The sequence below is a fragment of the Pseudoalteromonas sp. A22 genome, from assembly GCF_018141345.1.
Lineage (GTDB): Bacteria > Pseudomonadota > Gammaproteobacteria > Enterobacterales > Alteromonadaceae > Pseudoalteromonas > Pseudoalteromonas maricaloris.
The window spans coordinates 3,033,160-3,090,830 of sequence record NZ_CP047238.1; the positions used below are offsets into that span (position 1 = coordinate 3,033,160).

The 57,671-nt window shown below is 44.5% G+C and carries 53 protein-coding genes (2 of these 53 only partly in view); 23 read left to right on the top strand and 30 right to left on the bottom strand.

Annotated features, from left to right (window positions below; translation table 11 throughout):
- From mrdA to GSF04_RS18585, 9 genes are all read left to right on the top strand, one after another.
- Positions 1 to 1,843 carry the 3' portion of a penicillin-binding protein 2 gene (gene mrdA / locus GSF04_RS18545; RefSeq protein WP_039493678.1) on the top strand. 26 nt of this gene lie to the left of the window's left edge, so only the last 1,843 of its 1,869 coding nucleotides appear in the window; its start codon lies off the left edge, out of view; its stop codon occupies positions 1,841 to 1,843.
- Positions 1,840 to 2,946, top strand: a complete 1,107-nt coding sequence (gene rodA, locus GSF04_RS18550) for a rod shape-determining protein RodA (RefSeq protein ID WP_017216356.1) — start codon at positions 1,840 to 1,842, stop codon at positions 2,944 to 2,946. The genes mrdA and rodA overlap by 4 nt, the downstream gene beginning before the upstream one ends.
- Positions 2,946 to 3,719 (top strand): septal ring lytic transglycosylase RlpA family protein, encoded by a 774-nt coding sequence (locus GSF04_RS18555; RefSeq protein ID WP_211858320.1) that lies wholly within the window; start codon positions 2,946 to 2,948, stop codon positions 3,717 to 3,719. The genes rodA and GSF04_RS18555 overlap by 1 nt, the downstream gene beginning before the upstream one ends.
- Before the next feature lie 41 nt (positions 3,720 to 3,760).
- The gene (locus GSF04_RS18560; protein WP_102057334.1) at positions 3,761 to 4,924 is read left to right on the top strand and encodes a serine hydrolase; all 1,164 of its coding nucleotides are present in this window, start codon (positions 3,761 to 3,763) and stop codon (positions 4,922 to 4,924) included.
- A 165-nt stretch (positions 4,925 to 5,089) separates the two neighbouring features.
- Positions 5,090 to 5,368 carry a DUF493 family protein YbeD gene (ybeD, locus tag GSF04_RS18565; RefSeq protein ID WP_010606146.1) on the top strand — a complete coding sequence of 93 codons (279 nt, stop codon included), beginning with the start codon at positions 5,090 to 5,092 and terminating at the stop codon, positions 5,366 to 5,368.
- Between the two features lie 19 nt (positions 5,369 to 5,387).
- Positions 5,388 to 6,041 (top strand): lipoyl(octanoyl) transferase LipB, encoded by a 654-nt coding sequence (lipB, locus tag GSF04_RS18570; RefSeq protein ID WP_174169868.1) that lies wholly within the window; start codon positions 5,388 to 5,390, stop codon positions 6,039 to 6,041.
- On the top strand, positions 6,038 to 7,003 hold the full coding sequence (gene lipA, locus GSF04_RS18575) for a lipoyl synthase (protein WP_017216358.1): 966 nt from the start codon (positions 6,038 to 6,040) through the stop codon (positions 7,001 to 7,003). The genes lipB and lipA overlap by 4 nt, the downstream gene beginning before the upstream one ends.
- A gap of 205 nt (positions 7,004 to 7,208) precedes the next feature.
- Complete coding sequence (locus GSF04_RS18580) at positions 7,209 to 8,285, top strand: tetratricopeptide repeat protein (RefSeq protein ID WP_211858323.1); 1,077 nt, start codon at positions 7,209 to 7,211, stop codon at positions 8,283 to 8,285.
- A 253-nt stretch (positions 8,286 to 8,538) separates the two neighbouring features.
- A complete protein-coding gene (locus tag GSF04_RS18585; protein WP_211858325.1) occupies positions 8,539 to 9,741 on the top strand; it encodes an aromatic amino acid transport family protein in 1,203 nt (400 codons plus the stop codon).
- A 60-nt stretch (positions 9,742 to 9,801) separates the two neighbouring features.
- Here the strand turns inward: GSF04_RS18585 and GSF04_RS18590 are convergent, their stop codons facing one another.
- The 3 genes from GSF04_RS18590 to pomA form a co-directional block, all read right to left on the bottom strand.
- Complete coding sequence (locus GSF04_RS18590; RefSeq protein WP_130125885.1) at positions 9,802 to 10,323, bottom strand: hypothetical protein; 522 nt, start codon at positions 10,321 to 10,323, stop codon at positions 9,802 to 9,804.
- 169 nt (positions 10,324 to 10,492) lie between these two features.
- The gene (locus GSF04_RS18595; RefSeq protein WP_017216362.1) at positions 10,493 to 11,422 is read right to left on the bottom strand and encodes a flagellar motor protein MotB; all 930 of its coding nucleotides are present in this window, start codon (positions 11,420 to 11,422) and stop codon (positions 10,493 to 10,495) included.
- A gap of 2 nt (positions 11,423 to 11,424) precedes the next feature.
- The gene (gene pomA, locus GSF04_RS18600) at positions 11,425 to 12,192 is read right to left on the bottom strand and encodes a flagellar motor protein PomA (protein WP_017216363.1); all 768 of its coding nucleotides are present in this window, start codon (positions 12,190 to 12,192) and stop codon (positions 11,425 to 11,427) included.
- Positions 12,193 to 12,426: 234 nt separating this feature from the next.
- Here pomA and xseB point away from each other — a divergent pair, with 234 nt between their 5' ends.
- The 3 genes from xseB (at position 12,427) to dxs (ending at position 15,603) form a co-directional block, all read left to right on the top strand.
- The gene (gene xseB, locus GSF04_RS18605; RefSeq protein ID WP_045988936.1) at positions 12,427 to 12,666 is read left to right on the top strand and encodes an exodeoxyribonuclease VII small subunit; all 240 of its coding nucleotides are present in this window, start codon (positions 12,427 to 12,429) and stop codon (positions 12,664 to 12,666) included.
- Positions 12,666 to 13,565: a (2E,6E)-farnesyl diphosphate synthase gene (ispA, locus tag GSF04_RS18610; RefSeq protein ID WP_211858326.1), complete on the top strand. Its 900-nt coding sequence runs from the start codon at positions 12,666 to 12,668 to the stop codon at positions 13,563 to 13,565. The genes xseB and ispA overlap by 1 nt, the downstream gene beginning before the upstream one ends.
- Positions 13,566 to 13,731: 166 nt before the next feature.
- The gene (gene dxs / locus GSF04_RS18615; protein WP_069022942.1) at positions 13,732 to 15,603 is read left to right on the top strand and encodes a 1-deoxy-D-xylulose-5-phosphate synthase; all 1,872 of its coding nucleotides are present in this window, start codon (positions 13,732 to 13,734) and stop codon (positions 15,601 to 15,603) included.
- A 99-nt stretch (positions 15,604 to 15,702) separates the two neighbouring features.
- On the opposite strand, the gene GSF04_RS18620 is transcribed toward dxs, so the two are convergent.
- From GSF04_RS18620 to GSF04_RS18685, 14 genes are all read right to left on the bottom strand, one after another.
- Positions 15,703 to 18,783, bottom strand: coding sequence for a ligand-binding sensor domain-containing diguanylate cyclase (locus GSF04_RS18620; RefSeq protein ID WP_211858330.1), 3,081 nt, complete (start codon positions 18,781 to 18,783; stop codon positions 15,703 to 15,705).
- Positions 18,784 to 18,807: 24 nt separating this feature from the next.
- On the bottom strand, positions 18,808 to 19,290 hold the full coding sequence (locus GSF04_RS18625; protein ID WP_010606135.1) for a phosphatidylglycerophosphatase A: 483 nt from the start codon (positions 19,288 to 19,290) through the stop codon (positions 18,808 to 18,810).
- 8 nt (positions 19,291 to 19,298) lie between these two features.
- Positions 19,299 to 20,261 carry a thiamine-phosphate kinase gene (thiL, locus tag GSF04_RS18630; RefSeq protein ID WP_211858331.1) on the bottom strand — a complete coding sequence of 321 codons (963 nt, stop codon included), beginning with the start codon at positions 20,259 to 20,261 and terminating at the stop codon, positions 19,299 to 19,301.
- Positions 20,262 to 20,304: 43 nt separating this feature from the next.
- A complete protein-coding gene (nusB, locus tag GSF04_RS18635; RefSeq protein ID WP_010372094.1) occupies positions 20,305 to 20,715 on the bottom strand; it encodes a transcription antitermination factor NusB in 411 nt (136 codons plus the stop codon).
- A gap of 11 nt (positions 20,716 to 20,726) precedes the next feature.
- Positions 20,727 to 21,191, bottom strand: a complete 465-nt coding sequence (gene ribE, locus GSF04_RS18640; RefSeq protein WP_010372096.1) for a 6,7-dimethyl-8-ribityllumazine synthase — start codon at positions 21,189 to 21,191, stop codon at positions 20,727 to 20,729.
- A 116-nt stretch (positions 21,192 to 21,307) separates the two neighbouring features.
- A complete protein-coding gene (gene ribBA, locus GSF04_RS18645; protein ID WP_010372099.1) occupies positions 21,308 to 22,420 on the bottom strand; it encodes a bifunctional 3,4-dihydroxy-2-butanone-4-phosphate synthase/GTP cyclohydrolase II in 1,113 nt (370 codons plus the stop codon).
- A 28-nt stretch (positions 22,421 to 22,448) separates the two neighbouring features.
- Entirely contained in the window at positions 22,449 to 23,105 is a 657-nt protein-coding gene (locus GSF04_RS18650) for a riboflavin synthase (RefSeq protein ID WP_010372102.1), read from the bottom strand.
- Position 23,106: 1 nt separating this feature from the next.
- A complete protein-coding gene (gene ribD / locus GSF04_RS18655; RefSeq protein WP_211858333.1) occupies positions 23,107 to 24,219 on the bottom strand; it encodes a bifunctional diaminohydroxyphosphoribosylaminopyrimidine deaminase/5-amino-6-(5-phosphoribosylamino)uracil reductase RibD in 1,113 nt (370 codons plus the stop codon).
- Entirely contained in the window at positions 24,216 to 24,665 is a 450-nt protein-coding gene (gene nrdR / locus GSF04_RS18660) for a transcriptional regulator NrdR (RefSeq protein WP_010372109.1), read from the bottom strand. Before nrdR ends, ribD begins: the two co-directional genes overlap by 4 nt.
- An 85-nt stretch (positions 24,666 to 24,750) precedes the next feature.
- A complete protein-coding gene (glyA, locus tag GSF04_RS18665; protein WP_211858335.1) occupies positions 24,751 to 26,007 on the bottom strand; it encodes a serine hydroxymethyltransferase in 1,257 nt (418 codons plus the stop codon).
- Positions 26,008 to 26,264: 257 nt separating this feature from the next.
- Entirely contained in the window at positions 26,265 to 27,548 is a 1,284-nt protein-coding gene (thrC, locus tag GSF04_RS18670) for a threonine synthase (RefSeq protein WP_211858337.1), read from the bottom strand.
- Positions 27,548 to 28,486, bottom strand: a complete 939-nt coding sequence (thrB, locus tag GSF04_RS18675; RefSeq protein WP_211858339.1) for a homoserine kinase — start codon at positions 28,484 to 28,486, stop codon at positions 27,548 to 27,550. Before thrB ends, thrC begins: the two co-directional genes overlap by 1 nt.
- A 5-nt stretch (positions 28,487 to 28,491) precedes the next feature.
- Positions 28,492 to 30,906 (bottom strand): bifunctional aspartate kinase/homoserine dehydrogenase I, encoded by a 2,415-nt coding sequence (thrA, locus tag GSF04_RS18680; protein ID WP_211860071.1) that lies wholly within the window; start codon positions 30,904 to 30,906, stop codon positions 28,492 to 28,494.
- A gap of 240 nt (positions 30,907 to 31,146) precedes the next feature.
- A complete protein-coding gene (locus GSF04_RS18685) occupies positions 31,147 to 31,512 on the bottom strand; it encodes a response regulator (protein WP_010372125.1) in 366 nt (121 codons plus the stop codon).
- A 198-nt stretch (positions 31,513 to 31,710) separates the two neighbouring features.
- On the opposite strand from GSF04_RS18685, the gene GSF04_RS18690 reads away from it, so the two are divergent.
- From GSF04_RS18690 to GSF04_RS18700, 3 genes are all read left to right on the top strand, one after another.
- Complete coding sequence (locus GSF04_RS18690; protein ID WP_010606127.1) at positions 31,711 to 33,471, top strand: HAMP domain-containing sensor histidine kinase; 1,761 nt, start codon at positions 31,711 to 31,713, stop codon at positions 33,469 to 33,471.
- A 157-nt stretch (positions 33,472 to 33,628) separates the two neighbouring features.
- Entirely contained in the window at positions 33,629 to 34,543 is a 915-nt protein-coding gene (gene rdgC / locus GSF04_RS18695) for a recombination-associated protein RdgC (RefSeq protein WP_010606126.1), read from the top strand.
- Positions 34,544 to 34,897: 354 nt separating this feature from the next.
- Positions 34,898 to 35,791 (top strand): EamA family transporter, encoded by an 894-nt coding sequence (locus GSF04_RS18700; protein WP_211858342.1) that lies wholly within the window; start codon positions 34,898 to 34,900, stop codon positions 35,789 to 35,791.
- 75 nt (positions 35,792 to 35,866) lie between these two features.
- On the opposite strand, the gene GSF04_RS18705 is transcribed toward GSF04_RS18700, so the two are convergent.
- A complete protein-coding gene (locus GSF04_RS18705; protein WP_017216375.1) occupies positions 35,867 to 36,706 on the bottom strand; it encodes an HDOD domain-containing protein in 840 nt (279 codons plus the stop codon).
- A gap of 393 nt (positions 36,707 to 37,099) precedes the next feature.
- Here GSF04_RS18705 and GSF04_RS18710 point away from each other — a divergent pair, with 393 nt between their 5' ends.
- Complete coding sequence (locus tag GSF04_RS18710) at positions 37,100 to 38,800, top strand: Zn-dependent hydrolase (RefSeq protein ID WP_211858343.1); 1,701 nt, start codon at positions 37,100 to 37,102, stop codon at positions 38,798 to 38,800.
- 47 nt (positions 38,801 to 38,847) lie between these two features.
- On the opposite strand, the gene GSF04_RS18715 is transcribed toward GSF04_RS18710, so the two are convergent.
- On the bottom strand, positions 38,848 to 39,129 hold the full coding sequence (locus GSF04_RS18715; RefSeq protein ID WP_010606121.1) for a hypothetical protein: 282 nt from the start codon (positions 39,127 to 39,129) through the stop codon (positions 38,848 to 38,850).
- A gap of 136 nt (positions 39,130 to 39,265) precedes the next feature.
- Positions 39,266 to 39,658 carry an HIT domain-containing protein gene (locus GSF04_RS18720; protein ID WP_211858344.1) on the bottom strand — a complete coding sequence of 131 codons (393 nt, stop codon included), beginning with the start codon at positions 39,656 to 39,658 and terminating at the stop codon, positions 39,266 to 39,268.
- A gap of 112 nt (positions 39,659 to 39,770) precedes the next feature.
- Here GSF04_RS18720 and GSF04_RS18725 point away from each other — a divergent pair, with 112 nt between their 5' ends.
- The 5 genes from GSF04_RS18725 (at position 39,771) to GSF04_RS18745 (ending at position 47,860) form a co-directional block, all read left to right on the top strand.
- Positions 39,771 to 42,002, top strand: a complete 2,232-nt coding sequence (locus GSF04_RS18725; RefSeq protein WP_211858347.1) for a S9 family peptidase — start codon at positions 39,771 to 39,773, stop codon at positions 42,000 to 42,002.
- Positions 42,003 to 42,217: 215 nt separating this feature from the next.
- The gene (locus GSF04_RS18730) at positions 42,218 to 43,858 is read left to right on the top strand and encodes a methyl-accepting chemotaxis protein (protein WP_211858349.1); all 1,641 of its coding nucleotides are present in this window, start codon (positions 42,218 to 42,220) and stop codon (positions 43,856 to 43,858) included.
- Positions 43,859 to 44,023: 165 nt separating this feature from the next.
- Positions 44,024 to 45,052, top strand: a complete 1,029-nt coding sequence (gshB, locus tag GSF04_RS18735) for a glutathione synthase (RefSeq protein WP_017216381.1) — start codon at positions 44,024 to 44,026, stop codon at positions 45,050 to 45,052.
- Positions 45,036 to 47,015, top strand: coding sequence for a flavohemoglobin expression-modulating QEGLA motif protein (locus tag GSF04_RS18740; RefSeq protein WP_211858351.1), 1,980 nt, complete (start codon positions 45,036 to 45,038; stop codon positions 47,013 to 47,015). Before gshB ends, GSF04_RS18740 begins: the two co-directional genes overlap by 17 nt.
- Before the next feature lie 59 nt (positions 47,016 to 47,074).
- Positions 47,075 to 47,860 carry a hypothetical protein gene (locus tag GSF04_RS18745; RefSeq protein ID WP_211858353.1) on the top strand — a complete coding sequence of 262 codons (786 nt, stop codon included), beginning with the start codon at positions 47,075 to 47,077 and terminating at the stop codon, positions 47,858 to 47,860.
- A gap of 9 nt (positions 47,861 to 47,869) precedes the next feature.
- Here GSF04_RS18745 and GSF04_RS18750 read toward each other — a convergent pair whose 3' ends face one another.
- Together GSF04_RS18750 and yaaA are read right to left on the bottom strand one after the other, a co-directional pair.
- The gene (locus tag GSF04_RS18750; protein ID WP_130163554.1) at positions 47,870 to 48,148 is read right to left on the bottom strand and encodes a hypothetical protein; all 279 of its coding nucleotides are present in this window, start codon (positions 48,146 to 48,148) and stop codon (positions 47,870 to 47,872) included.
- Positions 48,145 to 48,921 (bottom strand): peroxide stress protein YaaA, encoded by a 777-nt coding sequence (gene yaaA, locus GSF04_RS18755; protein ID WP_211858355.1) that lies wholly within the window; start codon positions 48,919 to 48,921, stop codon positions 48,145 to 48,147. Before yaaA ends, GSF04_RS18750 begins: the two co-directional genes overlap by 4 nt.
- Before the next feature lie 272 nt (positions 48,922 to 49,193).
- On the opposite strand from yaaA, the gene tal reads away from it, so the two are divergent.
- Both tal and GSF04_RS18765 read left to right on the top strand, forming a co-directional pair.
- The gene (gene tal, locus GSF04_RS18760) at positions 49,194 to 50,144 is read left to right on the top strand and encodes a transaldolase (protein ID WP_174169852.1); all 951 of its coding nucleotides are present in this window, start codon (positions 49,194 to 49,196) and stop codon (positions 50,142 to 50,144) included.
- A 405-nt stretch (positions 50,145 to 50,549) separates the two neighbouring features.
- Positions 50,550 to 50,741 carry a DUF3545 family protein gene (locus GSF04_RS18765; protein WP_010606112.1) on the top strand — a complete coding sequence of 64 codons (192 nt, stop codon included), beginning with the start codon at positions 50,550 to 50,552 and terminating at the stop codon, positions 50,739 to 50,741.
- Positions 50,742 to 50,781: 40 nt separating this feature from the next.
- On the opposite strand, the gene ung is transcribed toward GSF04_RS18765, so the two are convergent.
- The 8 genes in view from ung to GSF04_RS18805 are tightly spaced (at most 1 nt apart) and all read right to left on the bottom strand, a layout consistent with a single transcriptional unit that may run on beyond the window.
- Positions 50,782 to 51,450 carry a uracil-DNA glycosylase gene (gene ung / locus GSF04_RS18770; RefSeq protein ID WP_211858356.1) on the bottom strand — a complete coding sequence of 223 codons (669 nt, stop codon included), beginning with the start codon at positions 51,448 to 51,450 and terminating at the stop codon, positions 50,782 to 50,784.
- Positions 51,447 to 52,298 carry a cobalamin-binding protein gene (locus GSF04_RS18775; RefSeq protein WP_211858357.1) on the bottom strand — a complete coding sequence of 284 codons (852 nt, stop codon included), beginning with the start codon at positions 52,296 to 52,298 and terminating at the stop codon, positions 51,447 to 51,449. The genes ung and GSF04_RS18775 overlap by 4 nt, the downstream gene beginning before the upstream one ends.
- Positions 52,298 to 52,894 (bottom strand): cob(I)yrinic acid a,c-diamide adenosyltransferase, encoded by a 597-nt coding sequence (cobO, locus tag GSF04_RS18780; protein ID WP_045987675.1) that lies wholly within the window; start codon positions 52,892 to 52,894, stop codon positions 52,298 to 52,300. Before cobO ends, GSF04_RS18775 begins: the two co-directional genes overlap by 1 nt.
- Position 52,895: 1 nt before the next feature.
- Positions 52,896 to 54,368: a cobyric acid synthase gene (locus GSF04_RS18785; RefSeq protein WP_211858358.1), complete on the bottom strand. Its 1,473-nt coding sequence runs from the start codon at positions 54,366 to 54,368 to the stop codon at positions 52,896 to 52,898.
- Entirely contained in the window at positions 54,365 to 54,904 is a 540-nt protein-coding gene (cobU, locus tag GSF04_RS18790) for a bifunctional adenosylcobinamide kinase/adenosylcobinamide-phosphate guanylyltransferase (protein ID WP_211858359.1), read from the bottom strand. Before cobU ends, GSF04_RS18785 begins: the two co-directional genes overlap by 4 nt.
- Positions 54,904 to 55,686, bottom strand: coding sequence for an adenosylcobinamide-GDP ribazoletransferase (locus tag GSF04_RS18795; protein ID WP_211858360.1), 783 nt, complete (start codon positions 55,684 to 55,686; stop codon positions 54,904 to 54,906). The genes cobU and GSF04_RS18795 overlap by 1 nt, the downstream gene beginning before the upstream one ends.
- Complete coding sequence (gene cobT / locus GSF04_RS18800; protein WP_211858362.1) at positions 55,686 to 56,741, bottom strand: nicotinate-nucleotide--dimethylbenzimidazole phosphoribosyltransferase; 1,056 nt, start codon at positions 56,739 to 56,741, stop codon at positions 55,686 to 55,688. The genes GSF04_RS18795 and cobT overlap by 1 nt, the downstream gene beginning before the upstream one ends.
- Positions 56,734 to 57,671 carry the 3' portion of an iron ABC transporter permease gene (locus tag GSF04_RS18805; protein ID WP_045987679.1) on the bottom strand. Its footprint extends 88 nt past the window's final position, so 938 of the gene's 1,026 nt are visible here — the last part of the coding sequence; its start codon lies off the right edge, out of view; its stop codon occupies positions 56,734 to 56,736. Before GSF04_RS18805 ends, cobT begins: the two co-directional genes overlap by 8 nt.

Here is a 57,671-nt window from a genome sequence, read left to right on the forward strand (position 1 = left end):
GGATCATTCTGCCGAGGCTAACCTCTTTGCGAGACGGGCCTTTGTCGGCTTTGTTTTTGTCGTTATTATTGTTGGGATCTTGTTTCACAATGTCTATAAGCTTCAGGTAACCGAGCACGAGACCTATCGCACCCGCTCCAACGATAACCGTATAAAAGTCATTCCGGTCGCCCCTAACCGTGGTCTGATTTACGACCGCAATGGTGTGTTGCTCGCCGAAAATCGCCCCGTTTACAACCTTGAAGTGATCCCTGAAGATGTCGAAGATCTCGAAGCATCATTAGCTTCTGTACGTCAACTCATCGAAATTTCTGAGCAAGAAGTAGAAGATTTCAAAAAGGAAATCAAGCATAACCGCCGCTTCAAAAGCCAAGTACTAAAGGGTCGTCTGAATGAAGAAGAAGTTGCGATCCTCTCGGTTAACCAACACCGCTTACCCGGCTTTAGCGTTGAAGCTCGATTGTCCCGTTATTATCCTTATGGCGATACCCTCACTCATGCCCTTGGCTATGTCGCAAAGCTCAATAAAGAGGAACTCTTTGACTTAGAACTAGCAGGCAAAGACACGAACTATCGTGCCACCCATGATATCGGTAAGCTCGGTGTCGAGAAGTTTTATGAAGAACAGCTACACGGTATTGTGGGCTCTCGCCGCGTCGAGGTGAATAATCGCGGCCGTATCATTCGCACATTAAGCATGGAAACGCCACAACCAGGTAAAGACTTGGTGCTAACGCTCGATATCGGCTTGCAACAAATCGTCCAACATGTGCTAAAAGACACCCGAGGCGCGATCATCGTTATGGATCCACGCGATGGTGGAATTTTAGCGCTCTATTCTAACCCAAGTTACGACCCGAATCTGTTCGTTCACGGGATCAGCGGCAAAGACTACCGAGCCTTGCTCAACCCAGACAGACCACTTATCAATCGTGCAACTCAAGGCCGTTATGCACCTGCTTCCACAGTGAAACCCCATCTCGCGGTGCTTGCGCTGGAAGAAGGTGTTGTCACCGAAACAACCAAAATTTGGGACCCCGGCTTTTTTCAAATTCCCAATGTAAAACATAAATGGCGTGACTGGCGTCCTTGGGGCCATGAGCATGTTGATGTGTATAAGGCTATTGAGCAGTCTTGCGACACCTATTTTTATGAAGCTGCATATAAACTCGGCATAACTAAAATTAGCGACTTTATGAACCAGTTTGGCTTTGGTGAGCTTTCGGGTATCGATATTCATGAAGAAACCTCCGCCATTTTGCCATCCGTTGAATGGAAAAGAGAACGTTTTAAAGAGTCGTGGTACCCGGGAGATACGATTTCTGTTGGGATAGGACAAGGCTACTGGACTGCCACTCCAATGCAAATAGCGAACTCGCTGAGCATTTTGGTCAATAAAGGCATACACCGCCAACCTCACTTAGTACAAATTTCTAAGCAAGACACTGAAGTAGAACAATTATTTACGGAAGAAAAACCGCCTGTTGTGTTGAAAAATCCTTATCACTGGGATATCGCGTTAAAAGCCATGCACAACACAGTAAAAATAGGTACCGCGAAAAGTGCATTTAAGGGCGTGACCTATGATCACGCTGGTAAAACAGGTACCGCGCAAGTTATCAGTATTGCTCAAGGCGAAAGGTACAATGCCGAGAAGCTGAAAGAAAAACACAGAGACAATGGTATCTACGTGGGTTTTGCACCTTTTGATGACCCTCAAATTGTTATCACTGTGGTTGTAGAAAACCAAGGTGGTGGTAGTGCTATCGCAGCGCCAATGGCACGCCAAGTGATGGATTATTACTTTTCAGCCTACCCGCTTGAGAAGGAGCAACAGCAATGAGCCCGCTGAATAAGCCGCGTTCGCTATTTGAAAAAGTCCATATCGACCTACCGTTATTTGCAGCCTTGATCACTATGATGATTGGTAGTCTCGCAATTGTGTATAGTGCTAGTGGACAAGATATGGGCATGATGATGCGCCACGGCACACGAATGTTTGGTGCACTAGTCGCCATGCTATTTATGGCACAGTTTTCTCCCAATACACTTAAGCGTGTGGCAATTCCGGTTTACCTCTTGGGGCTTGGCATGCTCGTCGCCGTGCTGTTTTTTGGAGTCAGTAGTAAAGGGGCTCAGCGCTGGCTCGACTTAGGTGTTACCCGCTTTCAACCTTCTGAAATAATGAAGCTTGCAGTGCCCATGACGGTCGCTTGGTTTATTGGCCGCTCTCACTTACCTCCTAGTATTTTGAATTTAACAATCGGCTTTGTGATTGTGTTAGTGCCAACTATCCTGATCAAAGAGCAACCCGACTTGGGTACTTCAATTTTAATTGCCAGCTCTGGTATTTTTGCGCTCTTTTTAGCTGGGTTAAGTTGGCGTTTAATCGGCTCTGGTTTGTTACTCGCGGTTCCCGGCGGCTATGCGTTTTGGCATTACGGAATGCATGCCTATCAAAAGCAACGTGTTCTGACCTTTTTAGATCCAGAAAGCGACCCGCTGGGCTCTGGTTACCATATAATCCAATCGAAAATTGCGATAGGCTCCGGTGGCGTGGAAGGCAAAGGTTGGCTACATGGCACCCAATCTCAATTAGAGTTTTTACCCGAGCGCCATACCGACTTTATCTTCTCGGTGCTGAGCGAAGAATTTGGCTTGTTGGGTGTCACCATATTACTCAGTTTGTATCTTTTTATAATTGGTCGCGGATTATATATCGCAGTACAGGCACAAGACGCTTTCAGTAAGCTGCTTGCGGGAGCACTGACGTTGACCTTCTTCGTCTATGTCTTTGTAAATATCGGAATGGTTTCTGGTCTCTTGCCAGTAGTCGGTGTACCTCTGCCCCTAATTAGCTATGGTGGCACATCGATGGTGACCTTAATGGCCGGTTTTGGCATTATTATGGCAATCGCAACAGATAAGAGGATGTTGTTAAAATAATGACAGTTCGTATTACCCTAATTTCAAAACTGGTTTTAGTATTTGCCCTGTTAAGCGTGCTCAGCGCTTGTGGAAATCGCTATCATATTCGCCATGATAAAGCGCCACTGCGCGAGCCTACCGAACTGGAAATGCAGGATGCCATTGTCACCAACGAGAAAAAGAGCGTGAGTGCCAATCGCCCCTACACAGTTCTTGGAAAACGTTACACACCAATCTCGGACGAACATGGGTATCAACAACAAGGCATTGCCTCGTGGTACGGCCGTAAATTCCATGGCTACCACACCTCCAATGGTGAAATTTTTAATATGTTCGATATGACAGCGGCACATAAGACGCTGCCACTCCCTAGCTTTGCCAAAGTAACAAACTTAGACAATGGACGCTCTGCTATTGTTAGAATTAACGACCGAGGTCCATTTCACGACGATAGATTAATCGACCTATCTTACGCTGCCGCCTATAAGCTAGGCTATCACCTTCAGGGTACAGCGCGCGTTAAGGTCGAAGCCATTACTCTATCGCGCGAGTCTCCAAGGCTAACCTATGTACAAGTTGCTGCTGGCAGTAAACTTGAGAACATACAGTTATTAGCAGGTCAGTTAAAACAAGAACTGGGGTTAGGTACACCCATCACGTTTGAAAACAACCTGTACAAGCTTAGAGTCGGCCCAATTACCGACGACAATCAAGCACAATCTTTACTAAAAACCTTACAACAAGGTCAATTTAGTCGTGCTTTCTTGCTTTACAGTGAGCAGGAACTTTAGAATAACCGCAATGAATGCCGATAAACAAAAAAGCGAGCATAATGACTTCTATCAAACCAAAAATCGTTAAAAAAGTCCTTGGACTGGTGTGCACTTTCTCTATTATGAGTGCTAGTGCACAAATTATTCCTTCGCCGCCGCAGATTAATGCGAAAGGCTATTTCCTTGTTGATTTCACAACTGGAAAGGTGATTGCAGAAGGTGAAGCCGATACTAAGCTAGCGCCAGCAAGTTTAACCAAAATGATGACCAGTTATGTTATTGGTACTGAAATCGCGGCAGGTAACATTAGTCCATCTGATCAGGTCACCATTAGCGAAAAAGCGTGGGCTAAGAATTTTCCTGGTTCATCGGTGATGTTTATCGAAGTGGGTAAGCAGGTCAGTGTTGATGACTTAAACCACGGGATCATTATTCAATCAGGCAATGATGCTTGTGTTGCAATGGCCGAGCACATTGCTGGTAGTGAAAGTGCGTTTGCCGATCTGATGAATGCACATGCTGAAAAGCTAGGCATGACGAATAGTCACTTTATCAATAGCCATGGCCTAGACACCGATGAGCATTACACCACTCCAAGAGACATGGCGACACTCGGGGCGGCGCTTATTCGTGATGTACCTGATGAGTACGCTTTATACAAGAAAAAGTCTTTCTCATACAACGGCATAAAGCAATATAACCGTAACTCATTACTTTGGGATGCAAGCCTTGAAGTGGATGGCATAAAAACCGGCCACACCTCAGATGCAGGCTACAGTCTAGTTACTTCAGCGGTTAAAGATGATATGCGTCTTGTTGCAGTAGTCATGGGCACAGAGAGTGAGCGTGCACGTAAAGTTGAAAGCAAAAAATTGCTTAACTACGGCTTCCGTTTCTTTGAAACCATTACTCCTTACCAAGCTGGTGACGCTTTTGCCGATCAGCGCGTATGGATGGGTAACAAAGAAACCGTATCGCTTGGCATTATGGAAGACACACCAATCACTATCCCACGTGGTCAAAGCAAGAACTTAAAGGCTAACTTTGAGCTAGATAAGACGCTCGAAGCGCCGCTAGCAAAAGGCACTAAAGTTGGTACTTTGTTCCTACAACTTGAGGGTGAAGATGTAGCACAATACCCACTGGTTACGCTTGAAGAGATCCAAGAAGGTGGATTCTTTAGCAAGATCTACGACTATCTACGTTTACAGATCTCGCAATAACCCCATTTTATGTAAGTGAACGCCTCATCATGAGGCGTTTTTTTTTTGCGCCAAAAATGATAGAATGCGGCCAATAAATGACGACCTTGGCAACTCAAGGCTTGAAAGAGCCACTAAGTAACCAAATAAAGGCGTCAGCAAGTAGTTCGTTGTGAGGATACCGTCGTGGTAAAACCAGTTAAAAATACTAAGTTTGATGAATACTTAGAATTTCCTTGCCCATTTACATTCAAGATTATGGGCCTAGCAAATGTCAATTTGACGGATCAGATCCTAGCCAAACTGCAGGTTATTGCACCGGGGGATTATGCACCAAAGGTTAAACCGAGCAGCAAAGGCACCTATGAAGCCGTATCTCTTGTCGTTACCGTAACCAGCAAAGAGCATATCGAGCAGATTTATACCGAGATCGGTGGCATCGAAGACGTCCGTTACATCCTGTAGTTGGTAAGGACCCCTAGTTATGGAATCTCGCAAGTTAATTGTGCGCCAACTCGGCCTTTGTCGTTACGAGCCAATTTGGCACAAAATGCAATCTTTTACCGATGAGCGTGATGACACCACAGCGGATGAAATCTGGCTGGTGGAACATGAGCCTGTTTTTACACAAGGTCAAGCCGGTAAAGAAGAGCATGTCTTGGCGCCAGGTGACATTCCTGTCGTAAAAGTGGATCGCGGCGGTCAAGTTACCTACCACGGTCCTGGGCAACAAATGCTTTATGTACTGCTCAACTTACGACGATTGAAAATAGGGGTACGTGAACTTGTCACTTGGCTAGAGGAAAGCATTATCGACTCCCTAAAAGAATATGGGATAGAGGCTTATGCTAAAGCCGATGCACCAGGTGTATACGTCAACGATAGCAAGATAGCATCTCTTGGACTTAGAGTCCGCCGTGGCTGCTCGTTTCATGGACTCGCACTCAACGTCAATATGGACCTTGGTCCATTTTTACGAATAAACCCTTGTGGTTATGCGGGCATGAATATGGTGCAAAGTAGCGAAATTAATGGACCTCAAACCGTCGCTGATGCGGGGGCTGGTCTGGTAAAACACATGCTAAAACGCATTAATGCTGAGCATGTCGAATACACTGAAGGGTTTGAAAACGTATGAGTAAACCAGTCAAAATGGAGCCAGGGGTAAAGCTCCGCGATGCTGAAAAAATGGCATTGATCCCAGTTAAAGTCATGCCAACAGAACGCGAAGAAATGCTGAGAAAGCCTGAGTGGTTAAAGATCCGTTTGCCAAAATCAAGTGAACGTATCGATGGCATTAAACAAGCAATGCGAAAGCACGGCTTGCACTCTGTTTGTGAAGAAGCGTCTTGCCCTAACCTTTCTGAGTGCTTTAATCACGGTACTGCAACCTTTATGATTTTAGGTGCAATTTGTACTCGCCGCTGTCCGTTCTGCGATGTGGCCCACGGTCGTCCGCTAAAACCTGACGCCCAAGAGCCGGAAAAGCTTGCACTTACCATCAAAGACATGAAGTTGAGCTATGTTGTTATTACCTCTGTTGACCGTGACGATTTGCGCGACGGTGGTGCGCAGCACTTTGCTGACTGTATTCGTGAGATCCGTAAGCACAACCCAGGTATTACAATCGAAATTCTTGTGCCTGATTTCCGTGGTCGTATGGATAGAGCGCTTGAAATCTTGAGTGAAACACCACCAGATGTATTCAACCACAACCTTGAAACTGCACCGAGACTATACAAGCTAGCGCGTCCAGGCGCCGATTATAAGTGGTCGCTCGAATTACTACGCCGCTTTAAAGAAGCGCATCCAGAAGTAAGAACTAAATCAGGCCTGATGGTTGGACTAGGCGAAGAAATCTCTGAAATTGAAGAAGTCTTAAGAGACTTACGCGAGCATAACGTAGATATGCTTACCGTAGGCCAGTATCTGCAACCTTCAAAGCACCACTTGCCAGTCAAGCGCTACGTGCCACCGGTTGAGTTTGATGGGCTAAAAGAATATGCCGACGAAATAGGCTTTAGCCACGCAGCTTGCGGACCATTTGTACGCTCTAGCTACCATGCAGATCAGCAAGCCGCCGGTAAAGAAGTAAAATAGCTTCTGCTCCGAACTTAAGTTCAAGTAACACGGATATTGCTCCTAGTCGTAAATAGGAGCAATTTCCGCTCTCCCCTCTACGCATTCATGTAAATTCAATGTAAAATAGCCAAAATTCCCTTAATTTACACCCTTGTCTAGCCAGAGCGTTTTAGTGGTAACAAGGCTTTAATTATCCCCAGCTCAGGTTACTTAGAATAATAATATGGAATACGGACCAATCAGCTTTTACGCTATTTTTATTGCCGTTGTGGTACTTGGAGGCAGCTTAGGCGGGCTCTTACAAGCGATGCGCTCAACGTCGTCATATAAGTTTCGCAAACCTAAGTTTAAGAGTGCGAATAGCGCCGCCCCAGAGTATTGGGACTTAGGTGGATTCGGTGTCATTCTAGCCGGTGTGATCTCAGCATTTATGGCAATCGGTGTGCTCACCATGGCGGGCGCTGCTGACTTCAGCCCAGTCAGTAAGTATGCATTTAAATCATATCAAAATGGGGAGCACGACTCCCACCATCAAAACAATGACGAGATACTCATTCCCGTGGCGATGTTCTCATCTGCACATAACGATAACGCCGTTGAGATCAACCGTATCATCAAAGTGGTCGTTGAGCACAATTTGAAGCGGGAAAACGATTCAATTACCGGTTCTGATAAAGCATTTTGGACTTGGATTAAAATCTTTTCATTCTCTATTTTAAGCGGTTTTGGTGGTGTAGGACTCGTTTCTAGCGCCTACAAGCGCTACGTTGGCGAAGATGAATTCAATGACATCCAACAAAAGGTTAAAGAAGAGTATGAAATAGCACGTAAGAATACCGTAGAAATCGCACTCCAACGCGCTAGGGAATTGATTGCAAACACACAATACGATGAAGCAATTAAGGTTTGTGATGACATTCTTACCAACATTCATCCAAACCATGCAAGAGCAATTGGCATAAAAGCCAGAGCACTCAGCCGAGATGGTAAGCTCGCAGAAGCCATCAAGCTGCTAGAAAGCGCACTTTCCATCTCAGATATGAGTGAGTCCGTCAGAGCTCGTATGCATTGGAATATAGCCTGTTACCAGACTCGTATAGATTTTAGCGAAGGCTTACCTGAGGAGCTAGATTGTATGGTCCGGACGCTGGGTGAAATCCGCAGCCATTTGGAGCGTGCAATTGCGCTTGATGAGCATTTAAGATTGAAGCTACCTGACGGTGAGAGTGACCTTATTGTACTAAAGTCGCTCGGTTCGAGAGGTCAAGATTGGTTTGACAATTTAGTACGAGCGCAATAGACTCTTAGGTAAGTTAGCTTGATACGGTGCATTTTCATGAGAGATGAAGACTTTATATAAAAGTTAAAGGTACAAGCACAAACTCACTGGATGAAAATACCAGTGAGTAGAATAAGCCGCATATTGATATGCGGCTTATTTGTTTTTAACGCATAAATTTTATGCGCGAATTGGTATTAGCAGCAAAACGGTTTCATTTCCTCGCTATTCGTTATATCTTGCCTCACCAGATAATAATAATCAGGGGCAAAACGTGCTTAAGAATAAAACTTTGGGCAGCATGCTGATTGTAGCAGGTACTACAATTGGCGCGGGTATGCTCGCCCTCCCTATTGCATCAGCAGGACTCGGCTTTTCTACCGCTATCGCATTATTAGCAATCACATGGTTGTTAATGACCTATACCGCTTTGCTTATGTTGGAAGTACATCAATACGCAGATCAAGACGCAACGCTAAATACACTGGCGAAAAACTTGCTCGGTAAAACGGGCCAATATGTCGCTAACTTTTCTATGGTATTTTTATTCTATGCACTGTGCGCAGCTTACATCGCGGGAGGTGGTGCACAACTTCAAAGCAAACTGGTTAGTGTACTAGGTGACGGGATCACTCCCCAACTCGGTTCAGTATTGCTTGCTATTATCATAGCAACCATAGTGACATTAGGCACAAGTACTGTCGACAAGCTTAACCAGTTACTATTTACCATTAAAGTTATCGTGCTCGCGAGTTTGTTTTTTATCCTGACTCCCTATGTTCATGGCCAACATCTTATCGATATGCCAGTGGAGCAAGGACTTGTTATTGCGGCAATTCCTGTAATTTTCACTTCATTTGGGTTTCATGGCTCAATCCCATCAATCGTTAAGTACGTGGGCGTAGATATCCGCCAATTACGTAAAGTAATGATGTTTGGTGCTTCCCTCCCGCTTATCATCTATGTATTTTGGCAACTACTAAGCCAAGGTGTTATGGGGCAAGAGAGCTTAATGGCAAGTGAGGGGCTGCCGGGTTTTGTCACTAGTATTTCGTCTATCGCACACAACGACAACGTACAATTATTTGTGACGGTTTTTGCAGATCTTGCTCTCGCGACTTCATTCTTAGGTGTTAGTCTCGGCTTATTTGACTTTTTTGCAGATGCCTTTAAAAAGCAAGATACCAAGAAAGACCGTGTAAAAACGGCGTTCATTACCTTTTTACCACCGCTTGGCTTTGCCCTCTTTTATCCAAAGGGCTTTATCATGGCACTGGGATATGCAGCGATTGCGCTCGTGGTGTTAGCGGTATTTCTACCAGTTGCTATGGTATGGAAACAGAGAAAAGTTAGAGGTAATGATGGATATCAGGTTAAAGGTGGTACGCTTGGACTAGGACTTGCCGCCATTTTTGGTGTGATGATCATCACCTCTCAGCTCATGCAAATGGCTGGCCTTATTCCTAGTTTAGGGTAAGCAAAACAACTGCAAATTAACCTGAACCTTGGATAAGGCATTAATTATCCGAGGTTTAGGTTAACTAGTCGTTTCTGCTAATCTATTTTCCCTAGCCAGTCTCGCTTCTTTTCTATCTTGCATTAGTTTCCAAAAGGTAAAAACTGGCACAAATGCTAAACACAGAGTAGCCACATTAACCATAGGAATAATTGTAGGGTACAGGTAAGTTGAATAGGACAGATCCATAAAATGTCTGTCGACAAGTCTAAAAAACTGTAATAGCGGTGCTGGAATAATGATTATTTGGGCAAGAATACTTTGCCATAGATACATCTTATCTTTAACAGCCCAGTAAGCAATAATTGCCATGAAGACAATGTCTGAAAGGGCCCAATAGATATACCGATAAACTTTATCAGGATCAGCAGCCCTAATATAATCAGAATTCAGAATTCCCAAGACATAAAACAACGCAATTAGAGTTGCATATCTTAACGCTTTTATATCACGAACTGCGAGACATAAAATAACCGCGATAAAAGATACCCAAACGCTATGCTCAAAAAAGAAGAGCCTAACAGGCTCCCACGCGGACCACATAATTAATTACTTTGTTACACTTGGCTTTTTTTCAGCTTCATCATCGCCGCCAGAGCCGTTATCACCTGGTAATCTATAATTTTTAATGTTCATCATTTTATCCTTATCGAGAGTTTGTAGAGCAGCTAGAACTTTAGCGAATTCCCTGTAATTTGGCAATAAACTGTAATTAATTTTGCCTCACTTCAATAGGGTCTGACTCTTTAGGTTTACCCTGTAAAATCGAGATTTCAACACGCCTATTGCGGCGTCTATCAGCATCACTGTCATTGGGAACAAGCGGTCTGGTGTCGGCGTGACCAACCACGACCATTCTGTTCTTATCAAAACCACGAACGCGCTCCATCACGGTCGCAACAGCGACCGCTCTCGTCGCCGATAAATCCCAGTTATTGGAGTAAAGTTCGTTAGTGACTCTAAAATCGTCTGTGTGACCCGAGACAGTAATTTCACCGGGTACATCTTTGAGTAGTTCTGCAATTTCGGCAATCACTGGTTCAAATTTAGGTTGTAAAAACGCACTACCTGCGGGGAAAGAACCATTCTCTTGGATACGAATAATGATTTGCTGCCCTAGAGACTCAAGCTCAATCGCACCATCCATTATTTGCTTTTCTAGCTGCTGCGCAATCTTTTTAACAAGCTCATTAACTTGTTCTTGATCTGCGGATGCGATTGCTTGCGTTGACGCCATTTCTTGAGCTGTACTGGCTGACTCACCACCACGCTTATTGCCCCGCTGCTCTTGCCGACCACCCGCAGACGATTCATCACCAGCCTGAAACTCAAGCATCTGTTGCGTCATTTCTACGGTTTGCTGTTGGATAGTTTCAATTGGTGTTGGCTCTGGCTTACCAGGAGTAAATTCCATCGCGATAACACTGGTACCTTTTGGGATATCCTTTACTTCAATTTTGTTTTGCACACCAAAAGCAAATTTCATCGACCCGGCAATTTGCTTAAACTTCAGCACGTCCATTTCAGAAAATGCCAGTAGCAGTACAAAGAAGCACATCAGTAATGACATCAGATCAGCAAATGTCCCCATCCAGGCGGGAAGACCTGGAGGAGGACATTTACATTCTTTCTCATCTGACATGGTTATTCCTCAGCCTCAGCGCCACGTTTAGATTCAGGCAAATAATTTTTCAAAATGCCTTCAATAACTTTCGGGTTTTGGCCATCCTGAATGCCTAAGACAGCATCTAAGATGAGCCGCTGATTTCGCTCTTCTTCATCTTTACGAAGCTCAAGCTTAACCTGAATAGGGATCGCAACCACGTTAGCTAAAAACGCACCATACAAAGTTGTTAAAAGTGCAACAGCCATGGCTGGCCCGATTGCTTTTGGGTCGTCCATGTTAGACAACATAGCTACCAAGCCGATGAGCGTTCCGATCATCCCCATCGCAGGCGCAATATCCGCGAGGGATTTAAATAAACCCGCGCCTAGTTCATGTCTTGAAGACGTTAGGGAAATGTCTTTTTGCAGTGTGGCACGTACAACATCAGCGTCATGGCCGTCGACTAACATATCAACGCCTTTACGCATAAACTGGTTGGGAATTTCGGCTTCTTCTAACGCTAAGAAACCACCTTTACGCGCAGAATCAGCAAGCTCAACGGCTTTTTCAATCAGCTCTTCAGGGGTTTCAATCTTAAACATGAAGGCCTTGCCGGCCACTTTACCAATGCCGAAAAATTGTCCAAGCGTAAAGTTAGACAATACGATAAAAATTGAACCACCAAATACGATAACGACGGAAGGCGTGTTATAGAACATAGCGATCTGGCCATCACTACTTAGTACCATCGACATTACAATCAAACCTATGGCACCCAGGATCCCTATTACCGTTGCTAAATCCACATGTCCTCCGAGGGAAGTTATTTGTGATAAATCACGCAGTTATTATTGTTTGAGTTATCGGCAAGTTTCTCTACAACTTAACACTATTATATTAAAAAGTGTTTAAAATGCGAGTTTATAGCAGATCTTGTAATGCCGATACTCCGTCAGATCAAAAAGTCTCTGGTTTTTTTGACCTTGGCGCGCAATCCCCCTAAAATTGCCACACTTTTACTTTACGGGTCAGTGTGACATATGGCGGTAAAAAAACCTGATAACTTGAGCTTTGAAGAGGCCATGCAAGAATTAGAACAAATCGTTGCAGACATGGAAAATGGTAGCTTACCTCTGGATCAAGCACTTAAACAATTTGAGCGTGGGATAAAGCTCGCAAAAGCTTCAAACCAAAAACTTCAGCAAGCTGAGCAGCAGGTCGCTATTTTAATGGGCGAAGATGAGCACGCGCAATTACAGCCATTTGAAAACGAAGCCTAATGTCAGCAAAATTACAAGAAAAACTCCTGTCTGCTAAGACTCGTGTAGAAACCACCGTTTTACACTATTTTGATAATGTGCTTGATACTGAAGAAAATATCAAAGCCGCAACGCGCTACAGTATAGAAAATGGTGGTAAACGCTTGCGACCGTTTTTGGTGTACTGCACTGGTGAATTGTTTGGTGCGGCTCCAGAAGACTTAGACAAGGCCGCTGCAGCAATAGAGTGTGTTCATAGCTATTCGTTGGTGCACGATGATTTACCCGCGATGGATGATGATGAACTTAGGCGCGGCCGTCCAACCTGCCATATTCAATTCGATGAAGCGGCAGCTATCTTAGCTGGCGATGCCTTACAAACTCTGGCGTTTGAGCTGTTAAGTGAGCATCAATTCGCAGTAAGCCACCATGCGCAAATAAAAATGATTTCCGCGCTAGCTAAAGCATCGGGTCTACAAGGCATGGTTGGTGGCCAAGCACTTGATATAGCTGCTACTAATCGTTCAATTTCCATAGACGAACTAGAACGTATTCATAAGCTAAAAACAGGTGCACTGCTAAGCTGTGCTGTAGAGCTTGGGATCTTATGCGGCAACCCAGAGCTAGTTACCGAGCAAGCATGTAATGCAATACGCACTTATGGTCGTGCAATAGGCCTTGCATTCCAAGTCAGAGATGACATTCTTGATGTAGAAGGTGACACGGCAGTGCTTGGTAAGCCACAAGGCTCTGACATAGAACATAATAAGTCTACCTACCCTGCACTGTTAGGCTTAGAGCAAGCAAAAGAAAAAGCTGAACAGTTGATAGATGAAGCACTAGATGCGCTTACGAAAATAGATGGTGACACAGAAATACTTGCAGATTTAGCAAAATACATCATAGATCGAGAATATTAAGCTGACGTATAAAATAACTACGCCAAGCTAAGAAAATATTCACAAGTACTTTGTAAATACTGGCTAACATAATATTATGACCAGTTGGTGACGAATTTTAATAATTATGAAGTGAGCTGCGCGGGTAAATACTCAGCAAAGACTCACTAGGACTCTGATAAATACCATGAAACTTGATAGTAGCAAGTATCCTTTACTCGCGTTAATTGACGACCCAAGTCAACTTCGTCAATTACCCCAGCATAAGTTATCTGTGTTAAGTGATGAATTACGAGAGTATTTGCTAAACTCAGTCTCTCAAAGCAGCGGTCACTTAGCTTCAGGTCTTGGCACGGTCGAATTGACCGTTGCATTGCATTACGTCTACAACACGCCACAGGATAGATTGGTGTGGGACGTAGGTCATCAGGCTTATCCCCATAAGATCCTAACTGGCCGCCGTGACCAGATGCATACTATTCGCCAGAAAGATGGGCTTCACCCTTTCCCATATCGAGAGGAAAGTGAATACGATACCTTTAGTGTTGGTCACTCAAGCACCTCGATTTCTGCAGCGCTTGCAATGGCTATTGCCGCTGAAAGAGAAGCAATTGGCCGTAAAACTGTTGCTATTATTGGTGATGGCGCAATGACTGCTGGTATGGCGTTTGAAGCCATGAACCACGCGGGGGATGTTAATCCGGACATGCTAGTGATCTTGAACGACAACGAAATGTCTATCTCAGAAAACGTTGGCGCACTTACAAACCATTTCGCTAAGATCCTCTCTGGTAGCTTCTATACTAATATTCGTGAAGGCAGTAAAAAGCTGTTAGCTGGTGTACCGCCAGTTAAAGAACTTGCTGGCAGAATGGAAGAACACTTAAAAGGGATGATAATCCCAGGTACTTTCTTTGAAGAGCTTGGCTTTAACTATATTGGCCCAATCGATGGACATGATGTTGGCACCCTAGTTGATACGCTGCGCAATATGCGTAACCTTAAGGGGCCACAGTTATTGCATGTTAAAACGCAAAAAGGGAAAGGTTATAAGCCTGCAGAGGCGGATCCTATTGGCTACCATGGCGTACCAAAGTTTGATCCAACCGTGCACAGCTTACCCAAATCAAAACCCAGTGCACCGACCTTTTCAAAAGTATTTGGTGACTGGCTCTGTGATATGGCAGCACAAGATAATAAGCTGATGGCTATAACACCTGCAATGCGTGAAGGCTCTGGCATGGTGCGTTTCTCTAAAGAGTACCCAGCTCAGTATTTTGACGTTGCGATTGCTGAGCAACATGCTGTTACGCTTGGTGCAGGCTTTGCCTGTGAGGGCTTGAATCCTATTGTTGCTATTTATTCAAGCTTTTTACAACGTGCTTATGACCAATTAATTCATGATGTTGCACTACAAAATCTGCCGGTACTTTTTGCGATTGACCGCGCAGGTGTCGTTGGTGCCGATGGTGAAACACACCAAGGGGCTTATGATCTAAGCTTTTTGCGCTGCATTCCTAATATGGTGATAATGGCACCAAGCGACCTCAATGAGTGTCGCCAAATGCTCTATACCGGTCACCGCCTAGATAGGCCAGCCGCGGTAAGATACCCTAGGGGCAGTGCGGGAAGCGCAGAGATTAGTGCAGAAATGAGCGAACTGGAAATTGGTAAGGGCAAGGTAGTAAGAGAAGGTGAAAAGCTGGCTATTTTAAGCTTTGGTACATTGCTTGAAAACGCTCAAGCCGTTGCCGCAGAGCTAAATGCGACACTAGTTGATATGCGCTTTGTAAAACCTTTAGATACCGCACTTATCGAAGAGTTAGTGGTAACTCACGAGCGCTTTGTAACACTTGAAGACAATGCGATTGCTGGTGGTGCAGGTTCAGCTGTGAGCGAATATCTATTAGCCCAAGGCCATCTAAAGCCAATCAAATTACTCGGCCTGCCTGATGAGTTTATTAAGCATGGCTCACAAACCGAGATCCACGCCGAACTGGGTTTAAGCAGCGAAGGAATAAGTCAGCAAATTAAGGCTTGGCTAAATCCACAGTCTTGACTTTGAGCAGTTCTAAAAAAGGCTTCCATTTAGAAGCCTTTTTTATGCTCTGCCTCTCGTCCTGAAATACGTTGACAGTTTAAGAGCTAGTGATGAGCTTTACCTCATCCACACTCTTACTTCCGCAAGTCCATTGCTTTGCAAAAGTTGTAGCTGAGACTCTATGTTCGCGCTTTGCTCAAATTCGAATGCATCCAATTGATCGTCAAAGATGATTGTCGCAGCACCATCACCACCACGTTGTTTGACCTGATGTAATGCGATATCAGCTAGGTTCACAGATGATTCCCAACCAATGACCTTACCGCCTAGTAGTGGCAATGGATAATATGACCACCCCATCGACACCGTCAATTTAGTCGTTTTACCGTTCGGTAAGCGGTAATCCGTTTCAGCAATCGCCTTACATAAGTCGCTGACATACTCTTCGATATAGTCTCTGCTAAAGTCACGTAGTAGTAATAGGAATTCATCACCGCTCCAACGGACAACATAATCAGAACCTTGCGTTCGTGTATTAAGTAACGTCGCTAATTGCTGCAAACAACTATCACCGCCAATTGGACCATAAGAATCATTAATTTTGCTAAAATCATCAATGTTCATGATCATCAATACCAAACTCTTATTTTGAGCCTGTAATGATTGTGCATTGCGCTGATAATGCTCGACATCTTTTGGTAACTGATCAAAGAGGAAGCGACGACTACGTAGCCCCGTCAATTCATCTGAGTGACTTACAAGTTTAAGCTGAGTATTGACCTGATTAAGCTTTTCGTTGGCTTTTCTGAGCTCTGTCGTACGCTCTGCTATCAACGCTTCTAGCGCGGCTTGCTTTCTTCTTTCTTGTGCTCTAAATACCCAGAAAATGAGATAGAACATAAAGATAAACGCACAAGTGATAAACAGCCTAAAGTAAATAGTCTCGTCGAAACGGCGCGGTAACGTAATGGATAAGTTAAGCACCTTCGCCTGTTCCCAATCTTGCCCTTGACGCTTAACTTCTAAAACAAAGGTGAAGTTGCCTGGTGGTAAATTGGTATAAATTGCTTCGCGGCGTGACTGAGCATCACGCCATTGCGTATCGTGCCCTTCTAGCTTGTATCTAAATTCAATGCTATGCGGCGCGTAAAAATCGATTGCAGTATAATTAATGGTTAAATCACGCTCAGATGTATCAAGCTGGATCACTTGATTTAATGATTCTGTACTAAATACTCTATCGTGGGTAGACAATGACTCTAGCCTTGGTAATAAATCCCCACCACCAAAAAGCTGGACATTTTTAGGGATTTCAACAACGCCTTGTAAGCTGGGGTAAAAAATAGCTGACTCGGTTTCAACCACGGCATCATGCCCAAGTCCTGAACAACATTGGCTTGGTCTGCCATCAAGCTGCCTATCGAATGGGCTTATTACTTGTTCAACTTGCAAACTCTCTATAACGTGACCAAATTGTGCAACGGGCATGCGATATACCCCTTTCATTGTGCTCACCCAGATGAGCTGATTGCTCTTGTCATAATGCAAAGAAAATATCGATCCGTAAGGCAATCCATTTGAAGCATCAAGCTGATACCAATCACCGTCTGAGGTACGATAGAATAACCCATCGTTGAGAGAGCCAACTAAAGTCGTCACGGTATCCAAATGCAAAATACTGGTGATATAAGCGGTATCCAACGACGTTTGAGAACCAATTTTTTCGATCCCCTTATCATTGTAACGATAAGCACCTTTGTTTGTACCAATGAAGCCGTATCTAGGGAAGTCTTCAACAAAAGTGACGAATTGGCTACCGAGAAAGGCATTATAGGCAAATGGCGTTATCCCCTTGTAATCAAGACGATACAAGCCCCTACCAGTACCGAACCACATCCCCCCACGATTTGAAGGGCTGAGAGAAAATACCGGATTTTGCCTGAGCTCACGCTCACTTAACTTTTGCAGAGTGCCATCTTCATAGATAAGCGCACCACGGTCAGTACCAAGAATGAGCTTTTCACCGATAAATTCTAAGTCGTGTATTACAGAGCGATTTAACTGAGCACTTGTGAGCACGGGTTGATAACTATCATTTAGCCCAATAATTCCAAGACCTTCTCTGCTAGCCACCCACAATTGACCATTAGGGCCTTGAGTGATTGCTGAGATAGCTTGATTTGTCCGTTGACCGATATGATGACGCTCAACCTTACCTGAGTGAGCTAGCCAAAGTCCCTCATTTAAACTAGCGAGCCAGATATTATTATCGTTATCCATAAAAATATCGGCAAACCAGATGCTCTGATCTAATTGAATGGGCTCAACAGCTTGCCAAATACCATTATTTTGTCGGTATAACAATCGCCCATAAGTGGAAACCCACAGGCCACCTTCTTTATCGTTAAGAAACTTATATACCGCATTGTTACCCACTTCTTGGTAACGACGTAGTACTTCATCTATATCCAGAAAATAGGCGCCCAGCTCTGATGCTAAGAACAACTTACCATCGACCCAAGCTAAGTCATGTATGATGGTTTGCGCTAACTGTTCAGGTAATGACACTTTACTTGCCAATTCAAGCCGAACCCCATCGCCAGTGCGATTGCTGGATTCGCTGATTTTAAGTAAGTGACGCTCATTTACCAACCAAATGCCATCTGGCACCAACGCCATTTTAGTCACTGAACCTACAATTTGATTGATTTGGGTAACGTCTAACGTACTTTGTTCGATATTATTGGCGGCTAGCGTCAGCTTTTTCGCAGAAACATAATACAGGCCATTCGCAGCAATCCAGATCCCGCCGTCTTCATCTTGCAAGATATCTCGTACAGGCCCCTGCAGATCGAAACGTCGAGCTTCTAAGGTTTTGGGGTTGAGTCTTAACAGCCCTCGACGTGTGCCAACCCAGAGCATGCCAAATCGATCCACCACCAATTTATTAATGGCATTGCTATTTAAAAACTCGGTATTTTGGGTATTGAAGTTTTGGAATTGATGACCATCAAACCGACTTAGGCCAAACTGAGTTCCGAGCCAAATGTAGCCCTGATTGTCTTGAACGACACTCTTAACGCTTTGTGACGGTAATCCACTTTGGATATTCCACTGTTTAACTACGTAATCATCTATCGCCGCAAAACTCTTAATTGGTAGCAGCAAAGTGAAAATGAAAAACAATAGCCTTGTCATCTCGATTCCATCACATCCGCACAGTTAGACTAAAATGCCAGTTTTAAACAAAGCTTGCACGCAAATCAATGAAAAAATGCCTGCTAATACATCATCTAGCATAATCCCAGAGCCACCGTGCAAACGTTTATCGAGCCATCTTATCGGACCCGGTTTCAAAATATCGAAAAAGCGGAACAAAATAAAGCCAACGATTAATGACTGCCAGCTAAGTGCCGCCCCTATCATGGTAATATAAAAGCCTGCCACTTCATCCCAGACAATGGCTGGATGGTCATGAACATTAACATCGTCCGCTGTTTTACCACACACCCAAATCCCAAATAATGTCATGACAATCGCGACAAGACATTGCAGCCAAATTGGTGCACCTTGGGTTGCAAAAATAAACGGTAATGCGGCGAAGGTACCAAAAGTACCTGGTGCTTTTTTCGCTAAACCAAGACCAAACCCGAGTGCAAAGAATTGATGCGGCTTCTTTAAATTAAATACATACTGCTTAGCCAAACCAACTCCTAGCTAAAATGCTCAAAACCAAGCCCTGCGAGCTGGTAAGGTTGACCTTTTTTGAGCAATTGAATTTCGCCAATATTAGCCGTAATTTGGCCAATGCAAACTGGCTCAACACCATATTGCTTCAATCTGGTTTCCACGGCATTTTTGTTATTATCATTGACCGTGAAGAGTAATTCGTAGTCATCACCAAAACCGAGCGCGAGCCTCATGCGTGCATCTTCATCAAGACTTGAGCGCAGCGCATCAGACTGTGGGACTTTATCGGCATTTATCTTAGCGCCAACTAACGAGCTACGTAAAATATGCTTAAGATCCGCAAGTAGACCGTCTGAGATATCGATTGCTGAGGTAGCAAGCCCTCTAAGCACTTGACCAGCTGCAACCCGTGGCGCTGGGTAGTGAAACTTTTCAAGCGCCGCTTTGTAATGTTTTGGCTCAAGCGTCCAGCCCTGCTTTCGCGCTTCAATAGCAAGCCCTGCGTCACCAAGTGGACCTGTTACATAAATCCAATCACCCACTCGCGCTCCTGAGCGCTTGAGTGCTTTACCAGTTGGTACAATACCTTTTGCACATACAGTGATAGTCAATGGACCTTGCGTTGTATCGCCACCTATTACTTGTACGTTATAGTACTCGGCGATTTCATGCATGCCTTCGGTGAAGGCCTCTAACCACTCTAAGTCAGCGTTGGGTATGGTTAAACCAAGTGACAACCAAGTAGGTTCAGCGCCCATAGCAGCTAAGTCGCTAAGGTTTACCGCAATCACACGATGGCCAAGCGCCCGTGGTGGAATATCTTCAAAAAAGTGCACACCCGCAACTAGCGTATCCGTTGTTACCGCAAGCTGATTGCCAGCAGGAACTGAAACTAAGGCGCAGTCATCACCGATCCCAAGCTCTACATCTCGGCGAATAATGCCACGGCCTTTAAAATAGTGATTGATTAGCTCAAATTCTTTCATACACAAAAAAGCCGGCCAAGGCCGGCTATTCCTATAGTAAAGCTTATTTGCGAATAAACTTAACCGCTTTGTCCAGTACACCGTTAACGAATTTGTGGCTTTCTTCAGCGCCAAACATTTTCGCTAACTCAATACCTTCGTTGATAGCCACTTTGTATGGCACATCTTCACGGAATTTAAGTTCATAAGCACTAACACGTAACACGGCAAGCTCAACCATATCCAATTCTTCAAGTGGACGAGCTAAATGCGGACGAATTGCTTCGTCTAGCTGCTTTTGGTTAACAACAACACCACGCGCTAAGTCTTTGAAGTATTCTACATCGACTTTCGTTACGTCGTTTTCGATCAGCATTTGCTGTTCGATATCGGCAATTGGGTTACCACTTAGCTGCCAAGAATAAATAGCTTGTAAAGCAAGTACACGTGCTTTGCGTCTAGCTGCTGGTTTCACTGAGATTCCTCTTAAATTTGCTCTAGCACGTTCACCATTTCTAGAGCTCCAAGGGCGGCTTCTCCCCCTTTGTTGCCCATTTTAGTGCCCGCGCGCTCGATAGCTTGCTCAATGCTTTCGGTAGTAAGTACACCAAAAGCAACAGGGATGTCATAATCTAATGAAACGCTAGCTAAGCCTTTGTTAGACTCGTTAGCAACTAAATCGAAGTGTGGCGTACCACCACGAATAATCACACCTAGCGCAATAATCGCGTCGTGCTCTTTTTTCATCGCAACGCGTTTTGCTGCTAGTGGTAGTTCAACCGCTCCCGGTACATATACAACCGTGATGTCTTCATCGCTAACACCACCGGTACGTTTTAATTCATCTACAGCGCCTTCAAGTAAGCTGCTACCGATAAAATCGTTAAAACGTGAAATGACAATGGCAAATTTTTTGCCAGGAGCGTATTTATTACCTTCGATTACTTTCATTAGATGTTCCTAATCTGTATGAGCAATTGCCAAATTGAGGCGCATGATAGCACAGTAATGTGGCAATCGCCTACTATCTGAATATAGGCGATTGCGATCAATTTGGCATTTTGGAATTATTTTGGTTCGACGTATTCGACCACTTCTAAGTGGAAACCAGACAGTGCATGATATTTTTTAGGTAGACTCATTAGGCGCATTTTCTGAATGCCTAAATCAGCCAAAATTTGCGACCCCACACCTACGGTGCGCGAAGTACCTTGGAATTTACGGTAGTTCACCTGTTCACCCGCATCTTCCGCAGCAAATGCCTTAACCAGCGCTTCCATCTCTTCGCTGTGTTCTTGCTTACCAAGAATGACTAATACACCTTCGTTGTCGGCGATGTGCTTCATGGCGCTTTGCAGTGTCCAGCTTCTATCCGCGCTGCGATCTGAATGAAGAATGTCGTTAAACGTGCTTTGCAAATGCACACGTACTAAATTGGCTTCTTCCGATTTGATCTCGCCTTTTACCATCGCATAGTGAAGTTGATTATCAATGGTGTCTTTGTACGTCACTAGGTTAAACTCACCAAACTCAGTAGGCAGTTTACACTCTGCTACTTTTTCGATAGTGGTTTCGTTTAAGTTACGATACTCAATTAAATCAGCAATGGTGCCGATTTTAATATCGTGTTCTTTTGCAAATACTTCTAGTTGTGGGCGACGTGCCATAGTGCCGTCTGGATTTAGAATTTCAACAATCACAGATGCAGGTTCCAATCCCGCCAAACGTGCTAAATCACATCCAGCTTCAGTATGACCTGCACGCGTTAAAACGCCGCCTGGTTGCGCCATAATTGGGAAGATATGACCAGGTTGCACAATATCTTCAGGCACTGCACCTTTGGCAACTGCAGCTTGCACTGTACGAGCACGATCTGCCGCTGAAATCCCCGTCGTTACGCCTTTCGCAGCTTCAATAGACAAAGTAAAGTTGGTGGAGAACTGAGCGCCATTGGTTTTCACCATTAGTGGCAAGTTCAGCTGCTCACAGCGCTCCTGTGTCATGGTCAAACAGATTAACCCGCGACCATATGTTGCCATGAAATTAATTGCATCTGGTGTAATGTGCTCTGCTGCAATGATCAGATCACCTTCATTTTCTCGGTCTTCATCGTCCATCAAAATAACCATTTTACCGGCTTTAATGTCCGCGATGATTTCCTCAGCACTATTTAAACTCATAGTTTTCCCATTTTTACTTTGTCTATGGCTACTTTATAAAGCCAGCTTTCGCCAATAGACTGGTTGTGAGAGTGGACTCGCTGGCAGCGCTTGGCTCACCCTGAATTAGTCTTTCGAGGTAGCGGGCGATTTGGTCGACCTCTAGGTTTAGTTTTGACCCGACTTGAAAACCTGCAATCGTCGTTTCTTGCGCCGTGTGTGGCACTATGGTCAATTTAAAGCGGTTTTGTTCCACGGCATTGACCGTCAAACTGATACCATCAATAGCAACCGAACCTTTATACGGAATATACTTCATTAGCGATGATGGCGCAGCTAACCAATAGTCAGTCGCTCTGGCATTAGCGGTTATCTCAACCACTTCAGCAATACCATCCACATGGCCTGACACCAAATGACCGCCTAGACGTGAAATCGGCTGCAGTGCCTTTTCAAGATTGACCTTTTGGCCTTGTTGGTACTCGGCAAAACGCGTCAAACTTAAGGTTTCGTTAGAAACATCGGCTTTGAAGCCATCATGAAACTTCTCAGTTACGGTCAGGCAAACCCCGTTCGTGGCAATACTATCACCCAAGTTTACATCGCTCATATCAAGAGATGTCGTGGTCACACGAACAATTAAATCGCCGCCCTTGAGCTGCAATTGAGTTAATGTTCCTGTTGCTTCGATAATACCTGTAAACATTTTACTTCTCTTTAGTCGCGATAAGTTTGAGATCAGGCCCCACTTGGCAAACGTCGCCAAACACTAACTCAGGTATTTGCGACATGGCACTCAGTGGTGTGGTGTTAAACAGCCCTTTTCCAGCGCCAATTATTTTCGGTGCCAAATAGACGATATATTCATCAATTAGCCCTTGTTCATGCATTACCCCCGCAAGGGTGGCACCGGCTTCTAGCCAAACATAATTACAGTGCTTTTCAGCCAGCTTGTTGAGCACGGCTTTTAGGTCGAGCTTACCGTTGATTTCAGGCACGACAATTTGCTCTACGAAATGAGGCCATTGCGCTGAATTATCAATAGTACGGCGAAAAATAATCACTGGAGATGCAATTTTAAATAGCGCAAGATCTGGTGTCAGACGATTTTGTGAGTCAATAATCGCACGTATTGGCTGGCGTAGCTCAGATTGAGGATAATCGGTGTCTTGCAAAAATTCTTCACGAACATTGAGTCTGGCGTTGTCTACCATAACCGTATCAGCTCCGGTCAAGACCACACAGCTCTGCGCGCGGTGGCGCTGTACGTCTAAACGCGCCGCGGCTGAGGTAATCCACTTGCTCTGGCCATTGTTTAGTGCGGTTTTACCATCAACAGAAGCGGCAAGCTTACAAGTCACGAATGGCAATCCATGCTCCATTCGCTTCAAGAAACCGCTATTTAGCGCCCTTGCTTGTGGCTCTAGCAAACCAGAAGCCGTTGCAATTCCCGCGGCCTCTAACATTGCCAATCCGCGCCCTGCAACTTGTGGGTTGGGATCAACCATGGCTGCGACCACTCTGCTGACGCCTGCGTCAATCAGACCTTTAGCACACGGCGGCGTTCTGCCATAGTGACTACACGGCTCAAGCGTTACATAGGCAGTTGCACCAGCGGCTTTAGCTCCTGCTTGCTTAAGCGCATGCACTTCAGCATGGCCTTCACCTGCTTTTAAGTGCGCGCCTTCGCCGACGATTTCACCGTCTTTTACGATCACACAGCCGACGTTTGGATTGGGTGTTGTGGTGTATTTACCGCGCTTTGCAAGCGTGATGGCGCGGCTCATGAAATCATGGTCTTGCGATGTGAACTGGCTCAATCCCCCAACCTCGCAATTTCTTCACCAAACTCACGAATATCTTCGAAAGAGCGATATACCGAAGCAAATCGCACATAAGCCACTTTATCGAGTTTTTTGAGGGCTTCCATAATACATTCGCCAATCATGTCGCTTGGTACTTCGCGTTCACCAGTACCACGAATTTGAGATTTAATTTGGTGTACTACTTCTTCAATTTGTTCAGTGCTGACGGGACGTTTTTCCAGCGCTCGGTGCATGCCATTGAGTAACTTATCTTCATTGAAAGGCTCTCTGGTACCATCTTGCTTTATCACGCGCGGCATTAAGAGCTCAGCACCTTCAAAGGTAGTAAAGCGTTCGTGGCATAAAATACACTCACGACGGCGACGGACTTGGTGGCCGGAAGCAACCAAACGTGAATCTATCACTTTGGTATCTTTGGCTGTACAGAATGGACAATGCATAGACGCTCTCGTTGACTCAAAAACAAAAAAGGCCGCTTGAATGCGGCCTTAATCATAACAAAAAACTGCTTTTTTGTGAGCGAAATTATGCGTAAACAGGTAATTTAGCGCAAATTGCTTTTACTTTTTCTTTTACTTGTGCCTGTACAGACTCATCATTGATGTTGCCTAGTACGTCACAGATCCAGCCAGCAAGCTCTTTCGACTCAGCTTCTTTGAAGCCACGACGAGTGATTGCAGGAGAACCGATACGCAGACCAGAAGTAACGAACGGTGAACGTGGATCGTTTGGTACAGAGTTTTTGTTTACTGTGATGTTTGCACGGCCAAGCGCAGCATCTGCATCTTTACCTGTGATATCTTTATCAATCAGGTCAAGTAGGAACAGGTGGTTTTCAGTTTTGCCAGAAACCACTTTGTAACCACGCTCCTGAAGTACCGCAACCATAGCTTGTGCATTTTTAACCACTTGCTCCTGGTATGACTTGAACTCTGGCTGTAGTGCTTCTTTGAACGCAACCGCTTTTGCAGCGATAACGTGACATAGAGGACCACCTTGACCACCAGGGAATACCGCAGAGTTTAGCTTTTTGTAGATTTCTTCATCATCACAAGCAGAGATGATAAGACCACCACGAGGACCCGCTAGCGTTTTGTGCGTTGTTGTTGTTACAACGTGTGCATGAGGCACTGGGCTTGGGTAGATACCAGCGGCAACAAGACCTGCAACGTGCGCCATATCAACAAGTAGGTAAGCGCCTACTTTATCAGCGATTTCGCGGAACTTAGCCCAGTCAACGATACCTGAGTATGCAGAGAAACCGCCGATGATCATTTTTGGCTTGTGCTCAAGTGCTAACGCTTCAACTTGCGCGTAATCGATTTCACCAGTCTCTTCGTTTAGACCGTACTGAATAGCATTGTACGTTTTACCAGAGAAGTTTACGTGTGAACCGTGCGTTAAGTGACCACCGTGAGCAAGGCTCATACCTAGCACAGTGTCATGTGGCTGAAGTAGCGCTTGGAATACCGCTGAGTTTGCTTGTGAACCAGCGTGAGGCTGAACGTTTGCGTAAGTCGAACCAAATAGCGCATTGGCACGATCAATCGCAAGTTGCTCAACCACGTCTACGTGCTCACAACCGCCGTAGTAACGCTTACCTGGGTAACCTTCAGCATACTTGTTTGTTAGCTGAGAACCCTGCGCTTCAAGTACACGTGGGCTACAGTAGTTCTCAGAAGCGATAAGCTCGATGTGCTCTTCTTGACGTGAAGTTTCTGCTTCAATCGCTGCAAATAGTTCTGGGTCAAAATCTGCAATATTCATGTTACGTTCTAACATGGTTTCTCCTAGGTAAACGTAAGGGTATTTTTAAAGACAATCTAGCATCACAAGATAACCAGTTTGCCTATGAAATCAGCATGGGCATATTTAAGCAGGGATTGAATTTATTTCACACCCCTATCGCGATGATATTTTTTTATTTAAACATTAATATTTTAAATAAGACAACCTAAGTTGCATTTGAAAAGCTAATATAGTCTTGAAATTGACCTTATCTGAGTGGGCGTTCTACCCACTCAGACAGGCTCTCTGATTTAGTTGAGTTTTGCTAACATTGCCGCCTTCAAAGCATCATAATCTGCACTAAGCGGCTCTGCCAAACATGGTTTTTGCAATGCATCGACCAACGGTTTTGGCATATCAAGCTGCTGATTTAAAACACCTTCTACAGATTCCTTAAACTTCGCAGGATGCGCGGTGGCAAGGAAAATTCCGGTTTCATCCGCTTGAGAGTCCAGCGCTAATCCCTCGTAGGCTATCGCAGTGTGTGGCTCAGCCAAGTAACCTTTGTCATGTAATTCTTGCATTACCGCCTGAGTCCGTGCTTCCGATACCGAACGTGAATAAAAGTCATGTTTGTTAAAACCCCCTCTTTCTAACATGATTTCAACACGAGGCCAGTTATTAGGTTTACTCACGTCCATCGCATTAGAGAGTGACTCTAAAGTGTCGTTTGGTTGCCACTCACCCGAGGCAATGTAACGAGGCACAGTATCATTTTGGTTTGTCGTGGCACTTAACTTGGCAATAGGTAATCCAACCGCCGCTGCAATCATTGCTGCACAGACATTACCGAAGTTACCACTTGGCACTGAAACATGCACTTTATCACGCTGCGATTTAGGTAATTGCGCTAGCGCTTCAAAGTAATAACATACTTGCGCCACTAAACGACTGATGTTGATGGAGTTTGCCGAATTAAGACCAAGCTTTTGCTTTACTTCGTCATCAAGGAATGCAGACTTTACCATCGCTTGGCAGTCATCAAAGCTGCCATCTACAGCATAACAATGAATGTTCTTCCCAAGTGTTGTAAACAGCTTTTGTTGGGCAAGCGAAATTTTGCCATGAGGATAAAGGATCACCACATCGACATTTTCTTTTTCGTAAAACGCATGGGCAACGGCGGCGCCCGTGTCACCACTTGTTGCGGTGAGGATAGTCACGCGCTCACCTTGATTAAACATGCTAATGCATTCCGCCATAAAGCGGCCGCCAAAGTCCTTAAACGCCAGTGTTGGTCCATGAAAAAGCTCTAAACAATGCTGATTTTTAGCAACTTCGACTAACTTAGCTGGGAAATTAAAGGCGCGTTTTACCATCGCATCGAGCGTATCTTGTGGTAGTTCATCGCCAATAAGGTGATGTAGTACCTTGGCACTACGCTCTGCAAAAGGTAATTCAAGTAGTGCATCAACATCCGCAATACGCTCAAATGTAGGAGGGAAAAATACCCCTTGGTTACGACCTAAACCGATTTTTACCGCTTCAACAAATGAAACAACCTGATGTTCGTCTTTTAAATTCACTAATTTCATTACTTTTGATCCTTTAATTCTCTTGTGCCAAGCGTATCTAACCGGCAAATATGGCTAAAACCCGCTTCATTAATGTAATTTTGTTGCAACCATTGCTGCACTGCATTTGCCTGTTGCTCAGACTTACAAATAGCAAATAGTGTGGGCCCTGCCCCTGAAATACTCACCAGCTCGGCACCTAAAGCTGGTAGCGCGTCTTTTGCCTCACTAAAGCCAGCAATGAGTGGCGCTCTCGCTTCCTCGGCAATACTGTCTTTCATCATCGACAGTGCTTTATCAAATTGACCTGACTGCATCAATAAACAAAAGCCAGACAGTCGCTGGGAAAATTCCACCGTATGATGCAAAGAAAATTGCTGCGGTAGTGCTTGTCTTGCTTTCGCTGTATTCAATGCAAAGCCAGGATATGCAATAACATAAAACCAGCTTTCATCATGCGTAACGCTGATTGCTTTACTTGGAATGCAGTCCGCAGTCAGTTGTAGTCCACCAAGGTAGCATGGCGTGATGTTGTCGTAGTGACGACCGCCACTGACCTTTGCTTCAAAGTCGGCCATCAATTCAATGAGCGCCTCTTGGCTTAATTGCGTATTGGCAAAATCATTGAGTGCAGCGAAAGCGGCAACCACAGAGCAAGCGCTAGAGCCTAGACCTGAACCAACAGGAAGGCCTTTATACAAGGTCATGGCAACTGCCGGCATGCTGGGAGCTACATACTGTTTGAAGTGCTGTAAACACTGAAACGCCAAGTTGTCTTTAGGATCGGCGGAGAGCTTTTCGGCATATGGACCAATACAATTGAACGTATCACGCTCTGCGGCTTCAACGCTGACCTGATCACCCAGTAAACTGCCATCAATAGGCTGGAGTGCGGCGCCAAGGGCGTCAAAGCCAACACAAAAATTGCCCATTGACGCTGGTGCATAAAACGTTTTCATAACTCCTACCTCGACAGCGTTTTTAGGATATCAGCAAATACGCCTGCAGAGGTTACCTCTGCCCCCGCGCCATAACCTCTGATCACAAAAGGCTTTGGTTGATAATATTGGCTCAAAATAGCCAGTGCGTTTTCACCATCGCGAATATCGTACAGAGCATGTTCTTTATCTACCGCTTCAATGCCAACGCGGCATTTACCGTCAACGATTGAACCGACATAGCGTAGCACTTGACCTTGTGCTTTTGCCGCCGCAATACGCGCTGCGAAAGCATCATCTAATTGCGGTAATTGCGCCATAAATTCATCAACACTGGCGCCCTCAGCAAACCCTTCAGGTAATACTGATTCAACTTCAATATCACTGAGCTCCAACGGCAGTCCCGATTCACGGGCAATGATAAGCAGCTTACGCGCGACATCCGTACCAGATAAGTCATCGCGCGGATCTGGCTCTGTAAAACCGCTTTGTTTGGCTTTCTCTGTTGCTTCCGATAGCGATAAACCATCCGACAATACGCCAAAGATATACGATAGCGAGCCAGACAAAATACCACTGAATGAAAGCAATTCATCTCCTGCGCCAAACAGCAATTTAAGGTTGTCTAATACAGGGAGTCCGGCGCCAACGTTGGTTTCGTATAGAAAGTGACGGCGCTTGGCTAGCGCAGCCTGCTGCAGTGACTGATAATACTCATAGCTGCCAGTATTGGCTTTTTTGTTAGCCGCAACGACATGAAAGCCCGCATTAAGAAAGTCTAAATAGCCATCGGCAACAAACTGAGCCGCACTACAATCGACAATCACAGGGTTAATTAAATGATTTTGTCTAACAAACTGACTCACCTGTTGTAAATCAAAGCTCGACTCCGCTTTCTCAAGCGCCAGTTCCCAGTTATCAAACGGTACGCCTTCTGGGTCTAAGTAACACTTACTTGAATTTGCAATGCCATAGAGGTTCAAACGGATATTGCGTTTTTCAAGCCATGCTTGCTGCTTATGAAACTGCTTCATTAATTCTTGACCCACTAGACCGCAGCCAATCAAGAAAACATCGATGGATGGCACGTGCGTGAAGAAGTTTTCGTGACACACTTTTACTGCATCTTGGCAAAGTTCACCATCAACCACCGCCGAAATAGAACTCTCCGTTGAGTCCTGCGCGATGGCAACAATATTCACCTGAGCCTGTGCAAGTGAGGCAAAGAATTTGGCCGCAAGACCTTTGTGCGCTTTCATGTTGTCGCCAACCAAAGTAACGATGGCAAGGTTACGCTGCACTTCAATTGGGTCGATTAAACCTGCTTGCGTTTCAAGCTCAAATGCCTGCTCAAGCGCAGCCAGCGCAAGTGTTAAGTCTTGCTCATGGACACAGAAACTGATGCTGAATTCACAAGAAGATTGCGTAATAAGTACGATGGATACATTATCTGCTGCCAGTGCAGAAAAGACCCGAGCAGCCATGCCAACCTTGCCTTTCATCCCAGGTCCTGCCACGGTCAGCATAGCAAGTTTGTCGAGACTCGAAAGCGCTTTTACTGGAGCCTCGCCACCGCCCTGGGCACAAATCAGTGAACCCGGCACTTCTGGATCATGAGTATTTTTAATTTCACAAGGCACATCAGCTTTGGCGCAAGGTAAGATTGTTTTTGGGTGCAGCACTTTAGCGCCAAAATAAGATAGCTCCATGGCTTCTTTATAAGATAGCACGTCAACCTTAGTCGCTTTCTTTATCAGGCGAGGATCTGCACTGTAGACGCCATCAACGTCAGTCCAGATTTGGCAGATTTCGGCTTCTAGGCATGCAGCAGCGACAGCCGCAGAGTAGTCAGAACCATTGCGACCAAGTGTTGTCAGCTCGCCCGCTTCATTGCTTCCTGTAAATCCTGCCATGATATAAAAACGCGATGCTTGGGCACGCACTAATTCTGCAAAACATAACTTACTTAGCTTAAGGTCAACTTCGGCATCAAGATACCCGCCCTGCGTTTTTACACAAGCGTCAGCACTAAGCGCTACTGAATCTGATTGCAGCATAGTGTCCATCAGCGCAACGCTAATGCGTTCGCCAAAACTAATGACATAGGCTCTTGCTTGATCTGGGCAGTGTCCCAGTAACTTGGCTCCATCTAATTTATTCTTAAGTAATTCAAAGTCAGGCCAGCCTACAACACTACCGTACACCGCTTGTACTTCATCGTATAAGCCTTGGCTGCGGGAAGTAAATGACTGCCACTGGGAGTCAAACGCTTCTCCTCGTCCAGCCAAATCAGCAAGCTCAACGAGCTGATCTGTCATGCCACCGGGAGCCGACAGCACGATAAGCGCTTGTTGTTGGCCATGGTCTTTAACTAGCTCGCTGACTCTTTGTAAACAGGCAAAATCTTTGAGGGAAGACCCTCCAAACTTTAGTACTCGCATCATTTTTCCTCATTCCAAAAACAAAAAAGGCCTGTGTTCTTAGTGAACACAGGCCTTTTTCAAACTCGCACTGACCTATGCCACTATCCCGTTAGGATGGTGGTTGTAATAATGGTCGTAGTGATAATATTCGTTTTCATAATTTTAGAGTGCCTGAAGTTTAGCCGCGCTGTCAATACGAAAGAGCAAAATAGATTATGCAAATTTTTAATAGTGACATTTGTAATTTGCATAGATAAGTTATCGGATCCCAAACTGGTGCAGTAATCCTAATAACTGCTCTGCTTTAACCGGTTTTTCTAAAAACCCTAACGCCCCCAAATTTGCTACTCTTTCTTTCATCTTGGCCTGAACATCTGCCGAAATAACCACCACGAAACATTCAATTCGGTGTGCTTTTATTGCCTCTAACACAGCAATCCCATCAAGTATTGGCATGGTTAAATCCAGGCACAATAAATCTATTTGCTGAGTTTTCAGTAAATCAATCGCCTGCTGGCCATTCTGTGCTTGGTGCAAGGTCAGGTCTAATTTGCTCTGTAAGTTTTTAATGACTTGTTTACGGGCGACAGCCGAATCATCGCAAACTAAGACGGAATAACTCATAAAGTGGTCAGTCTTGTACTATCGTTAATAAAACGGTCACTGGATATCGCTATCTTATAACACATTAAACTTTCCTAGGTAAGGCGCTAAAAAGCATAATTAATGAAGATAATTATTTATTTTTAACCATTTATTGGCTAACTTTAAAAACAGATTATACAAAGGCGATGAACTTACCGTAGGAGCTCAGCTTAATTCATGCTGCAAAAAAGCCTCTCAAAAAAATTGCTCACCAATGTGCTGTCGGTTTACTTCCTTCTAACCTTTGTCGTCACATGTGGTCAAATCGTTGCCGAATACGTCAATACTAAAGACTATATTCGCAATGAACTTACTATGCTGCAAAAAACCTTTAGCCGCAGTTTGACCCGTGCCATATGGGAACTCAATACGAAGCAGACTGTTACTACGGCTGAGGGGCTACTTGCGATCCCCATGATCGAAGGAATTATTGTACGTGATGACAGCGGCGAAATTATTTCACAGCTTGGCCGCTCACTAGATATTCACGAGCTGTATAGCCAACAGCTTGTTCAAGAAGAAGCAATAATCGAAGATACGCCATCCGGTTTGTTTGGTTATACGTTTCCGTTGATTTTTGAATTCTCGGGACGCGCAACGCAAGTCGGCGACGTAACATTATTTTCTAGCCGAGAGGTGGTCTTTAGTCGCATCATGATCTCTATCTACTTTTTGATAGGTAATGCGATGATCAAGACAACATTCTTGATTATTCTGTTTTTAATTGCCTTCAGAAAGCTACTTACCGAGCCATTAAGCGACCTCACCGAGCAAATTGAAGACTTTGAGGTCGACAACGTTGATGGCCATAAAATAGATATCGGCGCAAAAGAGCGCAATGAACTAAAGATCATGGAAGAGGCATTCAATAAGCTAATTGATAAGGTCTCTGAATATCGTAAAAAACTCGACCAAACTCAAAAAGAGCTTTTGATCAGCAATGAAAAGCTCGATCAACATAATATTCAGTTGGAACAAGAAGTCGCACGTAAAACCTCAAACCTGAGCCAAGCGATGATGGATCTTCAGCAACAAAAATATGAATTAGAAAAGCAGAAGTTAACGCTCACAGAAGAGATTGATTTAAGAAAACAAACAGAAGAAGAACTACTAACGAAACAAAAAGAGCTTGAGAAATACGTAGATGAGCTGAATATGGCACAAGAGCGCCTAGTGGGCTCTGAAAAAATGGCGGCACTTGGTGGTCTCGTTGCCGGTATTACGCACGATATTAATACGCCCGTTGGTATCGGCGTGACTGCGACGTCGTTCTTACAGGAACGTTTAGATCAGCTTGAGGCGGCGTACAACGGAAAAACCTTATCACCAAAAGCGTTAGAAGAATTTATTAGTGAAGCAAAGCAAAGTGCTAGCCTACTTACCACCAATTTAGACCGCGCATCGGAGCTTGTCGCAAGCTTTAAACAAATTGCAGTCGATCAGGCCAGCGAAGCGGTTCGCACCATTAACCTGAAGCAATACCTCGGTGAAGTGATCCGCTCATTACATCCAAAATTGAAGAAAACTCATCATCAAGTGAATATTGAGTGCCCTGAAGACATGACGCTAAATTTACCAGCTGGGGCAATTAGCCAAATATTCACTAATCTTATCATGAACTCTTTGATCCATGGTTTTGAAAATCAAGACCAAGGACAAATAGATATTAAGATTAAAGAAGACAATGGTATGGTAAACATCGTCTACAAAGACAACGGTAAGGGCGTAAGTAAGGCCCAACTAGACCGTTTGTTTGACCCCTTCTTTACGACCAAACGCGATCAAGGTGGCAGTGGGCTTGGTACCCATATTACCTTAAACCTCGTAAAACAAACCTTGAATGGGGATATCGAAGTAAATAGTGAAGAAGGCAAAGGCCTCACCTACTACATCAGTTTCCCAAAAGACTTACAAAAACCAATGGCGATGTTTAGCTAACCAAGTTTAGAACAAAACAACCGTCCAATACGTCAGGCTGCAAAGTGGCGTATTGGCGCAAGATATCTCCCCCACCATCAAACATCATCTAGTGGAATACAAGCTGTGACCTTTTTGCTATGATGACCGCAATTTTATTCCAGACGGGCATATTTCTATGTGGTTCAGTAACTTAATCTGCTACAAATTCAAACAAGATGTAACTTACGCACAAGAAGATTTCGAAAAAGCACTCGAGCAGGATATTTTTCGTCCTTGTGGTAGCCAAGACATGACCACTTTTGGCTGGACAAAAGCCTTCGGTAAACATGGTCAGATGCTTTCACATTTTTCTCAAGACAGTATCTTAGTTTGTGCTAAGCGCGAAGAAAAGGTGCTTCCTGCAGCCGTAGTCAATGAAATGGTCGCCGAAAAAATTGAGCAAATAGAGCAACAAGAAAATCGTCCAGTAAAGAAAAAAGAAAAAGACGATATCAAGGAAAATATCCTAGCCACTTTATTGCCTCAAGCGTTTAAAAAATCGAGCCTGCAATTTGCTTTTATCGACCAAAAATCAGGTTGGGTGATTGTAAATAGTGCCAGCTTCAATAAAGCGGAAGAGCTACTTGCACTACTGCGTAAGTCTCTGGGCACGCTTCCTGTTGTACCTGCGTTTGCAAACTATGATTTAGACTTACAGCTAACACACTGGCTCACCGAGTTTAGTGCACCTGAAGGCTTTGCAATAGGCACCGACGCTGAGTTGCAAGAGCCAGACGACAACGGTGCTCAAGTAAAGTTAAAACAACATGACCTTTCATCAGACGAAATTAAAACGCACCTAGAAAACGGTAAACGTGTGACTAAACTCGCGTTAGATTGGCGTGAGCGCGTGAAGTTCGTTTTACAAAACGATGGCACATTAAAACGTTTAAGCTATGCAGAAGCACTTAAAGACCAAAATGCAGATATCCCTAAAGAAGATCTAGCCGTTAAACTTGATGCCGACTTTATTTTGGTATCGGAAGAAATCAAAGAGTTGTTAGAAGATCTAACCAAAGGTCTTGGTGACGACGAAGGCCTAGAGTCTTAATTTAGTATTAATCACTTAGGGCCTGTTGGCCTCTGGGTACGAAAAATTGATAGCGGGTATGGCTATCAATTTTTCTTTATCCAGCTCAATACGCTATCTTCACAAGGTCGCTTTGCGCCAATAACGAGCGGACTGCACGCACTCAAGTGCGAGCGTATAGTTACTGACTCGCCACTTTATTTGCCCTAACCAACGCATTTGTCGCGCTTTATTTACTCTTCAATGGCATGATAGGAATTCGGCTTTGGCAGTAACGCTTTGCTAACCTGAATTTCAGGCATCGAAGACAGTTTACGCCGGTAGTCCCGATACCCGAAAACGGTAACTCGTACAATTAAACGGAGTTTGACGCGCGTGAATGTAAAAAGCATTTCATTGGCTTTGATGGTAGTGATCATTTGGGGGCTTAACTTTTCGGTCATTAAATTTGGCCTAGCAGAGTTGCCTCCTATTTTATTCTCAGGCTTGCGTTTTTTGGTAGTCGCGATCCCTGCAGTATTCTTCATTCCTTTTCCTAACACATCGGTATGGAACGTGCTCGGGGTTGGGCTATTTTTAGGTGTGCTTAAGTTTAGCTTGCTGTTTATTGCGATGGAGTCAAACGCATCAGCCGGCATTGCTTCTTTGCTGCTACAAGCCCAAGTCATTTTCACGGTTTTGCTAAGTGTTTTGTTGTTAAAGGAAACCATGGATCGCTTTCAAGTGGTGGGGATTAGCATCGCAACGTTTGGCTTTAGTTTGTTTTTTATCAACTCCTCTGGGTCAACGACAATATTGGGCGCGGTGCTCATTCTATTCGCGGCATTATTTTGGTCGTTTTCAAATCTCATTATGAAGCGCCTGCAAGACGTTAATTTACTCCACTTTATTGTCTGGGTAAGCCTAGTGCCGCCATTGCCACTTTTTACACTGTCTTATTTTATTGAAACTGATGCCCCATTGACCTTACTACTAAACACTACAACACAGTCTTGGCTATCCATTGCCTATGTAGGTTATATCTCGACACTAATTGCATTCGCAATATGGGGTTGGCTACTTAAAAATCACAAGGCCGCGGCAGTGACGCCTTTTGCTTTATTAATCCCTATTGTCGGCATTGTAGGTTCAGCACTATTACTCAATGAGCAATTGATGCTAATGGAAGCCGTTGGGGGTGGTTTTATTTTATGTGGCTTAACGATTTCAGTTACAGGTGCTCGGATAAGCAGAATAGTTCGAAAGCCTCGGGCCGAGGCTATACCCTAAACGATAAAGACCTCAACAGAGGTCTTTATATTCACGGCAAACAAAAGCGCTGAAACCGCGTATTGAGTACAGGGATTAAGCAAACATTGTTTTAACGTCTTCGAGTACATTCAAATAAGTGTCATCAGCAAACATATTCACCTCTCTTATTACCCCTTTTTCTTCATACTGTTTTAGCGCTGCAGACTTATCCGACACCTGCAAAATACCTTCTACAATTGCACCAACACGAATAAAGTCGACATAACAAACATGTTCAGGCCGATAATTTGGATTTGCCCAGCTTTCTGCGACTTCAACAAACTCATCGGTGAATTCCCACTCTCGCATTATTGCCCCCCCAATTTTGCCGCCTAATTTCTGGATGGCATGAGCCAAAAAGCTTGGATTGGCAAACACTTCGGGGTGACGTTCAGCCTCTGTCAAAATCGGTAAAACACCGATATTAAACACCAAAGAAGCCAAAGTGATTGTATCTTTGTTAAGCGACGTATGCTTATTGACGCGAAGATAAAAATCCATCGTTGTTATCGCTTGGCAAGCAACTTTTAGTGTTTTCTGCCAAGCTTTGTCCATGTAAGTTTTAATAAGCTTGTTATTAGAAACAAATAGCTGCTCCATCGCCATTGCAGTCGCTATATTCTTGATTTGTCTGAGACCGATACGAGTTACAGCTTGGTTTAAGGTGTTTACCTTCACCGAACGGCCCATAAAAGCGCTGTTGGCAACTTTGATCATACGTGCTGCAAGGGCCGGGTCATGAGAAATTACGTCAGCCATCTGCATCAAGTTAATTTCAGGGTCATCTGCCGCTTGCCTAACCCGCACTGCAATCTCAGGTAATGTCGGCAATACCAAGGTGTCGTTATTAATTCTGTCAGTTAGAATCGTGAGCAAAGCATTTTCTGTAGACATGAAACCAAATCCCTTAATAACTGAATAATAGACCTGACTACAAGCGTATGCTTATGGTAAAAGTAAGTACTTGCTTGCTGGAGGTCACACTGCTGATTTTTAGTATCTATGACGTAAGTATTGTCTAACTTTCGGATAAAGTTAAGAAAATATAAAAAAATAATATTTTATTTATATACCCTCAATAATTAGCAAGTTAGAATTCATAGTATACGGTGTATTGTGGCAAACTTTGCCGCAAAAATACTGAAAATGACCCACAGCTGGACACAAATGATGACCTTTCACGTTAACAGCGACTTGCATACCACATGCTAATCTAAGTTAACTAAGTATTGAGATACAAAATCGTGTAAGGTGATCACCACAGAATTAAGACAACAAGGGAGCATTATGAAACACTCAATGATTTCGGTTGCAATCGCGCTTGCAACAGGCCTCACCCTAACAGGCTGCTCTGAGCCATCAACCTCTTCAGAGAAACCTAGTGCACAAACTGAGCAAGCACAAGCTGATACTAAACAATCAGGCTATAAGCTCGTTAATGCATCTCAAGACCGGCTAGATATTTATACCCCAGTAACACTAGAAACAGACTTAAGTCACTTAAACGATAACCAGAAAAAGATGTTAGCTTTACTCATCGACGCTTCGGTTATTATGGATGATTTATTTTGGCAGCAAGCGTTCGGCGAAGACAAAGCAACATTCCTAAGCAAAATCTCAGACGAAAAAGTACGCCAATTCGCGGACATTAACTATGGGCCTTGGGATCGTTTAAATGGCGACCAAGTTTTTCTTTCTGGCTTTGAAGAAAAAGCACTGGGTGCAGAATTTTACCCAAGCGACATCACCAAAGACGAGCTAAATAACGCCGATGTAAAAGATAAAACAGGACTGTACTCTGTCATCCGCCGCGATGAAAACGGCAAGCTATACAGCACTTCTTACTCATCCGCGTATAAAGCTGAATTGGATAAAGCCGCAGCGCTTTTACGTCAAGCAAGTAAACTGGCACAAGACAAAGAGTTTGCAAACTACTTAAACTTGCGCGCAGATGCATTAGTCAATAATAGCTACCAAGCGTCTGATTTCGCTTGGATGGACATGAAGAATAACCCGATTGATGTGGTGATTGGCCCAATTGAAACCTATGAAGACCAGCTATTTGGCTATCGCGCCGCTTTTGAATCTTACGTTCTGGTTAAAGACTTAGCGTGGAGTGAGCGTCTCGCTAAATTTGCCGCTTTTTTACCTGAGCTACAAACCGGCTTGCCAGTTGACGATAAATACAAGCAAGAAGTGCCTGGATCTGATGCTGACTTAAACGCATATGACGTCATTTATTATGCAGGCCATTCAAACGCGGGTAGTAAAACCATTGCGATTAACCTGCCAAATGACGAAGAAGTGCAACTCCAAAAAGGTACGCGTCGCCTACAGCTTAAAAACGCCATGCGCGCAAAATTCGATAAGATCTTAGTACCAATTGCTGACCAACTTATCGTCCCTGAGCAACGTAAGCACATCACCTTTGATGCTTTCTTTGCTAATACCATGTTCCATGAGGTGGCCCATGGTCTAGGCATTAAAAATACCATTACAGGTAAAGGTACTGTGCGCCAATCACTTCAAGAACACGCCAGTGCGCTTGAAGAAGGCAAAGCAGATATCTTAGGCCTATATATGGTTGAGCAATTGCTTAAAAAAGGCGAGATCACCGAAGGTACGCTTGAGGATTACTACATCACCTTTATGGCTGGTATCTTCCGCTCAGTACGTTTTGGCGCCTCCAGTGCGCACGGTAAAGCAAACATGATCCGCTTTAACTTCTTTAAAGAAGAAGGCGCGTTTTCTAAGAACACGGATGGTTTATATCAAGTGAATATGGAAAAGATGGGCGCAGCGATGGAGAAACTGTCTAACCTTATCCTAACGCTACAAGGTGACGGCGACTATCAAAAAGTAGACCAACTGATCGCAACACACGGCGATATCAAAGCGGAACTACAAAAAGATCTAGATAAGCTTTCCAAAGCGAACATTCCTGTTGACGTTACCTTTAAGCAAGGTAAGCAGGTGCTAGGACTGTAATTACCGAGCACACCATGGTAGTGCTTACTACCATGGTGTAATTAATCCTAGATACAATAATCTTTGATTTCTCTTTGGTGTTTTTTGATGGCTTTTGTAGCTTTGTCAGATTTAGCAATCGCTAAATTTACTTTCGCATCATCGCATTTGTCTTGTAGCTCTTTGCGCATCAGATAATTTTGATCTTGCTGTTGCTGCGCCAACCCTTCCACACCACTATATTCAGTTCTGGATTCTGGTTCACGATCTTTTTGATAAGGCTCTGGCACAGTCGCCTTACAGGCGGATAATAATGATACTGCCAAAATAACAACTAAACTTTTATTCATATCGCGTACTCCTTGATTTAAAACGGCAAAAGTCAATTTCAGTTATAACAGTTTCAGATATAAACACAAAACACGTAGAGCTTAAAAGTTTGTAAAGCGCTTGATGTGTTTACAGTCTAATGGCCTTTTTGAGGCTTTAAGCAAAACTCGCTTTTAGCTGCTCAACTTCCTCATCACTATAGGGTTTTGCTGGATAGAGTCCCCAAACCGGTTTTGGCCATGCAATATCGGTTTTAAATCGTGCAATGTGGTGCACATGTAGTTGTGGCACCATATTACCAAGCGCAGCCACGTTTAATTTATCTGGGGTAAAGGTGTCTTGTAACAAACGACTGAGCTTGGCCGATTCTTGCCAAAATTGAACTTGCTGCGACTCAGGTAAATCAATAATTTCTTTCGCGCCCACAACCCTAGGTACTAAGATAAACCAAGGGTACTGAACATCATTCATTAACAATACGCTACACAGCGGCCACTCGGTAATTAAGATACAGTCTCGTTGTAATTCTTTAGCTAATTCAAATGACATAGTGAACTTCTTTAAATCCGATTTACTCGGCACTCTATCCGAATTTGTTGCTATTGCAAAGTAGCTTCATTACCATCCAATCAGACTTTAAAAATATAACAAGGTGGCTACCGTGCACTCTCGCATTAAACACTACACCATCGCTCTTCCATTAGCACTTGCCTCTGTCACCGCTAGCGCAGAGCAACTAACGCTAGAGCGACTTTTTGACGACCCGTCTCTTTCAGGTAAAGCACCTGTAAAACTGCAATTTTCTCCTGACGGTTCTCGTGTTACTTATCTTCAAGGTAAAAAAGAAGACTATAACCGTTACGACCTTTGGGAATACAATCTAAAAGACAATACCAACCGCTTGTTGGTAGATTCTGCGGCGCTATTTTCTGGCCCAGAGAACCTCTCAGATGAAGAAAAAGCACGTCGTGAGCGTCAACGTATTTTTGGTCGTGGTATTTTAGAATACAAATGGTCAAAAGATGGCAAAGCGCTACTTTTCCCACTCAATGGCGACTTGTACTACTATGAAATCGCTTCAGGTAAGAGCAAGAAACTAACGGAAACGGAAGCATTCGAAACCGACGCTCGCTTCTCACCAAAAGGTAACTTTGTATCTTTTATTCGTGAGCAAAACCTCTATGCCATTGATCTTAAATCGGGTAAAGAAACGCAATTAACTAAAGACGGCGGTGGCGTAATTAAAAACGGCATGGCCGAGTTCGTTGCTCAAGAAGAGATGAGCCGCATGACGGGTTACTGGTGGTCGGGTGATGAGCAACAAATCGCCTTCACACGCATTGATGAAAGCCCAGTTCAAGAAGCCATTCGTAACGAAATCTATGCCGAAGAGGTCAAGCTATTCAACCAACGATACCCATACACCGGGACTGCTAACGTTGAGATTGAATTAGGTGTTGTAAAGATCAATGACCAAAAGGTGGATTGGATTGATCTAGGCGAAGATAAAGACATTTACATCGCCCGTGCAAACTGGTTGAAAGACAACAAAACATTGTCATATCAGTGGCAAAATCGCTCACAGCAAAAACTGGAACTGCGCTTTTACGATACCAAAAGCAAAAAACAGCAAGTCGCCCTAACCGAAACCAGTGATACTTGGATTAACCTACACTTTGACCTTGAATTCTTAAAGGATAAAAAGCATTTCGTTTGGGCATCTGAGCGCGATGGCTTTAAGCACCTTTACCTGTACAGAACCAATGGCCAACTTGTGCGCCAAATCACTAAAGGCGATTGGATTGTTGAAAGCCTTCAGGGCATTGATGAGAAAAAAGGTATCGTATACTTCTCCGGCCGCAAAGACACGCCGCTTGAAAGCCACCTATACAGCGTACCACTTTTTAAAGATGGCGATGCAAAACGTATTACCGAAAAAGGCAGCTATCACAGTGTTGTACTGGCGAAAGATAACCGTACCTTTATCGATAAAAGCTCTTCTGTAAACCGTCCACCAGCCGTTGCGCTACGCAAAGTGAATGGTGACTTTGTGACTTGGCTTGAAGAAAATGCGCTGAATAACGAACATCCGTTAACGCCTTATTTGAGCAATCTAGCCACGCCAGAATATGGCACGCTTAAAGCGGAAGATGGTCAAACCATGTATTACCGCTTATTTAAGCCAGCAAAGCTTGAAAACGGTAAGAAATATCCGGTTATTGTGAACGTGTATGGCGGACCTCATGCACAACGCGTGACCAACAGCTGGCGTAGCAAAAACCTGTATTTCCAGTATCTTGCCCAGCAAGGCTATGTGATTTTCCAATTAGATAACCGAGGTTCATACAACCGTGGTAAAAAGTTTGAAGATCCAATCTACAAGCACTTAGGTGTAGTGGAAGTGGCTGACCAAATTAAAGGCGTTGAGTTCTTACGTACGCTAGAGTACGTCGACCCTGAGCGTATTGGTATTTATGGTCACAGCTATGGTGGTTATATGGCGCTGATGACAATGTTTAAAGCAGGCGACTACTTTAAAGCTGGTGTCTCTGGTGCGCCAGTAACCGATTGGGCTCTATATGACACGCATTACACTGAGCGTTACCTAGGTCACCCAGATACAAATGCCAAGGGCTATGAGCAAAGCGCGGTGTTCCCTTATGCTGATGGACTAAAAGGCCCGCTGATGATTTATCACGGTATGGCGGACGATAACGTACTATTTACCCATGCAACGAAACTATTTAAGCAGTTGCAGGACGAGGTTAAGCCATTTGAAATGATGACTTATCCAGGCTCGAAGCACAGCTTACGTGGCAAAAAAGTACAAACCCACTTGCATCAAACCATTACTGACTTCTTTAATCGTCATTTTGACGTTGAAGCTAAGTAAACACTTAATAGCGCCTAGCTTCCTATGAGCTGGCGCTTCTTCTTTTCTCTACATTTAGTTCTAGTCCATTGGTCTAATTGTTTATTCTTCTAGACTAAGAAAAACTGAAATTATTGTTCTATCTCAAGTTATTACTACTAAGATTAATTAGTATGAATTGATGAGGCGTTCGCGCCTGCTTCTCTCAATAATAAAAACGACATAAGGATTGCGTTATGTCCAAACAGTTTTTTCGAAATCTCACCATTTTCCAGCGCCTCGCGTTACTTATCATTGTCGTTATTATCGGCGTTATCCTTCAAAGCGCAGTAAGCTTATCGCAACAGTATGATGCACTCGAAAAGCAGCAATATCATAAAACTCAAAACCTTGTTGAAAATGCCTATAGTTTGGTGGCTTACTTTCATCAACAATATGTATCTGGGAAACTCCCAGAGGCGCAAGCGAAATCCGCAGCCCTTGATGCCGTTGCCGCTTTACGATACGAAGGTAACAATTACTTCTGGATCAACGACTATCAACCTAAAATGGTGATGCACCCATTTAAAAGCGAGCTCAACGGCAAAGATCTCAGCCAATCAAAAGATCCCACCGGCAAGCGCTTATTCGTTGAAATGGTACAAGTGGCAGAAAAAAGTGGTGCGGGATTTGTTCCCTACCTTTGGCCAAAGCCCGGTAAAGAAGCTCCTGTCGAAAAAATATCTTACGTCAAAGCGTTTACACCTTGGGGCTGGATCATCGGCTCCGGTGTGTACCTCGACACTATCGAAGCTGAGTTTGCACACATTCGAAATTTGCTATTACTTGAGATGGCGGTGCTTATTATTTTGCTATTCCCATTTAGTGCAATCATAGGTAAGAGCATCATCACCCCCATTCAACAAGCCAAAGACATGATGAAAGATATCGCTCAAGGCGAAGGCGATTTGACTCGACAACTCGACGAAAGCGGTAAAGATGAGATAACCGCGCTTGCCAAATACTTTAACTTGTATACTGAGAAGATGCGTCATTCCATCGCGACAGTGGCCCATAACGCTAAAGAAGTTGAAACACTGGCTAATCAGGTAAAAGCGGCTGGCGAAGAAAACTTGGCATTTATTGAGTCGCAAAATGACAATAGCCGCCAAGTCGCCACGGCTGCCGAACAAATGACCATGCAAGTTCGTGAGATCAGTAGCAATGCAGACACTGCAGAGCATTCCGCCGCAGACGCACGCAATTACAGTGAAAAAGGCAAACAAACTATTTCTCAAACCATCGCCGCCATTAAAAAACTGTCGGAGCAAATTCAATCTGTGAGCGTGACCACAACGAGCCTTGCGCAAGAGAGTCAACATATAGGATCGGTGCTCGATGTTATTCGAGGTATTGCGGAGCAAACTAATTTACTTGCATTAAACGCGGCAATAGAAGCCGCTCGAGCAGGTGAACAAGGACGAGGCTTTGCTGTTGTTGCAGATGAAGTACGCACCCTTGCAAGTCGTACGGGCCAAAGCACAGATGAAATCCACAACATGATCGAGCGACTGCAAAAAGAAGCGCAGCAGGCCGTAGCAGCAGTTAAAATTAGCCAACAAATCTCGGAGCAAACGGTTGAACAAGTACAGCTTGCCGATAACGCATTAACCGAAATTGAGCGCCTTATTGACGCTATCTCGGATATGAGTACCCACATCGCCAAAGCCACCGACGAGCAGAGTCTTGCAGCACAAGAAGTTAATGAGCGAATAGCTCAGCTTTCTGACTCCACCCATCACTCTTTGGATACCACACATTCACTCAACAACACCAGTGAGCAACTAACACGAGCAAGTCACGAATTGAGTGACATAGTTAACCGCTTTAGAGTATGATATCCACCTTGCAGAGCACCTGTCAGTGCTCTGCTTCTTGCCCAATAGATGATTGATATTCCTTATCTTGTCGATAAAAATAATCCGTGAGCGTCTAAGCTATTTTACCGCTATATTGCCAATTTATTTGCTGAGCAAAAATAGCCCGTGAAAATCTGTTTTATTATGTACCCTTGGGAGCGTGTAGAAGCTGAAAACGACAGCACGCTAAGACTTATCCACGAAGCCGTATCGCGCGGTCACGTCGTTGCCATCACCACCGTAAACAACCTCACTATTCGCGAAAGTGTTGCTAGTGCCTTCTGTGATGTATTTGTTGCAGGCCAAAAAGTATCTGATAACTTCGTGAGCTTTTACAACAAAGCTGAGTTTAAAAAAGTACAGCTTCCTTTGGCAGGTTTTGACGCAATATTTATGCGCGCTAATCCGCCGCTTGATACCTTAGCGATGAACTTTTTAGACTCTGTTCGTGATGATACTTTCATCATCAACGACATTGATGGCCTGCGCATTGCTAATAACAAGCTATACACGGCATCTTTCCAAGGCATCGCGAGAGAGTTTATTCCAAATACGCATGTATCTAAAAACAAAGAGTATTTAGAGCGTATATTCTCTGAGTCAGAGCAAGAGAAAATGATCTTAAAGCCGCTTGATGGCTTTGGCGGTCGCGGTGTTATCGTCGTTGAGAAACGCGCGAAGCAAAGCTTTAGCTCACTCCTTGAGTTTTATATTGGTGGCGACGAGGCTGGTAAAGGCAGCAACTACGTCATTTTACAAGACTATGTTGAAGGTGCCGACGAGGGTGATGTTCGCATCCTAATGCTTAACGGCGAACCGATTGGTGCCATGAAACGTGTGCCTGCAGCAAATGAAGTGCGTGCCAACGTACATGCCGGTGGCAAGGTAGTGAAACACAAACTCACCAACCAAGAAAAAGCGTTATGTAAGCATATCGGTCCTAAGCTTGTGCGTGATGGTTTGTATTTTGTTGGCATTGACGTGATAGGCGGCAAGCTTATCGAAGTTAACGTACTCTCGCCTGGCGGGATAACCCGTATTAACCGTTTAAACCGCTGTAAGCTGCAAGTGCAAGTTATTGATTTTGTAGAGAGTGTGGTGCACGCCAAAGAGCTAGTAACGCATCGCAAAAACCAATTCCGTCAAGTAATAGAAGATGCTCATGCTATCTGAACAAGCCATCATTGCCGCGCTTGAAGCCGGCAAACCCATCAGTGGACAATTTGCTGAAGGTGCTTTTCACCTCGAAGTGAGGGAATACGTGCCTTATGTCGCCACTGCTGTACACGCAGGCCACCGCACCCGTGCTAGCCTAAAAGGCTTGTTCGCCATTAGCGATGCAGAGCGTTTACAAGAGGAAGATCCGTTTACCGACGGCATGATTGAATCATTACCCATCACGCTTATCGCGCGTGACTCACGTTACGAATACGATCTTAACCGTGCGCCAGAGCTTGCGATATACAAAGAAGCATGGGGAAAACAAGTGTGGAGCCAAGCGCTACCAAATGCAGATATAGATGTTAGCTTGTCAAAGCACGCAGCCTATTACCGTGTGCTCAGTGCGCTGTTAACCACGCTTGAGCGTAAGTTTGGTGCCTGCTTGCTATTTGATGTGCACAGCTATAACTATCAAATTCGCAGCTACCCTTATGCACCAACCTTTAATATTGGCACTGCACAACTTGATACCTTGCGTTTTCGCGCCGTATTAGATGAGCTGAAAAAGCAGCTGGGACTGAAAAAGCTGGCAGGCCAGCCGGTGGATTGTGCAGAAAATACCGTCTTTCAGGGCCATGGTTATCAAGCGCAATATATTACCAGCCACTTTGATAACACCTTAGTGGTGCCACTGGAAGTGAAAAAAGTCTTTATGGACGAAAACAGTGGCGAATTATTCCCTGTGGTGTTTGAAAAACTACAGCGCAACATGCATGTTGCTTTGACTAAAACGGCAAAAACATTTGCTAAAAATCACTGCTATAAACCACTTCGCAAAGCAAAATCAACGTCGCAGCTTGACCCTGCGCTGATCAACGTGGACTATGCGCTATACCGTATAGCCAGAAACCTTGAGACGCTGCATTACGTTAACCCAAGTAATATCGCCCAAGAGAAACGTCGCTTTTTCTCGAAACGTCATTATCAGCCTGCATTTAAATATCGCCCGCTGAAAATTGACCCGTATGAGTTTAAAGAGCAACTCTATCGCTTGCCCGTTGGAAAAATCCAAGATCCGATCGTAAAAGATTTATATCGTAAAGTGATCGACAGCTACGCCACAAAAATCGAACTGATCACCCAAATTGGTCGCGAAGCCTTTTTGTATAACTCGCTACGCTATTATGGTGAGCCGGATTACAACGATATAAATAATGCGACCTTCTTGCTGCACGCGCGCGAAACCGAAACCTTGCCAAAAAAAGACATTACCGCCGAGCAAGCCTTAGTACGTTTTAATCAAGCGATTGAGACCATGGGCTTACCTTGTAAGGTCGCTATATCAAGCAAGCTCGTTGCCAAAGCAATGGTCGACAATAGTAAGCGTCTTCTGCTTGTAAATAGCAGTGCGATGCTATCTGAGCTTGATATCAATGCCTTGATAGAGCATGAAATTGGCGTGCACTTGCTCACGACCTTAAATGCTGACGCTCAGCAACTTAAAGTGCTGCACTTAGGTCTACCCGGCAATACCTATACTCAAGAAGGCCTTGCCATCTATCGTGAGTATCAATCTGGGCAAATAAATCTGACACGATTAAAAGTATTAGCGCTTAGGGTGATTGCGGTTAACATGCTGCTTAAAGGCGATAAATTCTATCAAGTGTATGAGTTTTTAGCTGACTCGGGTGTATTAAACGTCAATGAAGCCTTTGCGCTAACCACGCGTATTTTCCGTGGTGGTGGCTTTACTAAAGATCATCTCTACTTAAAAGGCTTTAAAGACATAGTGCAGCTTGCCAATACTCGCAGCTTAGATAATTTATATCTCGGTAAAACGGGCATTGCGCACTTAGATGCGCTGGACGCGTTAGTAGAGCAAGGTATATTCACAAGGCCTAAATATCTGCCGGATACGAGCCGAGATCCTAAGCCTGATGCAATCCTAAGTTATTTAATTTCTTCAATTAAATAGGCCAAATTCGCCACTGTGGTTATACTAGTGCCATCTAGTATCTACCCAGTGGCTTTGTTTTGACACAACAGGAAATAGATTTACTCGCTTTTGAGCTGGCAAACCTTCGTCTCAAAGCCGATCTTACGCTTGCACCAAAGTACAGTTATTTTTCAGATAAACCCTACCCGCTTGGTCGCTGCCTAGAAATTCGCGATGAAATGTTTAAACTCGTCACCACAGAGCTCAAGCAAAATTCAGAACGTTTATCTGTGCTCAGAAATTACATGCTTAAAGAGAATGCCGAGCTCAAAAAAGTATGGGGTTCGCTACGCGATGAGTACTTTCAAAATGCGATGTTGGTGGGAGATTGGTATATAGATACCGCAAACGATACGGTGAATGCAAACAAACCCAGAGTTGAAATCAAACCCATCGCACAATCAGGCTTTTCAGCCATCACCAATTTCGAGCAGTTTGTGAAGATTGCTCGCGCTTACTGGCAAGTGGAGGTGTTTAAAAACACCGTCTTTCCAGCCATCGCGCCTTATTTACCGTTAATTTGTGTCAACGCAAAAGGCGCTACTTGGTTAGCTGCGGCCAATGACGATATGATCAAAGTCGCTACCAACAGTGAGTTTAGGCTATCTGAGCAAATCCTCTGTCAGCTGCCAGAGCCTGACTCTGTTATCGTATCTCGCTGGCAGCAGACCCTAACTGGCATCGATGCTTTAGATGACATCTTATTGCAAACAGGAAAGCCCGAGGGGTTTTGCCAGCTATACAGAGCTGCCGATAAAGCAGCGGATTTAGCATTTAGAGATAGAGTCGTACGCGCCTATATGAGCCTACCCAAAGGCGCGTAGCGTAGTGAATTAGAAGGAAGCGGGATAAGTCGGTTTTTCGTCCGTAATTTCCCATTTATCTTCTGTTGGTCTATCCACTCGACATTGGTTTTGCTGTTGGAAACACCTGTCCTCACAGTTTTGCACTTGCATCGGATCCGAGTAATCTCTACGACAGCTCATAGAACACGAACGTGAATCACCTTCGCAATCGACAGGCACATTGCTGACTCTAGTTGTAAAATGTCCACTACAGCCGCTAACAAACACAGCGGCGAACACTGCTGCTACCCATAATTTTGTTGTCATTGCTCTGCCCTCAAAAACACCGGTTCTTGGGCCTTTTGCGTTGCTTCTTCACTAAAGCGGTATCCTGCAATATCAAACGCTTTCAGGCTTTCCAAATCCGATACTTGGTTCTCAATGATATACCTTGCCATCATACCGCGCGCTTTTTTCGCGTAAAAACTGATGACTTTGTATTGACCATTTTTACAATCTTTAAAGATAGGAGTGATAATTTCGCCTTTCAGCGCTTTCTTATCTACCGCTTTAAAGTACTCATTTGAAGCTAAGTTCACCAAGTATTGTGTTTGTGCCCCTTCCATGACCTTATTCAGTTTTTCAGCGATAATCGTGCCCCAAAACTCATACAGGTTTTTGCCACGCGGGTTACTTAACTTTGTACCCATTTCTAAACGATAAGCCTGCATTAAGTCAAGTGGTTTTAGGATGCCATACAGCCCAGATAAGATACGTAAATGATTTTGCGCATAATTTAAATGAGCCTCAGTTAGGCTTTGCGCTTCTAAACCGACATACACATCGCCATTAAAAGCAAAAATAGCTTGTTTAGCATTGTCTTGTGTAAAAGGCTCTGACCACTCGGCAAACCTTGCCGCATTTAAGCCCGCGAGCTTGTCGCTTATCTTCATTAAGCTACCGATCTGCTGTGGTGATAAATCGCGACAAACTTGAATAAGTGACTCGCTATGCTCCAGCAGCTCTGGCTGTGTGTGCATCTTGGTTGGCGCAGGTGTTTCATAGTCTAGGTTTTTCGCTGGAGAGATAACTGTGATCATGGTTTGCCTATTGACTTAGCTAGTAATTAATGTCAATTTCAACACTATCCCCAAGTAACTTCAAGTGTTTGTCCGCTTTCACTTGGGCTTAAGCAATTCGCTGTTAAAGTACAGCTTCGCTTTACAACTCGACCTTATATAACAATAACCCTAAATAACGAGTGTGATATGTCGCCCGATACGGACATATGACCTATTCAGCTATTTAATGGTGTTGCAACATAAGGCGTCTAATATCACTTCGCTGTTATCAATATTGGAATGAGGAACACATGACTTCAGCATTAGATAGGCTAAAACAACATTCATCAATCGTCGCTGACACCGGTGACATTGAAGCCATCCGCAAGCTACAGCCTGAGGATGCAACAACTAATCCTTCTCTTTTACTTAAAGCGGCAGAGACGCCTGCTTATCAGCCTTATCTAACAGAAGCTTGGGATTATGCCAAAGCCAATGAAAGTGACGCTGACAAGCAATTAGCGCTTGCTTGTGACTATTTTGCCGTTGTGATTGGTAAAGAAATCGCAAACTCTGTGCCGGGATATATCTCAACAGAAGTAGACGCACGTTTATCTTTTGATACCGAAGCGACTATCGCAAAAGCAAAAACGCTATTAAATTTATATGAAGCGCAAGGCGTAAGCAAAGACAAAATCTTGATTAAGATTGCATCGACTTGGGAAGGTATTAAAGCCGCTGAAGCACTGGAAAAAGAAGGTGTTAAGTGTAACCTAACGCTGCTATTTAGCGAAGCGCAAGCACGTGCATGTGCCGATGCAAACGTATTTTTAATCTCACCATTTGTTGGGCGTATTCTAGATTGGCACGTTGCCAACGGCCTAGAAAAACCAACTGACCCACTACAAGATCCGGGTGTACAATCTGTTCGTAGTATTTTTGAATTCTATAAGCAGCACGGTTATAAAACCGTTGTAATGGGCGCCAGCTTCAGAAATACAGGTGAAATTCTAGCCCTAACGGGTTGCGATAAGCTCACGATTAGCCCTTCTCTATTAGAAGAGCTCGCTGCAATGCCTGCAAACGAAGATTACCTACTTGAGGCTGACTTTGCGCCTAAAGCAAAACCTGCTGCGCTTAGCGAAAGTGAGTTCCGTTGGTTACATAACCAAGACGCAATGGCCACAGAAAAGCTTGCTGAAGGTATTCGCTCATTTGCCGATGCACAAGAAACACTAGTCGCACGCTTTAAAGCACTGTAAGCGCCTTAAACATTCGATTTCGAAACGCCGCATATTGCGGCGTTTTTGTTATCGCTCTCAATACAAACCTTTCTGACACCTCCTAGATATCACCCGAATTGACCTTCATCAAACTGTCACTTGGTTTTAACTCAAAAGACACAATTGTGTTTTATTTTTATCCCGTCTGTGGTATATCAATATCACTTGAAGTGAAAATTGATGCCGCTACTTTCTGGTTTTGGTACAAAAAGCAAGCAACGCGGGGTTGTTTGTAGCGTACTTTAGCTATCAGACTTTTATCGGTTCCTCATGTTGAGGTTTGCCAAATAGTATGAAGAAATCAACGGTGTCATTGCAGTTGTAGTGCTAACAACAGCCGAAGCAAATGCCACTTTAGGTTGTTTTTATCAATAGGAGATTTTCATGGATACCCTAGACGAGTTATTAGAATTATTAGAAAGTCCGGATACTAGGAAAAAAACTTCATCTAAGGGCAAAAAAAGAAAATGGCGTGAAATTGAAGCGCTAAAAGATAAACAGCGACTACGCAAAGAACTACAGGAATTGGATATTTTCGCAGACAATGTTGATTTAGACGAATTTGATTTTAACTAAAAAGAGCGCCCTTCACGGCGCTCTTTTTGGTTTTTATCTGCTATAGCTCGGCCAATCGCCAGTCGATTGGCTGCTTACCCATTTGTGTGAGCAGCTGATTGGTTTTACTGAAATGGCCACTACCAAAAAAGCCGCGATGTGCTGAGAGCGGCGAAGGGTGTGGTGCGTGTAAAACATGGTGACGGCTTGTGTCTATGCTTTTACCCTTTTTCTGGGCGTGTGAGCCCCAAAGTAAGAAAATCACACCTTCGCTGTGGGCATTCAGCCTTTCAATCACTACATCTGTAAAGCGCTCCCAGCCTAAATGCTTATGTGAATGGGCTTGGCCTTGTTCTACTGTCAACACCGTATTTAACAGCAGTACGCCCTGTTTAGCCCAGTCAATTAGGTAGCCGTGATTAGGTATGCGAAAGCCGTCAATATCCTGCACCAACTCTTTATACATATTATTTAACGACGGCGGCGGCTTAATCCCAGGCAACACAGAGAAACATAAACCATGGGCTTGATTAGGACCGTGATAGGGGTCTTGCCCTAAAATCACCACTTTAACCTGATCGAAAGGCGTGACTTTGAACGCTTCAAATACTTGTTCATGGGGCGGAAATACATTTATACCTTGAGCGCGACGCTCTGCCACGTAATCCATGGTTTGCTTAAAGTAATCTTGTTGTTTTTCCTGACCTAACACGTCACTCCACGTTGTCATGCTTCACCTTTTTTCATCATATTATAATGGCTTCGAGAAGCGTCGAGTTTACCACATAAATCCGATATTCCCTCGAGCATACGATAGCTATAACGATGGAGCAGATCGGCATCTACCGAAATAGTTTGTTGGTACTTTACCGCAGGGATCGACGGCCATTGCTGCCATGCAATTGCTTTAACTTCTTGTTTGGTCTTTTCTTCAGGGATCACAATCACTTGTGGTGATTTCAACAGAACATTCTCAATGCTAATTTGCGGATAGTCCGTGGTGGCGTCGGCAAAAACATTTTTCACATTACACACAGTAAATACTTGCTGTAACCAACTTTCGCCTCCGACGGTCATCAGCGGAGATGGCCACAATTGATAAAATACAGCTAAGCTAGCGCTTTGCTTATACTGAGCTTTTAGCTCATTTAAGCGTTTAGCAAATAAATCCGCCTGTTGCTGAGCTTGGGCTCCAAAGCCAGTAATTTTACCTAGGCGTAGCAACTCATCGGGTAGTTTATCTAGATATTTCGCTTCACTATAAATCACGTCAACACCAAAGCTTTCGAGCTTTTCAAGCATAGGAACGTGACTTGCATTTTTCCACGCAATGATAAGATCAGGCTTAAGTGCCAAAATTTTCTCAACCGAAATACCTTGATAGTCACCAACTTGAGGCAGTTGCTTGGCTGATTCTGGATAATCTGCATAGGCTACCGTGCCTACAATCCGCTCCCCAGCTCCTATTGCATAAAGATTTTCGACAATATGAGGCGCAAGCGCGATGATCCGCTCTGCGGGCTTAGCACTAACGCTAAAGGCAAAACCTAGAACAATAAATAAGGCGAATTTTAGCATCAGTAGTCAAACCCTTTTTGCGCCTTAATGCCGGCCTCAAACGCATGCTTCACATTACGCACTTCGCTCACGGTATCTGCAAGCTCGGTCAGGCGTCGATGTGCACCGCGCCCAGTTACAATCACTGATTGCATGGTAGGACGGTTTTCTAGCGCCGTTATGACTTCGTCCAAATCTAGATAGTCATAGCTCAACATATACGTAATTTCGTCAAGCAATACCAAGTCGATGCTTTCATCTTGTAGCCATACTTTTGCTTGTTGCCACGTAGCCTGCGCGGCGGCAGTGTCGGTTTCACGGTTTTGCGTTTCCCATGTGAAGCCCGTTTTCATGACCGCAAATGGCACGCCAACTTTTTCGAGCAAATTGCGTTCACCGCAATCCCAGGTTCCTTTAATAAACTGTACAACCGCAGCGTTCATACCATGACCGACACAACGCGCAACGGTGCCGAAACCAGATGTTGACTTGCCTTTACCGTTACCTGTGATCACTTGCAAAATGCCCTGCTCTTGCTGCGCCGCGGCAATTTTTTCATCGACTTGTTGTTTTACTTTTTGCTGTCGTTGCTGATGTTTATCTTGTTGTTCGCTCATGTTATTCCTCAATTATTTTCATCAATTTTTGCCAATCTAAATGTGCTTCACAGCTATCGGCAAGACGCGTAATTTGTTGCTCTCTGTGCTTCGCTAAATCAATCGCGGCAGTGCCCGCTTGATTACTACCAGCCCAAGACAAGATAGCCTGTGTTGCGGCAACCGTATCAAATAAACCATGTAAATAGGTGCCTGCAATTTGATTATCTCGGGAGATAAAACCGTCCTGCACACTATTATTTGGATGTGTGTTAAATCGCAAGAATGGCACCTCTAGTGCCGCTCCATAAGAAATCCCTGCATGGATCTCGTAACCACAAATTTCAGCACTTTGCTCATCCAATTGGCAAATGCCAGATACTTGCGTCAGTACTTTTTGCTCTGAGAGTGTGGTCTCAAAGTCAGCCAGACCAAGCCCAGCAACTTCACCAAGTGTTGATTCCACCGCATTTGGATCTCTGATGAACTTACCTAACATTTGCAAACCGCCGCACACACCTAGTACCTTACCACCGTACCTCAGGTGCCGTTTGATTTCTTCTGCCCAACCCTGTTTGCGTAAGAAGGTTAAATCGCTCAACACATTTTTGCTGCCAGGCAGAATGATTAAGTCACAAGGACCGATAGATTCTTGATAGCGTACATAACGCAAATCCACTTCAAGGTTTAAGCGCAAGGTGTCAAAGTCGGTGTGATTGCTAATATGAGGAAATAGTAAAACCCTGACGCTTAACGATCCCCGTTCACAGATATTGTCCACCGTCACCGCATCTTCTGCATCGAGCGCTAAGCCATGCAAATAGGGCAATACCCCAAGTACAGGCTTACCCGTTTTTTGCTCGAGCCAGTCAAGTCCAGATTGCAATAACGCAATATCACCACGGAAGCGATTGATCACAAACCCTTTAACCAAGCTTTGTTCATAGTCACTTAATAGCGCAAGTGTGCCAACCAAGTGTGCGAACACCCCGCCTTTGTCGATATCAGCGATAATAATCACGGGGCATGCAACTTCACAGGCAAACCCCATATTGGCAATGTCATTTTCACGCAGATTGATCTCAGCAGGGCTCCCCGCCCCTTCCACTATGCACAGCTCAAATTGTTCGCTGAGGCGTTGATGTGAGGAAAGTACGGCCTCCATCGCTACCTTTTTGTAATCATGATAAGCGGCTGCTTCCATATTGCTAATGGCTTTGCCGTGAATGATCACTTGAGCGCCAGTGTCAGAGTTTGGCTTAAGCAAAATAGGATTAAAGTCTGTGGATAGCGGGACTTTTGCGGCCTCGGCTTGGAGTGCTTGTGCCCGACCAATTTCACCGCCGCACGGTGTGACGGCACTATTTAGTGCCATATTTTGCGGCTTAAAAGGCGCAACCGATAAGCCTCTTCGTTGCAGCACCCGGCAAAGTCCCGCAACCAGTGTACTTTTACCGGCATCCGACGTGGTGCCCTGCACCATTAAGGTTTTCATACGTCTTGACCTTTTAAACATTGTGGCAAGCCTGCAATAACAAAATCGACTCTATCGGCCACTTTGGCAATGTCTTGATGGAGCCAACCAGACTCATCAACAAACTCACGGCTTAGCTCGCCAAGCGGAATTATCCCATGTCCCACTTCGTTACTAACCAAAATAACAGTGGCAGCACAGCTTTCTAGTGCCACCAGCACATGTTCTTTTTTGTCTATGGTCGCGGCTTTGCCCATTTCGCATAAGCCAAAACTCAGCCATAAAGTCAAACAATCGATAAGTAACAGCGCATCTTCGCGTGCAGTAGCAATAAGCTTATCAATATGCCATGGCTCTTCCACTAGCTGCCAGCGGCTATCGCGCTGCATCTGGTGAGCAAACACTCGGCTTTTCATTTCTTCATCTTGGGCTTTTGCAGTTGCAACATAGTAAAGTTCGTTCACCGCACCTTGCTCTAACATTAGAATAGCGCGCTGCTCTGCCAAGCGACTCTTGCCTGAGCGAGCACCGCCCAGTATTAACTGTATTTGTGCCATTAGAGATGACCCACAATAAAAAGCAAAATAACAAGCTCAGCAAGTTGCTGCGCAGCCCCTAAACAGTCTCCGGTGTAACCACCGAGCTGCGCGTTAAACCATTTAATGCACACAAGTCTTAACACAAATAAGCAAGTACACAGCATCAGCAAGTCGAACAGTGAAAGCGCAAGCCATGGCCAACAGAAAATTAAAATCGCGATGGTAGTAAGCGTAAGACGAGTCGCTGCAGCACTCGATAGATATTTAGCTACAGGCTTAACTTTGCTCAGCTTATCAGCTTGTACATAGTCAAGTGCACCGATTAAAGACACCGCAAAGGCACGGCTTAGGCTATGGGCCAAAATAAGTGCAGCGAGTGTCACTGCAAAGTCATTAAAGAGCATGGTCAATAGCGAAGATTTGGCCAATAACAGCAATATCAGCGCACAACTACCGTATGTACCAAGACGGCTATCTTTCATGATCTCAAGCTTTTGTTCACGGCTCCAGCCACCGCCAAAACCGTCAAAAACATCGGCAAGACCATCTTCATGGAAAGCGCCGGTAAGTATAATACTCGCAGCCAGTGCAACGACGGCGCCGAACATTAGCGACACACTACTACTGGCAACATAGCCAAGTATGGCCGAGAAGCTACCAACAAATAAACCAACTAAAGCAAAGTAACCACTCACTTCGTTAAGTTCATCAGATGAAGGGGCAGGATCCAAACGAATTGGCACCCGCGTTAAAAACACCACGGCAAGCTTAAACAGTCGCCACTCTTGTTGCCACTGCATTATGCGTCTACCACTTGCGTAACATGGGCATCGGCAAAGCTTGCCATTTCGCAAAAAAAGCCTAGCGCAGCTTGTAATAATGGAAGCGCTAGAGCGGCGCCCGTTCCCTCACCCAAGCGCATATCTAAATGTAGTAATGGCTCAGCGTTTAACTGCTCTAACATTAACTTATGACCTTGCTCCATAGAGCCGTGAGCAAACACCATATATTGCTTACTATGCGGTGCTATTCTACTTGCCAACATAGCCGCTGCGGTGGAGATAAAGCCATCCACTATGATTACTTTTTGTGCCCGAGCAACCGCCAGCATGGCACCAACCATTTGCACAATTTCAAAGCCACCTAGGAGCTGCAAAATTTGCTCTGGTGTCGCAAGCTTATCTTGATGATATTCTAGAGCCTGTTTGATAAGTGCCCGTTTTTTGCAAAGCGTTTCATCGTCAATGCCTGTACCGCGCCCCACACACAATTCCACACTCGCCCCGCTGAGCGCCGCTAAAATTGCAGCTGCAGAACTGGTATTGCCAATCCCCATTTCACCAAAAGCAATCACGTTGCTACCCGCTTCAATAGCGGACATCACCACTTGCTCTCCATATTCAAGTCCTTGCTTGAGCTGCATTTCGCTCATCGCGGGTTGTTTATGGAAGGCATGAGTAATATCGCCAAGTCGCTGCGAGCGCAAATTCGGCGCAGGCTCGCATGGCACTAACGTGCCACAGTCTACTACGGTTAACTGCCAACCAAGTTGTCGACAAAAGACGTTGATCGCTGCACCGCCCTGCACAAAGTTTGCAACCATTTGCCCAGTCACTTCGCTTGGCGCAATAGAAACCCCTTGGCTTGCAATACCATGGTCACCCGCAAAAACAAACATTGCAGGGCGTGTTATTGCTAACTGCTCTATGTTTAATTGCGTCTGCCCTTGTGAGAAGATCTGTACTAGCTGCGCAGCCAAGACTTCAAGCTTACCAAGCGCACCTAGCGGTTTGGTTTTTAAATCAATGCGCTGTTGAATAAGCGTGTTTAAGCGAGTATCTAACGGTTTAACCATGGGTAACTCCGACGCCTCCAGAGCGGCGATTTTTGAAAATAAGCAATGCTAAGAAGAACACGCTGCCAATGGCGGCGGTGATCACCCCCACGGGAAGTTCCTGATTATCGATAAGCGTGCGCGACAATACATCCACCCATAGCATCAAAAGCGAACCGCAAAGCGCGGTGGCCACAAGCCCAATGACCTTTGCTTGCGAGATAAAAAAGCGCACGATATGCGGGATCATCAAGCCTACAAATCCAACTCCGCCGCACGCAGCCACAAGTACTGCGGTGAGTAAGGAGCTCAATAACAACATACCTATTCGCACTCGTCCTACATTCACGCCAAGCGTGGTGGCACTCTCATCTCCGAGCAACAAAGCGTTGAGTGGCCGACGCATCACTAAAAGCGTGATAAAACTCAGTAGCACGACCAAACAAGGAAGCCATAGCCATTGCCAGCTCGCCCTTGCAAATGAGCCTAGATTCCAAAACAAGATTGCACTGATGGCTTGAGGGTCACTCCAATAAAGCAACAAGCTGGTAAAGGCACTGAACAGAAAAGAAAGTGCAACGCCCGCCAAGAGCATAGTTTCCACCTGCTGTAGCGCATTGCGATTTGCCACAAATAAAAGTAGCAAGATAGACAGCAAACTTCCGACAAATGCAGCCCCAGACATCATTAGGCTAGACTGTGCACCAAATAGCGCGATAAGCACCACCACACCGAATGAAGCACCTGAAGAAATACCAAATAAATAAGGATCAGCTAGAGGGTTACGCGTCACGGTTTGTAAAATAAGACCCGCTATCGCCAGTCCTGCTCCCGCGCTCATCGCCAGTAACGTCCGTGGCAGACGAAGCTCAACTACCACTCGTTGTTGAAGTACGTTGGGATCGAAATTAATAATCGCTTGTATAACCGTATGCCAAGATAAATCAATCG

Excerpts from the sequence above, each read along its gene's own strand:
- rodA (WP_017216356.1), top strand. The coding sequence starts at position 1,840 with ATGAGCCCGCTGAATAAGCCGCGTTCGCTATTTGAAAAAGTCCATATC.
- GSF04_RS18555 (WP_211858320.1), top strand. The coding sequence starts at position 2,946 with ATGACAGTTCGTATTACCCTAATTTCAAAACTGGTTTTAGTATTTGCC.
- GSF04_RS18560 (WP_102057334.1), top strand. The coding sequence starts at position 3,761 with ATGACTTCTATCAAACCAAAAATCGTTAAAAAAGTCCTTGGACTGGTG.
- lipB (WP_174169868.1), top strand. The coding sequence starts at position 5,388 with ATGGAATCTCGCAAGTTAATTGTGCGCCAACTCGGCCTTTGTCGTTAC.
- lipA (WP_017216358.1), top strand. The coding sequence starts at position 6,038 with ATGAGTAAACCAGTCAAAATGGAGCCAGGGGTAAAGCTCCGCGATGCT.
- GSF04_RS18580 (WP_211858323.1), top strand. The coding sequence starts at position 7,209 with ATGGAATACGGACCAATCAGCTTTTACGCTATTTTTATTGCCGTTGTG.
- GSF04_RS18590 (WP_130125885.1), bottom strand. The coding sequence starts at position 10,323 with ATGTGGTCCGCGTGGGAGCCTGTTAGGCTCTTCTTTTTTGAGCATAGC.
- GSF04_RS18595 (WP_017216362.1), bottom strand. The coding sequence starts at position 11,422 with ATGTCAGATGAGAAAGAATGTAAATGTCCTCCTCCAGGTCTTCCCGCC.
- xseB (WP_045988936.1), top strand. The coding sequence starts at position 12,427 with ATGGCGGTAAAAAAACCTGATAACTTGAGCTTTGAAGAGGCCATGCAA.
- ispA (WP_211858326.1), top strand. The coding sequence starts at position 12,666 with ATGTCAGCAAAATTACAAGAAAAACTCCTGTCTGCTAAGACTCGTGTA.
- dxs (WP_069022942.1), top strand. The coding sequence starts at position 13,732 with ATGAAACTTGATAGTAGCAAGTATCCTTTACTCGCGTTAATTGACGAC.
- GSF04_RS18620 (WP_211858330.1), bottom strand. The coding sequence starts at position 18,783 with ATGACAAGGCTATTGTTTTTCATTTTCACTTTGCTGCTACCAATTAAG.
- thiL (WP_211858331.1), bottom strand. The coding sequence starts at position 20,261 with ATGAAAGAATTTGAGCTAATCAATCACTATTTTAAAGGCCGTGGCATT.
- ribE (WP_010372096.1), bottom strand. The coding sequence starts at position 21,191 with ATGAAAGTAATCGAAGGTAATAAATACGCTCCTGGCAAAAAATTTGCC.
- ribBA (WP_010372099.1), bottom strand. The coding sequence starts at position 22,420 with ATGAGTTTAAATAGTGCTGAGGAAATCATCGCGGACATTAAAGCCGGT.
- GSF04_RS18650 (WP_010372102.1), bottom strand. The coding sequence starts at position 23,105 with ATGTTTACAGGTATTATCGAAGCAACAGGAACATTAACTCAATTGCAG.
- nrdR (WP_010372109.1), bottom strand. The coding sequence starts at position 24,665 with ATGCATTGTCCATTCTGTACAGCCAAAGATACCAAAGTGATAGATTCA.
- glyA (WP_211858335.1), bottom strand. The coding sequence starts at position 26,007 with ATGTTAGAACGTAACATGAATATTGCAGATTTTGACCCAGAACTATTT.
- thrC (WP_211858337.1), bottom strand. The coding sequence starts at position 27,548 with ATGAAATTAGTGAATTTAAAAGACGAACATCAGGTTGTTTCATTTGTT.
- thrB (WP_211858339.1), bottom strand. The coding sequence starts at position 28,486 with ATGAAAACGTTTTATGCACCAGCGTCAATGGGCAATTTTTGTGTTGGC.
- thrA (WP_211860071.1), bottom strand. The coding sequence starts at position 30,906 with ATGCGAGTACTAAAGTTTGGAGGGTCTTCCCTCAAAGATTTTGCCTGT.
- GSF04_RS18685 (WP_010372125.1), bottom strand. The coding sequence starts at position 31,512 with ATGAGTTATTCCGTCTTAGTTTGCGATGATTCGGCTGTCGCCCGTAAA.
- GSF04_RS18690 (WP_010606127.1), top strand. The coding sequence starts at position 31,711 with ATGCTGCAAAAAAGCCTCTCAAAAAAATTGCTCACCAATGTGCTGTCG.
- rdgC (WP_010606126.1), top strand. The coding sequence starts at position 33,629 with ATGTGGTTCAGTAACTTAATCTGCTACAAATTCAAACAAGATGTAACT.
- GSF04_RS18705 (WP_017216375.1), bottom strand. The coding sequence starts at position 36,706 with ATGTCTACAGAAAATGCTTTGCTCACGATTCTAACTGACAGAATTAAT.
- GSF04_RS18710 (WP_211858343.1), top strand. The coding sequence starts at position 37,100 with ATGAAACACTCAATGATTTCGGTTGCAATCGCGCTTGCAACAGGCCTC.
- GSF04_RS18715 (WP_010606121.1), bottom strand. The coding sequence starts at position 39,129 with ATGAATAAAAGTTTAGTTGTTATTTTGGCAGTATCATTATTATCCGCC.
- GSF04_RS18720 (WP_211858344.1), bottom strand. The coding sequence starts at position 39,658 with ATGTCATTTGAATTAGCTAAAGAATTACAACGAGACTGTATCTTAATT.
- GSF04_RS18730 (WP_211858349.1), top strand. The coding sequence starts at position 42,218 with ATGTCCAAACAGTTTTTTCGAAATCTCACCATTTTCCAGCGCCTCGCG.
- gshB (WP_017216381.1), top strand. The coding sequence starts at position 44,024 with ATGTACCCTTGGGAGCGTGTAGAAGCTGAAAACGACAGCACGCTAAGA.
- GSF04_RS18740 (WP_211858351.1), top strand. The coding sequence starts at position 45,036 with ATGCTCATGCTATCTGAACAAGCCATCATTGCCGCGCTTGAAGCCGGC.
- GSF04_RS18750 (WP_130163554.1), bottom strand. The coding sequence starts at position 48,148 with ATGACAACAAAATTATGGGTAGCAGCAGTGTTCGCCGCTGTGTTTGTT.
- yaaA (WP_211858355.1), bottom strand. The coding sequence starts at position 48,921 with ATGATCACAGTTATCTCTCCAGCGAAAAACCTAGACTATGAAACACCT.
- tal (WP_174169852.1), top strand. The coding sequence starts at position 49,194 with ATGACTTCAGCATTAGATAGGCTAAAACAACATTCATCAATCGTCGCT.
- GSF04_RS18765 (WP_010606112.1), top strand. The coding sequence starts at position 50,550 with ATGGATACCCTAGACGAGTTATTAGAATTATTAGAAAGTCCGGATACT.
- ung (WP_211858356.1), bottom strand. The coding sequence starts at position 51,450 with ATGACAACGTGGAGTGACGTGTTAGGTCAGGAAAAACAACAAGATTAC.
- GSF04_RS18775 (WP_211858357.1), bottom strand. The coding sequence starts at position 52,298 with ATGCTAAAATTCGCCTTATTTATTGTTCTAGGTTTTGCCTTTAGCGTT.
- cobO (WP_045987675.1), bottom strand. The coding sequence starts at position 52,894 with ATGAGCGAACAACAAGATAAACATCAGCAACGACAGCAAAAAGTAAAA.
- GSF04_RS18785 (WP_211858358.1), bottom strand. The coding sequence starts at position 54,368 with ATGAAAACCTTAATGGTGCAGGGCACCACGTCGGATGCCGGTAAAAGT.
- cobU (WP_211858359.1), bottom strand. The coding sequence starts at position 54,904 with ATGGCACAAATACAGTTAATACTGGGCGGTGCTCGCTCAGGCAAGAGT.
- GSF04_RS18795 (WP_211858360.1), bottom strand. The coding sequence starts at position 55,686 with ATGCAGTGGCAACAAGAGTGGCGACTGTTTAAGCTTGCCGTGGTGTTT.
- cobT (WP_211858362.1), bottom strand. The coding sequence starts at position 56,741 with ATGGTTAAACCGTTAGATACTCGCTTAAACACGCTTATTCAACAGCGC.